This is a genomic window from Metabacillus sp. SLBN-84 (genome assembly GCF_053629595.1).
Map to the genome: position 1 here is coordinate 3790451 of NZ_JBRJIP010000001.1, position 57671 is coordinate 3848121.

The following is a 57671-nucleotide window of genomic DNA, read 5'->3' on the forward strand; positions in this document are numbered from 1 at the left end:
CGGGCAAAATCGTAACTTTAATCGAAAGAGATGCATATGAGTTCTTCTCCAAAACTCTACCCAAGCGGGCTCCCCATCACCGGACGCCTCATGCACTCATCCGTCTCAAACCCGCACTGTCTGTAAAGCCCGTGTGCATCCTTTGTGGCCAGCCCGAACTTTGTGTTGATTGTATCCGGATGATCCAGAACACATTGTACGAGCCATTTTCCGAGCCCTTCTCCTCTTGCACTGTCATCAATGACTACATCCATCAGCCAGGAGAAGACGGCGCGGTCTGTTATGACTCTTGCAAACCCAAGCTGGGTGCCGCTGCTGTCATAGAGTCCGAAACTGAGTGAATTCCGCACGCTTTCTTCGATTACGTGAACGGGCCTGTCTTTTGCCCAGTACTGGTTGCCGATCCATCCGGCAATCTTGTCTAGTTGCAGCAGATTCTGTTCGTCTGATACGAAAAACCCTTCTTTTTTCCAGATCATCCTTACCATCTCCTTAAACGATCATCTGACTAGATTATAACGGATGTCTCAAGGGTATTGTGATTGTAATGGAGGTGATTTTTGATATGAAAACCATTCATCTAATTGTTCACGGCCACGTCCAGGGTGTCGGATTCCGTTATTTCGCTCAGTCCGCTGCCCAATCCGAAAAAGTAACCGGCTGGGTGAAAAATAAAGAAGACGGTACAGTCGAAGCTGTAGCGCAGGGTACGGAAAACCAGCTGGATTCCTTCGTCCATACCCTGCGTTCTGGAAACCGCTATGCACAGGTGGAGGAGATTAAAGTCAGCGAGGTAGAACAAGACCAGACACACGCCGGATTCAAAATCATCCGCTAGATGTTTTTTTCAGCTTCGCTTTCTTTATGACGGCTCCTATGACAACCCCTGTCAACAGGAGTCCGCCTCCAATCCAGATGCTGCCAAAGTGCAGAAGGCTTTTTCCGAGTGCTGCTAATCCGCTCATGCCAATTCCTCCTCAAATGACAGGTTTGCAGGCTCATCATGAAGGTGAGAGGCAAATTCGATGTTTGTAGTAGGAACCGTTTCGTCGACTTCTTCAAATTTCAGCTCGTCCACCCACATTCTTCCCGCTCCTGACAGAAGCGCTCCAATAGAAATGACCGCACTTTCTTCCGGTATATCAAGGACGATGGAGCAATAGTGCCATTCAGTATCCTTCGTAATCGGTCTGTCTCCCATATTGTCAAAGCGCAGAACATCCTGAAGGGCATTGTCCACTCTCATCCACATTCCGCAAAAGCCGTCCAGATTTTCAGCACGAATAAACCCAGAGAACTTATAGCGTTTGCCCTTATACTTATCCGCTTTTATTTCCTGCATCATTGTTGCAAATTCACCTGGATGCTGCACGCTTTTGGCAGCTAAATACCCGGAGCTTTTCCCTGAGTGATAGACTTTCCTGTCCAGTCCCATTTCGTAATTGAACGGATGACTGCCGCTTAGGACCCATCCTTTAACACCTTGATTCTCCATTGAAATTTCCTCCTTCTGCATCGTCAGGCTCGCCATTATTTTCCGGTAAGTGCCCGGCGGCAGCCTGTATATTTTTTTAAATGCCCTAGTGAATGATTCCTGGCTTTCAAATTGATAGGAAAGAGCAATATCAAGTATTTTTTCATCAGTATAAAGCAGCATTTTCGCTGCATCCGCTATGCGCCTAATTCTTACATATTCAGAGGGGGTCATTCCAAACTCCCTCTGGAAAAGCCTGTGAAAGTGGAATTTAGAGTATCCGGCCTCACGGGCAATCGTCTCAAGCGGCAGCTCTTCCTGCAGATGATGTTCGATAAACGCAATCGTTTTTTGAAAGGCTGTATCCATTTCCTCACCTCTTACTTGAAAGTTTACCAGGAAAACTTCTCCTTTTTTTGATTTTTCTTGCTAAAAAAGAACCCCTTTTGATAACAGGAGTTCCGCCATGCATCATTCGATTTCAATTTTTCCAACGTATTGCGCCAAACCTCTGTCAGCATCAAGCTCCACTTCAAGGATGTACTCTCCTTTTTCTTCGGGAAAAGTAAAGGAACGCTGTTTATCTAAGGGCAATTCCTGCTCAGTGCCATTTTTCCAGAGCGCAGCTTCAAGATTTTCCACCATGAAATCCTCACTGTCAAACAGCAGATCTATTTTCTGGCCCGGCTGGAAGGCCAGCTTCTTTTGCTCATTCGCATACGACAGAACGTCGTCAATTCTTTTTTCCTCAAGCTTGCTGTTTTCACCCGTCCACTTGATGTTTGCCTCTGTCAGCTTTTCAGACTGGGAACTGTCCGAAGCGGATAAAGTTACGGAAGGCGGGGTGAAATCGTAGTCTTCTGCAATACAGCCTGATAGTAAAACCACTAGAAAAATGCTTGTGATGACTTTCAATCTTATTCTCATAATCTCCCTCTTCATCTTAAGAGTTTTTCAGGAACGCATGCAGCGTCTGAGAATAGAGGTCAGGCTGCTCCCTGTGTACTAGATGTCCTGCAAATGGAATGACAGCGATATTGATCGCTGAGTGCAGCTGTTTATACGCAACAACAGCCTCGACTTCCAGCTCCTGATTTTCACCAACGAGACATAAAACCGGAATCTCTATGCCGGAAACATCGCCTGTCGCGTGAAAAGGATAAAAGTCAGCTTCGTTAAAAGATTTCAGCAGGGATTTCCAGTCATTCTCCCCGTGGATTTCGTTCAAGAATGCAACAGCTTCTTCATTCGCAAACAAGTGCTCATACTGTTCTGCTTCTTCTTTTATCAGTTCAGCCCAGTTATCAGGCTCCTTCGGGAGAACTCCTGAAAAACTCAGCGATTTCACTTTTTCAGGGTATTCTTTTGCAAAAAGTAATGCCGCAATTCCTCCAATGGAAACTCCAGCAATGTGACACCGCTCAATCCCGAGATGGTCAATCGTTTCTTTCAAATCCTGCACGCATTGAACAAAATAGTGATCAATCTTTCCATGCGACTTACCGTGCCCCCGCAAATCAGGTCTGATCACTTTGAAGTTTTCCGCTGAAAAAAACTCGCTCTGCTCATTATATTCCGTATCACCTGTCATTCCGCCAGAATGAATAAGGACGAGCGGTTCTCCCTCTCCCGATACATATGTATGCAAAATCATCCATGCTTCCCCCTGTGCATGACCGTATTTACCGGCCATCATTATATATGTAAAATCATGCTTCCCCAGTACAACAAACTCATTGTGAAAAAAACAAACGTAAATACTTTTGCCTTTTCGGGCAATTTCCCTTTGAAGAAAATAAAGCCAATGCCGGCCAATATGTGAAAGCTGATAAAAAGGAGCAAATTCATTTGGTTCACCTCTTTAAGACTGGAAAGCCTTTGGCACTTGCTTATTACTGAGTACACGATTTATATTACTGCACTTATCCCCCACTCCGGAGTCACTCTAAGTGTTCCTATCCTGCTTTTACAACACTTATCTTCGCTCCGGAGTCACCGTAAATGTTCTTATCCTGTTTTTACAGCACTTATCTTCACTCCGGAGTCACTGTAAGTGTTCCTATCCTGCTTTTACTGCACTTATCTCCGCTCCGGACTCGCTCAAAGTGTTCTTATCCAGCTTTTACTGCACTTATCTCCGCTCCGGACTCGCTCAAAGTGTTCTTATCCTGTTTTTACAACACTTATCTTCACTCCGGACTCACCGTAAATGTTCTTATCCTGCTTTTACAACACTTATCTTCACTCCGGAGTCATCGTAAATGTTCTTATCCTGTTTTTACAGCACTTTCCCCATTCCGGACTCACTCTAAGTGTTCTAATCCTGCTCTTGCAGCACTCCACTCAGCTCCGAAGCCACTCAAAATGTCCTTAACAAACTACCTTCATTTTCCATTTTATCACAATCAAAACATCCTCAATACAAAAAACACCCGCCATTTAAAATGACGGATGCGCTGATCGGTTAATAAGCTTTTTCCTGATAAAAATAATTCGGCTTTACCACTTTGTTCTCGTACTGTTTATGAAAAATGTGGGTTGTGGCGGGCGACATTGGCGGGATGAGCCAGGTCCAGTCGCCTGTTACTTCGCGGCCAGCTGTTGATTCATTCTGTTCGAAGCGTTTAAACTGCTGGGCTGCGGTATGATGGTCCACGATGCTCGCGCCTGCAGCCTTGAAGGAGTGCAGCACGGCTCTGTTCAGTTCCACAAGGGCCCGGTCTTTCCACAGTGTTGATTGTGAGGACGTATCAAGCCCCAGGAGCTCAGCCACTTTCGGCAGCAGGTTGTACCGGTTTTCATCGGCAAGGTTTCTGGCGCCGATCTCCGTTCCCATATACCATCCGTTAAAAGGAGCGGCCGGGAATGTGATGCCTCCGATTTCAAGCTTCATATCGGAAATAATCGGAACGGCGTACCACCTGGCCCCGAGTTCTTCAAGCTCGGGATAGTCAGGATGTGTAATCGGGACCTCCATGACGATTTCATCCGGGATTTCGTACCACACAGGCGCTCCCCCTGCGACTTCTATGACAAGCGGAAGGAGATCATAGGCTGTCCCCTTTCCTTTCCATCCGAGCGCGAGACATTCTTTTGTAAATGCAATTGAACCGGGGTCACCGACAACGCCTGAATCTGTCTCATACCCCGCGTATCTCAGCAGCTGATGATTCCAGATTCTCACAGGTGCCTGTCCATCCTGTTCCGGCTTAAAGATTGTGATTAACGGACGAATTCTTCCTCCGTTTGTTGCAAATTCTATATGTGAGATCAGCGCGTCCCTTATTTCCTCAGGTGTTTCAAGATGCCTTGCATCCGCAACGCGGAGTGTATTCCAGAACAGGCGGCCGATGCATTTGTTGCTGTTCCGCCAGGCCATTTTTGCGCCGTGTTCAAGTTCTTCTGACGTAAGATCAATGGTTCTGTTCCGTTCAAACCGGGATTTAACCTGAAGCAGGCGGGCAGTTGTTTCTTCTTCCGTTTTCTCAAGCTCCCGGTAGCACTCGATAATAAACTGCTCTGCTTCTGACATGATTTCAAGCTTGGTATTCATAAGAGCCTCCTAAATTGCCGGACTTCTATGTAAAGACTTACGTTATTTTTATGACAATAGATCAGTTTTTTCTATATAAAGTATAGCATCTCACTTTGCACACTCTTTTACTACAACCAACACTTTCATGAACTTTTCTATTCGGAAAAAACATTTTGCTGGCATCATCTTTTAAAACTATACATATCAAGGGGTTTGCCTCATTTGGAAAAAGTATTCTATAAAAATATGAAAAAAGTATTATTTTTTTGTTGCAATGTGAAAGCCCTTTAATTAAAATAGGTTTATGCAAGCGATTGCACATTTTGCACTCATAGTTGCACACCACACATTAAAAAATAATGTAAGCGATTTTGCTATTAAATGAATTCGTTTACACCTATTATACTTACAGGAGAAAGAAGGACAAAAAGATGAAGAACTTATTATCATTCGATTTTTGGCAAAAGTTCGGTAAAGCCTTAATGGTCGTAGTAGCCGTAATGCCTGCAGCCGGTATCATGATCTCACTCGGCAAGCTTATTGCAATGACAGGCGGAGACATCACGCTCGTGCAAACGATTGCACGTGTTATGGAGGATATCGGATGGGGAATCATCACGAATCTTCACATTCTGTTCGCTGTAGCCATCGGGGGATCCTGGGCTAAAGAACGTGCAGGCGGAGCATTCGCAGCACTCATCGCATTCGTACTGATTAACCGCATCACAGGTGCTATCTTCGGAGTTAACGCTGCAATGCTTGCAGATCCTGAAGCAACAGTAAACTCTCTTTTCGGACAAGAACTGATTGTTAAAGATTACTTTACTTCTGTACTTGGCGCTCCTGCACTGAACATGGGCGTGTTCGTCGGAATCATCGCAGGTTTCCTTGGTGCAAACCTGTTCAATAAATATTACAACTACAGCAAGCTTCCTGAATCACTTTCATTCTTTAACGGTAAACGCTTTGTGCCTTTCGCAGTTATCGGCGGATCTGTTGTAACCGCTATCGTACTTTCACTAGTATGGCCGTTTATTCAAGGTTTACTTAACGACTTTGGACAATGGATTGCAACATCACGCAACACCGCTCCAGTTGTTGCACCATTTATCTTCGGTGCCCTTGAGCGTCTGCTTCTTCCATTCGGTCTTCACCACATGCTGACTGTACCGATGAACTACACGTCTCTAGGCGGAACGTATCAAATTCTTACTGGCGGAAGCGCCGGTTCAACAGTTGCAGGTCAGGATCCGCTTTGGCTTGCATGGATTGCCGATTTGAACAACTTCCTAGCAGCAGGTGATACTGCAAGCTACAACAAACTGCTTGAAGAAGTAACTCCAGCCCGTTTCAAAGTTGGACAAATGATCCTTTCAACTGCTTCTCTTATCGGTATCGCTTTTGCCATGTACCGCAATGTTGATAAGGAAAAACGCACGAAATACAAATCAATGTTCCTATCTGCAGGTCTTGCAGTTTTCTTGACAGGTGTAACTGAGCCGATCGAATTCATGTTCATGTTCGCTGCACCGCTTCTATATGTTGTATACGCAATCACAACTGGTCTTGCATTCGCAATCGTCGATATTATCGACATCCGCGTTCACTCATTTGGATTTATTGAGCTTCTGACACGTACACCGATGATCATTAAAGCAGGATTATGGCTTGACCTTGTCAACTTCTTCCTTGCATGTGCCGTGTTCTTCGGACTGAACTTTGGAATTGCGAACTTCCTGATCAAACGCTTCAACTTCCCTACTCCGGGACGCAACGGAAACTACATCGATTCTGAAGAGCCTGCTGCAAAAACAGGCGAAGTAAACAAAGACTCTCAGGCTTCTGCGATTATTACTTTGCTTGGCGGTTCTGGTAATATTGAAGATGTAGATGCTTGTATGACACGTCTTCGCGTAACCGTTAAAGACCCTGAAATTGTTGCAAATGAAGCGCAATGGAAAGAAAACGGCGCGCTTGGGTTAATCATTAAAGACAAAGGCGTTCAAGCCATCTACGGACCGAAAGCAGATGTTTTAAAATCTGACATTCAAGATACGTTAGGAGCTTAAACGATGAAATTATTAACGCTTAATTGTCATTCCTGGCAAGAAGAAAATCAGATGGAAAAAATCAGGACGCTCGCGCTTGCCATCAAGGAACAGTCTTATGATGTGATTGCCCTTCAGGAGGTAAGCCAGCGGGTGGAAGAGCCCGTCCTGTATGACGGAGTCAAAAAAAACAATTATGCGTTAGTGCTGCTTGATGAACTGAAAAAACTTGGTGTTGCCGGATATGAGCTGGTATGGGGATTTGCCCATATCGGCTATCCGGGCTTTGAAGAAGGCTTAGCCATTCTGACAAAGCATCCGGTAGTTGACTCAGAAGTGTTCTCCGTCACAAAAGGCAAAAACACTGACTACTGGAAAACCCGTTCCATCGTCCGTGCGGATATTGACTATAACGGACAGGAAATTTCTTTTTACTCCTGTCACCTCGGCTGGTGGCACGATGAAGAGGAACCTTGCAAATACCAGCTCGACTCTCTTCTTCAAAAGGTTGACCTTGATAAGCCTTCCTTTTTAATGGGAGACTTCAACAACAGCGCCGAAGTAAGAGATGAAGGCTATGATTATCTTCTGTCACATGATTTGTATGACACGTACGAGCTTGCAGAAGACAAAGATTCAGGCATCACGGTAAAAGGAAAAATTGCCGGATGGGATGAAAATAAGAAAGATTTGAGAATTGACCTGATTCTTGTGAACAAGGAAGTCAACGTTCTTTCTTCAAAGGTTATTTTCAATGATGACAACAGACCGGTTGTATCTGACCATTACGGGGTTGAAACCGAAATCAGCATGTAATACCAGGGCTGCTTCTTTAAAAGAAGCAGCTTTTTTATGTTGTAGTGATCTTTTTTTCTCCTCTTTGCGTTTATCCTGTCGTTCCCCCGGGAAACTATAAAGGTTATAGGGAGGCGGATGTATGAAAGACTTATTCAGAAGAATTCATCAGCATGAACTAAATGATCTCTCTGCCGTTATTGCATATTATTTACTTTTATCCCTGTTTCCGCTGCTTATTTTCTTAATCGCGCTGTTTCCTTATTTTTCACTTGATGTAACGCCGCTTCTGACATGGATTAATCACTATGTGCCTTCAGAGACAGCTGAGCTTTTAACGGAGCAGATCAGAAGCCTGTTCGGAGAAACCAACAGTTATATCCTTGCATTCGGCTTATTGGCTGCCTTATGGTCTGCAAGCAATGCTACACACATTCTAATCAGAGCGTTCAACCGGGCTCTTGAAATTAAAGAAACGCGTCCCTTTATCAAGGTGCGCATAGATGCCCTGCTGCTTGCCGCAGGGCTGATTATTACGATTACGATTGCATTGCTCCTGCCTGTATTCGGCAAAGTGATCATCAGCACATTAACGCGCTATGCACCGTTTCTTGAAGCCGTTAATCCGCTATTAAATCAGGCCAGATGGGTCATTTCCTTTTTCATGATTAATCTCGTCCTGCTTGCGCTGTATTACTTTGCCCCGAATGAAAAGCTGAAGTTTTTTGATATCTATTTCGGATCGCTGCTGGCAACAGTTCTTTGGACTTTAAGCTCTTACGGGTTTTCTTTCTATGTCGAAAACTTTAAAGCTTTTAACGCAGCATACGGAAGTTTGGGAGGCATTATCATTTTGCTCATCTGGATTTACTTTACCGCCTTTTCCATTCTGCTTGGCGGAGAAGTGAACGCGATGCGCGTCTGCAGGAGAAGGGATAAGTTCTGCCCGGATTGATATTTCCTTAATACACCAGTTTGATAAATTTGGAAGCGGGTATTTCACTTAGAGAAGACGCATGAAGTGAAAGGAGACCGTATGCTTGATTTTGTAATCAATATGCTCAGGGAATTTGGAATATGGGGATTGATGGCGGGACTTGCGATTGAAGCATCTTCTCTTCCATTTCCAGGCTCTCTTATCACCCTTGCCTATGGTTATCTGCTAGAGCTTTCATTTATTGAAATCATTCTGATAGCCCTTTTAGGAAGTGCTGTCTATACGATTTTCAGTTTTATCCCTTATTGGATTGGCTATAAATTAGAGCACAAAATGAAAAAGAAGCTGACGAAAAAGAAGAAAACCTTTGAAAAAACGCAGCGCTGGTTTAAAAAATGCGGACTTTGGAGCATCGCTCTCGCCCGTCCTTTCGGAATTGGGAACTACATTTCCTATGTCTCGGGACTTTCCAAAGTAAAGTGGGTCCCGTTTGCCGCTCTCACCTTTCTTGGAGTATTGCCTTTAAATATAGCGATGCTCTGGCTCGGACAGCTTGGAAGCCTCAAAACGGTGACAGCCTTTATGTCAGAGATGCAGATGTATGTCCTGATAACAGCCGGTGCAGCTATCTTGCTTTTCTTCGTATGGCGTTATGTCAGCAAGAAAAAACAGTGCGCTCCAGCTGCGCAGCAGGAAACAAATTAAACAGAAAAAATCCAGGGGAAATCCCCTGGATTATTTTTTTGCCCCGCCCGCATACAGGATAACCAGCAGCACGGCAACGCCAATTGCAATGATGGTTCCTGCGGGAGGAGAAGTAATTAGAATACCTGCCAGGATTGCAAGCAGGGCCACTAGCGAGAACCAGGAGGAGTACGGATAGCTTTTCACATAAAAGCCACGAAGCTCTTCCCCCTTTTTCCTGCTTTTCAAGTGGGCGACTGTCAGCAGAATCCAAATGGACAGAATCGCATAGCCCGGTACAACCATCAAGTAACCGAATGTCTTTTCCTCTGCAAAAACGGCAATGATCACACCGATGTATAGAAAGGATGTGCTCGCAAGCAGAGCTCTGACAGGGACCTTTTTAGCAGACAGCTTTGAGAAATAGGACGGTGCATTTCCGCTCAGCGCCTGCGTGTAAAGCAGTCTTGATGCTGCATACATGCCTGTATTCGCAGCAGATATGACGGCCGTCAAGAGGACAAAATTCATAAAGCCGCCTACATAAGGAATGCCGATTCGGTCAAAAACTGAGACAAACGGGCTTTCCGTTCCTACCATATTCCACGGCATGAGGCTTACAATAATTAAGATTGGAAGAACATAAAAAACGAGAATCCTTACGATGACACTCCGTGCGGCTCTCGGTATCACTTTTTCAGGATTTTCCGTTTCACCGAGCGTCATGCCAATCATTTCTGTTCCGCCAAAAGAAAACATGACAACAAGCATGGAGGCTGCAATGCCTGAAATGCCAAACGGCAAGAAGCCGCCGTGCTCTGTCAGATTTGAAAATCCGGCTGCACTTCCCCCGCCGATCCCGGTAAAGATCAGGACACCACCGAGAATGATGAAAAGTGTAAGAACCGTAATTTTAAGCGCTGCAAGCCAGTATTCCGTTTCACCGAAAATACCTACTGCAAACAAATTGATGACCGTAATCAGGATGGAAACACCAAGTGACAGCAGCCACATCGGCACATCCGGAAACCAGTATTTCAGGAAACCGGCCGCAGCAGCCATTTCCGCTGCCATAACCAGCATCCAGCTGATAAAATAAATCCATCCGGCAAAGAAGCCGGCAAACGGTCCGAGAATGGTCTCAATTAAATCTCTGAGCGTTTTTGCTTTCGGCTGCTGAACAGCCATTTCCGCCATTGCCTGCATCACAAAATAAAGAATAATGCCTGCCAACAAGTACGAAATAATAACACCTGGGCCTGCAAGCTCAATCGATGAACTGCTTCCCTGAAAAATGCCTGCTCCAATGGCGCCGCCAAGTGCAATCATGGTGACGTGCCTTGATTTAAGCCCTCTGGCTAACTCGTCTTTTTGATCAGACGAATGGTCATGTTTATTGCTCATGCTCGTCTCTCCTCATATATGGTCTATGCTCTTTTGTCTTGCACGTGTTATCTTAACAAAAAAGCAGATACATGAAAACAGTGTACGTCTCAGTCCTTGTGCGTAAGGTTCCACACTTCCATTAAAACCGGCATCTCTTTCTTTTCATCCTCCGTTACAAGGTCCCATTGAATGCCGTCAGGCTTTTGATAGGGAGTATCTGTTTCAATGATTCCCTGTTCGGTTACGATATAGTCCACCGGCAAGTCATATGTATCAACCTTAAAGTCTTCGTCCGTTACCTGAATGCTGTGAATGGTCGAGATAACAGGAATGTCAGGGTTGCCAAGCTCTCTCATAATGGCATACTCGCGGTCTGAGTATCCCTCTCCTTTTCCAATTCTTCTCCCGTCCTTATGGACAGCAACAGAACCTGCGACAAACAGGTCAACCTTCGGCAGCTCTGACAGAGAGATTTCCTTTCCATACTGCCTGATATTTTTTAAGCTTACAGCCTTCCTCTCTTCACCGGACGGGACCCATTCTCTTTTCAGCATAATAAATCCTGCTTTGAGCCTCGGTGTCGGAACGAGAAGGGTTTTTCCGTCCTTTATCACACGGGCTCTGAGAGGAAGCTGCGGGGCGTCGGGATTGATTTTGACAACCTCAGCCTGTTTGTAAATGTCCATCTGTGAAACAAGTTCAGCTGCTGCAGCCGCACCCTTAAAGTTCGGAATTCGGTTCTTCAGCGGAAACGGAAATCCTCCTAATTTTTCATCTTCGAGCCTTTGCCACTTATTCTGTCTGATTTCATCTTTTGTGATCATGAAGCTCTTCTCCTCCTAATGTAAGCCGGTGTGTTGCATGGTCTGACTGAATTTTCCTGAATCCTGCACGCTCATAAAAACCGGCTGCTTCTTTTGTATCTGTTCGTAAAACAGCCTCTGAAAAGGTCGGAACCGCCTCACGTAATAGCGTTTGTAAGAGCAGGCTTCCCGCTCCTCTTCTCCTGTACTCTTTTCCTACATAAAATCTTCTGATTCTGCACATTCGTTCATCCTGATCGTACGGGTCACGGTTCAGTCCCCCGACAGCAATTAATTTATCATGATGAAACACGCCAAACAGCGCTTCACCCGGAAGACTGAACTTGTTTTTTCCGGTTTGGAAATCATGAACAAGCCTTTCCACAAAACGGAATCCCTCGCTTTTACTTTCCTCTAAAAGCGGTGTTATCTGTTCTTTTTGGAGTCTATTCATTCGTCTGACGATCATAGTGTTCCCTCCTTCATTAATTTTTTCCGCCCTGAAGGCTATTCTTTGCCTTGTAGCGGACAAGGTGATACGGTAGTAACAAATGTTCCAGTGCATAAAGACACCGGAGCAAACTTACAGAACCCAAGGAGGAATTTGAAGATGAGCCAAAAACAGATACTGCTTGCAGAACGCCCGTCGGGAAAGCCGACTGCTGAAACCTTCCGCTACACGGAAGTTCCTGTTCCATCACCCGAATCAGGACAAGTACTGATCCGCACTCTCTATCTGTCAGTCGATCCTTATATGCGCGGCCGGATGAATGAAGGGAAATCCTACGTTGCTCCTTTCGAGCTTAACCAGCCTATCTCAGGCGGGGTAGTCGGAGAAATTGTTGAAGCAAACGGCAGCAAGCTGAAAAAGGGAGACTTTGTCATCGGAAACCTCCCGTGGCAGGAATACTCTGTCGCAGGCGAAAATGAAGTTCGTCAGATTGATCCTTCTCTCGCGCCAATTCAGGCTTACCTCGGCATTCTTGGCATGCCCGGTTTGACCGCTTATTTTGGACTGCTCGACATCGGCAAGCCGAAAGAAGGCGAAACCGTGGTCGTATCAGGTGCTGCAGGAGCGGTTGGTTCAATTGTCGGACAGCTTGCTAAAATTAAAGGCGCCCGTGTTGTAGGAATTGCCGGATCAGATGAAAAGATTTCTTATTTGATTGATGAACTTGGATTTGACGCTGCCATCAACTATAAAACACAGAACGTCGGCAAAGCGCTTGAAGAGGCATGCCCGAACGGAGTAGATGTCTACTATGATAATGTAGGCGGAGAAATTTCGGAAGCCGTTCATAAACTTCTGAACAAATTTGCCCGTATTCCTGTTTGCGGAGCAATCTCCACTTATAATTCAGACGGCAAAGACGTCGGTCCCCGCATCGAATCAACGCTGATTAAATCAAGCGTCCTGATGCAGGGCTTTGTTGTAGGCGACTTTTCCTCCCGCTTCGGCGAAGGCGCAAGAGAGCTTGGCGGCTGGCTGAAAGAAGGAAGACTGAAATATGAAGAGACGATTGTAGAAGGCTTTGAAAACATTCCCCAGGCATTCCTTGGCTTGTTCGAGGGCACGAACCTCGGCAAGCAGCTTGTGAAGGTTGCAGATCCTTCTGCTTGATTCCTGTTACTTTATAGAGAAAATCCCCTTGTTAGCCGATTTTTGGCTGATGGGGGATTTTTTTCTGGGTACAGTCCGGCGATTGGCTGCCAACTATTGCCCTTTTACTACCGGCTATCGTTTTTACTACCAACAATCATCTATTTACTGCCAACTATCGCAGATTTACTACCAACTACGAATGATTTACATCCAACTATTGCTCATTTACTATCGACTGTCTGCTTACTACCAACAATCATCTATTTACTACCAACTATCGCAGATTTACTACCAACTACGAATGATTTACATCCAACTATTGCTCATTTACTACCAGCTATTATCCCACCACTACCTATCGCTTCCCGCTGCCCAATAACCCGCTATATTCCCAGTCACATAAAAAAAGAGAGCTATTAAGCTCCCTTTGAAGTGATTTACATTTTGCTTTCAGCTTTATCCAGAAGGACTTTCGCCAAATCTGAAAGACTCTCAGTCGTTTTATTGATTTCCTGAATGGAATCCACGATTGCATCAAGATCTGTTTTGTTTCGTTCAAACATTTCCATGTAGTTTTCCATTTCTGTTTTCACGGTAACAAGTCCGCTGCGCACCTGCTGAATTTGTGACTGTGAGGTTTGAGTGGACTCGTTCATGGAACTCATAATGGTGACGATTGTATCCATGTGTTTATTGCTGTTTGAAGTGAGGGCATTGATTTCATTACTGGTCCGCTTTGAATCCTCGGCAAGCTTTCTGACCTCGCTTGCAACAACGGCAAAGCCTTTGCCGTGATCGCCTGCTCTTGCTGCCTCAATGGATGCATTCAGAGCAAGAAGGTTCGTCTGATCTGCAATTCCTTCAATTTCCTTTGTCATTCTCGTAATCTGATCGGAAATCTTTTTCAGATCGCCTATTCCCTCAAGGGAGTTTTCCACTTTCGAAAATACTTCTCCAAAGACGGAGACCATCTCGTCCATCTGCTTTTCATTTTCGTTCGTCAGCTTCAGCAGGTGTTCGCTTGTTTTCTTCGTAGACTGGATTTCCTCGCGAATTTGTTCTGCTTTTGCGCTAGTATCATCCATTGTGGAATCTGTCAGCTGGACGGAAGCCGCCATTTCCTGGCTGATTGAAGACAGTTCTTTTTGAAGACTGATATTTTCTTCGTTCAATTCTTTCAGTTCGTTCATTCGTTTTTGCATATATTGATCAACAACAAGCTGGGAGTCTAAATTAATTGCATGTGTAATCGCAAGCAGTGCTGTTGAAAGCTTTTGAGGTTCCTGATGCAGCAGCTCCACAACTTTTGGAAGAAGGAGTGTGCTGATGGCTGAATACGTTGACAGAAACCATGTTACAGGCAGATGCGTCTGGCTGTGTGTGCCGCCGATCCGTTTTCTCATTTGGAAAAATCGTTCGTCCATTTCTCCGCTTAATAGGCTTTGAAAATAGTCGACAAATACAGCCTTTAAACGCTCTCTGCTTGAATGATCTGAAGCAATTCTGCTGAGAAGCGGCTGTTTATAGAGATGTGTGAGGACCTTTTCAAGAAGTTCATCCAGAAGAGGAAGTACGACAGGCTTTAGCTCTTTTAAAACAGCCAGCTGTTCTTTCGTAAACCCCATATAAATCAGTCTCGCATTTATTTCAAGCTCTGAAGTGGCAATGACTGCGCTGTCTTCAGGAAATTCCATAACAGGTTGAAACGTATTCGTTGTCTGTTTCTTTGAAAAAAGTGTCAGCATGTTCGTTCTCCTTACCTTCTACCTTGAGATTCCCTTCTTGGAAAAGAAAGTTCATGTCTTATATCGGCAGAAAACGTGAAACGATTAGAGGTATCAATAGATATAATGTGCTGGGTGAAAATTGGATTTAAATAAACAAAAAACACAAACCCCGAGTCTGTGTTTTAGTTGACCAGCGAATGCTTGAACGCATAGATAACAGCCTGTGTTCTGTCCTGCACATCCAGCTTGCTGAGAATATTACTTACGTGTGTTTTGACTGTTTTCAGCGCGATGAACAGTTCATCCGCTATTTCCTGATTTGTTTTCCCTTCAGCAACGAGCAGAAGAATCTCCATCTCGCGGGCAGTGAGTTCATCGTGCGGATGATGGACGGGCTTCTGCCTCATTTTCATCATCATTTTCCCTGTCACTTCAGGTTCAAGAACAGAGTGTCCGTGGAATGTCTTTCTTACAGCCTCTGCAATTTCACTTGCCTTGGATGTTTTGAGCATATAGCTTGTCGCACCTGCTTCAAGCGCCGGGTAAACTTTTTCATCGTCAAGAAAGCTTGTGACGATGATGATTTTCGCTTCCGGCCACTTTTCAATAATCTGCCGGGTAGCTTCAATCCCGTCCATACCGTCCATGACAAGGTCCATTAAAATGATATCTGGCCGCAGTTCGAGGGCCAGTTCAATTGCTGTAAAGCCATTGTCCGCCTCACCGACAACCTCAATGTCGCTTTGGGCTGCAAGATAAGAAGATACACCGATCCTTACCATTTCATGATCATCTACAAATAATACCTTAATCATCCTTTTCTCCCCTTACAAGCGGAATTTTGACTTCAAGCTTTGTGCCTTTTCCGGGAAAACTCACAATCTTTAGTGTTCCGCCAAGCTGCGCGGCCCGTTCGTGCATGTTCTGCAGACCGTAGCTTCCTGTTTTGGCTGCATCTACTTTAAATCCGATTCCGTCATCAATCACTCTGAGGAGCACCAGATCATCCCGTTCAATAAACAGCACTTCAAGCGTTTCAGCTTTTGAATGCCTGAGCGTATTTGAAACGGATTCCTGCAGGATTCTGAATAAATGATCCTCTATCCCTTTATCAAGCTGCACATCTTCCATTTTCCAGCTGACTTCCATTGGCACCTTTTGTGAAAGTTCCTGAAGCAGATCTTTCATGCCTTCCTGAAGAGTTTTTCCTTTCAGAGCGGCAGGACGCAAATGCAGCAGAAGCGCCCTCATTTCAAGCTGTGACTGATGAATCATCTGCTCAACCATCTGCAGCTGCCTGTTTTCTGCTTCCGCCCTGCTGCCGCTTGATTCGTTGATAGCTGACATCATCATTGATGCTGCGAACAGCTGCTGGCTGACAGAGTCGTGAAGCTCTCGTGCAAGTCTGTTGCGTTCTTCGGAGACGATTTTCTGAATGCGTTTTTCCTGTTCTTCAGCTTTTTCATTTGCGAGTTTTTGCGACAGCTTTGTCTGCTCCGTCAAATGCTTCTGCAGCTGGCGCAAAGAATGCCACATCTTCTCAAAGTCACCTGATTTTTTAGGGAAATCACCATCAGCATACTTTCCCCGGGCAAGCTGGGAAATCTCCTCTGAAAGCTGTCCAATATCACTGCGCAGAAAAATGCCTGAAAAAAGCCCCAGCACAAGCCCAATAGCCACACTGACGGCAGGCACAAAATAGATAAACGGAAGATCTAGCATCTCTTTCTCCCAAAGAATGCTCCAGTCATCCAAAGGAAACATGACAAAATAACTTGCCGAAAGAAAAACAAGGACAGAAACCGAAATCGCAGCACCAAGAGCCATTTGTCTTAGAATGCTGGTCATATCCGCTTCACCTCTAAATCTCCGACAATAGATGAAGTAATCATTTTCACCTTCTGAACCGAAGCATCATACCCCTCTGTCTGATAGGAAATGCTCTGATTAAACAATTTAGGCTCATGATGGCCAAAAACGCGGACAGCTCCGGCAAATGAGGAATGCTGAACAGACACATCCACTTCATAAGGAACGAGGATCTTTACATTCCCTATAAAATTGCGGATGACAATCATATTTTCTTCTTTCGGCAGTACCGTATTGCTCAAATCAACGATCGTATCGCCGATGCCATTCTGTATATTAATATCATTCCACTCATAAATATCTTCAGGCGTTGACTGCTGCCCGAATACATTGTTTCCAAGGATTTGTTTCTTATAGATCACATCTTCTTTTTTCAATGACAGAGATTCTTTTACTTGCGGTTCAACAACGGCAGGTGCCTTTTTCGACTGCCTGTATTGAACAAGCAGATAAATCGCCAGGGCACAAATCAGAAACTTCACAGCCCACAAATTCATGACGGTGATAATCAAACTGATCAACCCGAACCAAAACAGCAGCTTCCCCGTCTTTTTGCTGAGCCGCTTCTTTCCAAAATAAACACAGACAGACGACAGAAGCAGGAAAAAGATAAGTCCACCGTGATCAAAAAAGACTTCAAGCATTAAAAGAACGACCCCAATTAAAAGAATATACGTAATCACATCGGCGTTGGCTTTTTTGAGCATGTGGGCTTACCCTCCTTATTAGAAAAGCGGAAGCGGCCGTTTAGCTCCGGGAGTCAGATAAGAACTGAACCGAAAAGTCCGCTTTTGACTTTTTGGGGCAGTTTGTTCTGACAGAGGAGTTGGCCGCTGAAGCTAGACAGTGTGCAAAACTCTATACTCTTTTGCTTAGCAGCTGAAAAATGTACAAAACACCTTCCAAAAAAGGCGCAGAAACCCGCGCCTTCTATAGGATACCATGTTTTCAGACTGCAGAATCCTCTTTTTTCAGTTCTTTTTCGAGCTGGGCGATTCTTCCGTCAATTGTGCTGCGGTAGTAGCCCGTATTCACTTCGTTTTCAAGTCGGTCAATATAGCTTTCCAATTCATCAAAACGTGTATGTGCTCCATGTGAATAGCTGCTGCTGTCAAGGACCTTATTCATGCGGTGAGATGCGCGGGCTGTATTTTCCCGGCCCATCAATTCCATACGTTTAATGTACATGTCCTTTAGTTTATGTTTCATTTCTTCATACTTGCGCTCAAGTTCCGCAAGCTGGCCTGACACTTCTTTAAGAGATTCAGTGATTCGCACTGATCGTTCCTGATACTGCTCATGCTCTCTCACTGCAAACTCATGAAGCTCGCTTTCTCCTGCCTGTGCGGCAATATCAGCCTGGCGTTTGCGTTTCCCGGCAAGTTCCTCTGCCTGTTTTAATTCGCGGGTAAACTCTTCTTTCAGCAAATATTGTCTCTCCACAAGTTTGCGGACTTTATCAGTTTCCTGTTCGCATTCTCTTAAATACTGATTCAATAAGGCGATTGGGTTTTTCTTTTCCTTATGGTCAAGAATTTCATGAAAATCGGCTGCAAGTGTTTCTTTGATTCGTGTGAATAAATTGCTCATCATGTATCTCTCCTCATTCTATTAATTGTTTTTTTTCATTTCCGCCCACTGGCGTTCGAAGTTTGTAAATGGATCAGATGATTCTTTTTCTGAGATCACTTCTTTGTTGTTCCATTTTTTGTAGACTACATAAAGGATGTATGCTGCCGCTGCGCCGATCACTGCCGGCAGATTTGAAGCTGATGCACAGAGTGCGATGATTCCGGCGATTACCCAGAAGATTTTCATTCCGGTTGAATCGGTTTTGATGAATCCTTTATATGAGTAATAAAGGATGACCAGGCTGATAGCCAGTGCAAGCATTGGTGCAAGGTTTGCCAGCAGCACGATCGCTGCAATCCCTCCAATGATCAGTAACCCGAATTTTTTCATGTTCTGTTCCTCCTTTCTATAGTTCTATCCTACCTTCCATGCGGTTTTCCCATAACGAGCCTGAGCTTTAATTTGAACTAAGACCTGAGGCTTAGCTCCTTACAGACCTTAACGAATTCTGAATAATAAAAGCTGTTTACACAGGGATCGGCTGCACTGAAGGGGCACTTTACAGCCAACTTGTTCGCGTAACTACCAGCTTCCCCTGATTTACAGCCAACTCCCTATTCGAAAGCCGATTACCTCTTTTTCTAGCAAGATTTTAACTATTTAGCAGTTGAACTTAGGCGCTGAACATTGTCAGGCAGCTAAATCATGCAACTGCGCTATCCAGATTAAAAGAGATCAGTGCGTTACATCCAACTATGAATGCAGCACAACCAACTTCAGGCATTTTACAACCAACTTTGTTCGCGTATCTACCAACTTTCCCCGATTTACAGCCAACTCCTTATATATAAGCCAATTACCTCTTCTTCCAGCAACGATCTTGAGCAATTGGCAGGTGATTTGCTGTACTGGACTTGTTCAGCAACAATATCATGCACCTGTGAGGTCCCATTTAACAGAGCAGTGCGTTACTCCCTTATGACCCTTCGCTTTACTCCGGCCGGGCCGAATGATATCTTCCTTATAACCACTCACTACACCCCAACTGCGCTCAAAGGGTCCGTTCTCACTGCTGCCCAAACCGCCTCCAAAACCCTTAAAAAAACTCTAAAATAATAAATTTTTAAATAATTTTAAAAATTCCCTCTTGTCCAATACTTTTTTCCTTGTTATTATAGTGAACATTCAACAAGGACGAGACAGGAGGCATTTTAGTGAAAAAGAAATATTTAATAGGCATTCTCATTTTTATCCCATTTTTGCAGATTCTTTTGCTTCCTTTTGCCAATAAAATTGAACCGGTCATCTTCGGGCTGCCGTTTCTCCAATTTTGGCTCTTTTTGTGGATTGCGGTTACGCCGCTTTGCACGTGGGCAATTTTCAGAATCCAGAAAAAACAGGGAGGTCTTGAATAATGCAGCAGGGAAATACAACAGCACTGGGCATCACCATCTGTATCATCTTAACCGTTGTCTTGATCGGCTTTCTTGCTGGCCGTGACAAGTCTTCGAGAAGTTCTGTGGAAGAATGGTCAGTGGGAGGCAGAAAATTCGGCGGGCTTCTTGTATGGTTTCTTGTCGGGGCTGACCTGTATACGGCCTATACATTTCTTGGGCTGACGAGTACAGCTTTTCAAGCCGGAAGCGTAGCTTTTTTCGCTATTCCTTATTCCGTATTAGCTTATTTTATCGCCTATTTTTTCCTTCCGAAGCTGTGGAGGACTGCAAAGGAATTTCAGTTCACGACGCTTGCAGACTATGCCCGTGATCGTTTTGACAGCAAGCTTCTTTCTTCGCTGATTGCGATTGTCGGCGTATTGATGCTGATTCCATATATCGACCTGCAGCTGAGCGGCATCATGGATACCCTGCGTGTGGCAGGTACAGGCTACATCAATGTTACGGTTGTCGTGATTACATCCTTTTTCCTTGTTGCCCTCTACACGTTTTTCAGCGGAATTAAAGGACCTACTTATACGGCAATCATTAAAGATGTTCTTGTATGGGCCATCATGCTGTTTATGGTCGCCTCCCTGCCGATTATCCATTTCGGCGGATGGACTCCGATGATTGATAAGGTCATCACGGATGCACCGCAGCTGCTAACGATTCCGCAGTCAGGTCCTAAAGGGTTGATGTGGTTTACTACTGCAGCCATCGTATCGTCACTGGCCCTTTTCATGTGGGCGCATGCAGCTACCGGCGTTTTTACAGCAAAAAGCGAAGATGCCATCAGAAAAAATTCTATGTTCCTGCCCCTATATAACGTTGTTCTAATTCTCGTAATTTTCCTTGGCTTTATCGCATATTTAGTGCTGCCTGGCGAAACAGATCCGCGGTTTGCTCTTTTGACTCTGATTCAGACATCATACGGCGGTGTTGCTCAGGGACTTGCTTATTCAACAATAGCCCTTGCATCCTTGATTCCATGTTCGATTATGGCCATTGGTGCATCGAACCTATTTGCAAACAATATTTACAGAGATTTGATTAACCCCGGTGTAAAGCCTGCAAAGCTGACAATGATTACGCGCAGCATGGTTTTTTTGGTTATCGGCCTGGCCCTCGTGTTCGGACTTTTGTTCCCGACAGCGCTCGTTTCGCTTCAGCTGCTTGGAGTATCCGGAATGGTGCAGATCTTCCCTGCTGTCGTTCTAAGCCTCTTCTGGCAAAAACAGACACGGGAAGCAACGATTATCGGGTTGCTTGTCGGACTTGGCGTGACATTCACCGTCTATGGTACGGGTCTTTCATTTGGCATTTATGAAGGATTCTGGGGGCTTTCTGCCAACTTCCTGACGGTGTTTATCTTAAATCCGTTATTCAAAGCCAAATCAACAAACGTTTCTGCCTTTCTTTTCCGAAAAAAAGACGGGGATTCAGCTCTCAGAAAGGGCGCTTAAACAGCAGGCACAACTTGTGCCTGTTTTTTTCTGGTTTCCTTCTTTTTAAAAAAGGGGATAATATCTCCATTACATATAACAAAGGGAGGCAAAACCATTGAATCTTTCAGGAAAAGTTGCCATTGTGACCGGAGCAAGCTCAGGAATCGGAGAAGCGGCGGCCATCAAGCTTGCCGAACAGGGTGCAAAAGTTGCGCTGCTTGATATAAAAGAAGAAAATGCGGAAAGCGTAAAAAAGAAAATTGAAGAAATGAACGGCGAGGCCATCATTGTCGAATGCGACGTATCTGATGCCGAAAGGATGGAAACCAGCTATAAAAAGGTCATTGATGCTTGGGGCAGGCTCGATATTGTTTTTGCAAACGCAGGAATCAACGGAAGGTGGACTCCTATCGAAGATCTATCTCCTGAGGACTGGGACCAGACGATCAATACGAATTTGCGAAGCACCTTTTTAAGCGTAAAATATGCCATTCCCTATATGAAGAAAAACGGCGGCAGCATCATTATCACAAGCTCAATTAACGGCACCCGCATGTTCAGAGGGTTTGGACGCTCCGCCTACAGTACGTCTAAAGTCGGACAGGTCGGTTTTGGTAAAATGGCGGCCCTCGAGCTTGCAGGCTATAAAATCAGGGTCAACATGATCTGTCCGGGAGCAATCGAAACAAACATCGACAGCAACACCTTTGCCGAAGAAGAAAACATTGAAAAAGTAGAAGTTCCGGTTGAATTTCCTGAAGGAGAACAGCCGCTTGAACAAAAAGCTGGCTCGCCTGAACAGGTCGCAGATCTCGTGTACTTCCTTGCATCTGACCTTTCAAGCCATATTACAGGTACAGAAGTGTATATAGACGGCGCCGAGTCCCTTCTCTAATGGCGAATGAAAGCCTCCCTTCGGATGCAAAATAAGAACCAGCTGACCATAAGGAGGAACTTTCATGACAAACAAAAATGATAACCGCGAATCGAAAAACAAATACCCAAACAATAAAAAGCAGGATGCTGAGTTCTCAAAAGAAATCAATATCCTAAGTGAACAGACGAAAAAGGACTTGGGGAAATAAATTGTAAAGGCAGTCAGGTGAAATCCTGACTGCCTTTTTTATATGTGCAGTTTTATTAAGGGGTTGGCGTTATTTACTAATTGATCAGTGCCATCAAGCCCAGGATTTCATGAGTTGAGGGTTCTTATCCGTTCGATAAGTGCCATCAAGCTTTGAATTTTTTGAATTGATGGTTCTTATCCTCTCGATAAGTACCATCAAGACCTGAGTTTCTTGAATTGATGGTTCTTATCCCCTCGATAAGTACCATCAAGCTTTGAGTTTCTTGAATTGATGGTTCTTATCCTCTCGATAAGTACCATCAAGACCTGAGTTTCTTGAATTGATGGTTCTTATCCCCTCAATAAGTACCATCAAGCTTTGAGTTTTTTAAATTGATGGTTCTTTTCTGACCGATAAGTACCATCAAGACCTGAGTTTCTTGAATTGATGGTTCTTATCCCCTCAATAAGTACCATCAAGCTTTGAGTTTTTTAAATTGATGGTTCTTTTCTGACCGATAAGTGCCATCAACCTTTGAGTTTCATGAATTGAGGGTTCTCTTCTAAAAAATATGTGCCATCAACCTCAGGAATTCATGTGTTGAGGGGTTTTATTCAGATTGAGCCTCCAGGCAATAACTCCACCTATCAAACCAAACCAGAAAAAAATGCCCCGGACATTTCACCCGGGGCACCTTCATTTTTTACTGCTTCGCTTTTTCGATTTCTTCTACCATAAGAGAGAGCTCTTCCCAGCGTTCCATTGTGGCTTCGAGCTCAGCTTCGACGGCCTGCTGCTGTTCCATCAGCTGCTGGATCTTGCCGTAGTCGCTGCCGCTGGATGCAATCTGGGCTTCAAGTGCTTCATTCTTTTCCTCAAGCTCTGCAATTTTGTCCTCAATGACATCCCACTCCTGCTGTTCTTTGTAGGAGAGTTTTTTGCGCTGCTTCGGGGCCTGAGGGGTTTCCTGAGGTTTGGAAGCTTCTTTCTTTTCAGGTTCTTTTACCTGTTTCCGGGAATCCATGAAATCTGTATAGCTTCCCTGGAATCTGCTGACCGTTCCGTTCCCTTCAAATACAAGAAGACGGTCTACCACGCGGTCGAGGAAGTAGCGGTCATGGGATACGGTAACGACAACACCGGGGAACTGGTCGAGATAGTCTTCCAGGACGCTCAGGGTTTGGGTGTCCAGGTCATTTGTCGGCTCATCCAGAAACAGCACGTTCGGCTCCTGCATAAGAACTTTCAGCAAGTAGAGTCTGCGGCGCTCTCCGCCTGAGAGCTTACGGATGTATGTCCATTGCATGGAGCGCGGGAACATAAACCGCTCAAGCATTTGCTCGGCTGTGATTGTCTGGTGATCCACCGTCTGAACAACTTCTGCGACTTCCTTAATATATTCGACTACCCGCAAATCCTCATCCATAGCTTCGTGATCCTGGGTATAGTAGCCGATTTTCACCGTTTCACCAATTTCAACTGTTCCGCTGTCAGGCTGAATGCGTCCCGCAATGATGTTCAGCAGTGTTGATTTTCCGCTTCCATTTGGCCCGATAATGCCAAGCCTTTCTCCGGGAACAACAAGGTAGCTGACATCCTTCATAAGAGTCCTGTCCTGGAATGATTTAGACACACCTTCAAGCTCGATGACTTTTTTGCCAAGACGAGTTGAACCGATGGCAAAATCAACACTTTGCTTAGCGGCAGGCCCTTCCTGGTTTTGAAGTTCCTCTGCACGACCGATGCGGGCTTTTTGCTTTGTTGTTCTGGCTTTAGCTCCTCTTCTCAGCCAGGCGAGCTCCCTGCGAAGCAAGTTCTGGCGCTTGGATTCAGACTGTTCGGCGTTAAACTCCCGCTCTGCCTTTTTCTCAAGAAACACCTCGTAATTTCCTTCATATACATAAAGCTTTCCATACTCCAGTTCAAAAATCTGGTTCGTCACGCGATTTAAAAAATATCGGTCATGCGTAACAAGCAAAATCGATCCTTTATACTGGGCCAAAAAAGCTTCCAGCCATTCAATCGTCTCGTTGTCCAAATGGTTGGTAGGCTCATCAAGAATGAGCAGGTCTGCTGGCTGGATGAGAGCCTTTGCAATCGCCACACGCTTCTTCTGACCTCCTGACAGCTGACGCACCGGCTTTGCGAAATCAGAAATGCCAAGCCGCGTAAGAACTGTTTTGGCAACTGTATTTGCTTCCCACGCATCATGTTCATCCATTTTTTGCTGAAGGGCAAGCAGCCTGGACTGCTTTTTCTCATCCTCAGGGTTTTGTTCAAGCTCTGACAGGGCAAGCTCATATTCGCGCATCACTCTCATGATTTGAGAGTCGCCGTAATAGATTTGCTCCAGGACAGACAGTTCTTCCTCAAGTTCAGGCTGCTGCGGAAGATACTCAATATGAAACGAGTTGGAGTGAATCAGTTTCCCTTCCTCGGCCGTCTCAGCGCCAGCAAGAAATTTCAGCAGTGTCGATTTCCCCGTACCATTCGTTCCGATCAGGCCAATCCGCTGTTTTTCAGCAATTGAAAAAGAAATGTGATCAAACAATGTTTTTTCACCGTATGTTTTATATAAATTCTCTACAGAAAGAATGCTCATGCCAAACTCCGCCCTTATTCAAGATTTCATTCCTTTCATTGTACAGCAGGCCGGGGGAGAAAAAAAGCAGATTTGCTTCACGCAAAAAGAAGAGCGCCCGCGGCACCCTCCTTTCCTTCACTTAATAACAACCGGCAGCCAAAAATAGACGCCTAAAACAATGATGACAATACATACAATATTCATCCAGAAGCCTGCCCGGACCATATCCGATATCTTCAGCACATCAGCACCGAACACGGCGGCATTCGGAGGAGTAGAGATCGGGAGCATGAACGCACAGGATGAAGCAAGCGCGGCAACAGCCATCAGACCGTATGGCTCAACCCCGATCGCAAGTCCAAGTCCTACAGTGATTGGAATAATCATATTGGACACAGCCGTATTGGACATGATTTCCGTCATGAACAAAATGGCGGCTGTCAAAATAATAATGATCAGCAAATAAGGAAACGCTTCCAAAAGATTCAGCTTGCTGCCGATCCATTCTGTCAGTTTCGATGCAGAAAATCCTTCTGCAAGGGAAAGCCCTCCGCCAAAAAGCAGCAGGAGTCCCCACGGCAGCTGCTTCATATCATTCCATTCAAGCAGTCTTTCGCCTTTTTTGCTTGGAATCAAGAAAAGCAAAAGCGCGCCGAATATCGCTATAGCGGTATCCGATACAGTAAACGGCAGAATGAATTTAAACATCCAAAGAAAAGCCGTTGCTAAAAAGATCACTCCAACCCATCTTTCTTCTGTACTCATTGAGCCCAGTGCTTTTAAATCTTTTTTAATAAAATCCGTTTCCTTGCCGGTTTCAAAATCCACTTTGAATTGAAGCTTTGTCAAATAGAAATAAAGGATGACCAGCAGGATTACTGTAATCGGAAACCCGAATAAGAACCATTCAAAAAACATAATTTCACGATCGAGCATTTCGCGCGACATCGCTGCGAATACTGCATTGGGTACCGAACCTACAAGGGTTGCCAGGCCTCCTATCGACGCAGCGTACGCTACTGAAAGGAGTATCGATTTACTGAATTTGTGAAGGGACTCTCCTTTTAAAATTTCCTTCGCCTTCACTTCTTTAATAAGAGCAAGAGCAACAGGAAGCATCATCAGGGCTGTCGCTGCATTTGAAATCCACATGGATAGAAACGCTGTAGCGAGGATCATTCCAAGAACAATCCGGTGGCTTTGAGTACCAATGAGCTTTAGGATATACAGGGCAATTCTCTTGTGAAGATTCCATTTTTCAATGGCAATGGCAATGATAAATCCGCCCATGTACATAAATACAGTTGGATTCCCATATGCCTTTGCGGCGGAATCAATATCAAGGCCCCCTGTAATAGGCAGCAGAATGAGCGGCATTAGGGAAGCTGCCGGTATCGGAATCGCCTCTGTAATCCACCAGATTGCAATCCATGAAGTGACTGCGAGCACTGCACGCGGAGCATCTGAAAGCTCTGTGTCGGGTATTAGGAAAAACAAGAGTAAAAAACTGGCCGGCCCAAGAAATAATCCTGTCAGTTTGGGCGCTGTATAAACTTTCATCTTCTCCACCTCCATTTTCAGGATTTCTACAGGAATCAGCAAAACCCTTTAATTATTTCCACGGAAATGTCGAACTCCAGTGTTTTTTGCCATAAAAAAAGAAGGCTGCTTCAGCCCTCTTTCTGCTTGTTTTGCTCTACATTCAGTTCAATCAGATTGCCGTCCGGGTCATTCAGGAAAATCTGGTCAAAGCCGCTGACGCCATTGACATCTTCACGGAGCTCGATATGATGCTTGGCCAGCCACTCAACAGCAGCCTGGTAATCTGCAATTCTAAGAGCCAGGTGACCTTCTGTCGAGACAAGGTTATGCTGTTTCCGAAGTGTCTGAGAGTTTTCATCCACCAGCAAGTGAAGCTGCTGATTTCCGATTTTATACCAGACTCCCTCTGAATCAAACGGAGGCCTGTCGATTTCCGTCAGACAAAGGACGTTCTCATAAAAATGCTTCGCTGCCTGAAGATTTGTTACAGACAGGCTCACATGCTGTATCGCCTCATTCCAAATCATTTTCCACACTCCGTTAAAGGGTATTTCCCGCCGCAGGAATCGGATGCTCATTCAGGAGCCTTGCAAGATGCACAAGATTCATGCTCATCGTTCTCGTGTTTTTGATTGTAAAGGCATTTTCCTTTCCTGCTTCCATATAGGAAGGTCCCGGTCCTGCCTCGCCGACCCAGTATACATCTGCATTCGGCGGGATCAAAAAGCCGATGTGCTGCAGTCCGTAGAGAATGGAGCGCGAGGCTTCCTTTGCGCCGTCCTCATTTCCTGTAACAGCCACACCGCCCACTTTATTATAATAAATAGACTGGCCTTTTTCATTCATTTCACTGCTTGATGCATAAAGCCGTTCCATGACTAGTGCGGCTATACTGCTTTTTTCGCCAAGCCAGAGAGGCGTCCCTATGACAACAATATCCGCCTCTGCGATTTTCTTAAGAATCAGCGGCCATTCATCTCCCCGGCCCAGATCCTCCGCCATTCCAAAAGCAAGATTGTAATCGGAAATCCTCAGTTCTTCTGTTCGCACCCCTTCGTTTTCCAGATGCTTTTGAGACTGTCTCATGAGCGATTCAGTGTTTGAAGGCTCGTTGCCTTTCTTTAAGGAACAATTCAAATAAAGAGCTTTAAGCATATCTCCGTCTCCTTTATTCGTGGTTATAGGTGTTTATTTCCTTTTTTTCAAGGGGGTCAAACATATCCGCTCTGCTATGGGGACTTATTAAACAAAAAAACCTTCCCGTAAACCGGGAAGGTTTTCATCATTAATTCCAAATAGCGTCCACCCATTCCGGATGATCAATAAATGGATTGCGGTTATATTGATAGTCTTTATAGATGATGTCGTTTCGTCTCATTTCACGGGCATCAACCGGATCCTGCTTGTGCCATTGAATCAGGACAGACATTTTCCCGTGGTACGGCGCTGTACCGTTGTTCACGCTGTTGTTCAGCTCAAGGTCCACTTCGCCGCTGTCTCCCTCGTAGCGGACGGCCATGTAAAACAGCATCCTTGCCACATCGCCTTTAACAGCATCTCTCGGCTCCCATGAATCAGAATCCGTATAGTTGCCAATTGCTTCTGAATGCTGTGTGCCGCCCATATCAAAGTCTTTGTTTCCTCTTGAGCTGTTGACACTTACATCAGTAGGCCGCAGATGATGAATATCTGTTCCTGGACCCATAGCCGTTCCGAAATCGCCATGTGATTTCGCCCAGACATGCTCTCTGTTCCAATCGTTTACATTGCCGCCGTTTGTGAATTCACCTTGTGAGCGGCCTGTATACAGAAGAATGACATTGTTCGGGTTATTCGGGTCTTCATCTGTATTTCTCAAGGCATCCCAAACGTTGTCATAAGAGAGTTCTCTATGATCATCGATAATATTATGAAGCGCTGATTTTAAAGAAGAGCCCGTTTTGCCGATTGCTGTTTGATAGTACGTATCATCATAAGGGGAAGGCTCCGTTCCCGGATCTGGATCTGGATCTGGATCTGGGTCAGGCTGTGTGCCGCCTCCTGAGATTTTCTCCATCGCAGTCGTGCTGGTTACACCGCTGTGCGAAAAATAAGCAGCCAGTTTGCCTGTAACTTTAATTTGAGTTCCTTTTAAAGAAGAATTCGTCATCAAACCAAATTGTGAGCGGAACGAGGACGGAATTTGTACATAAATCATTTTGGATGTGCTTGTTTCAGTTGGAGAATCAGCAAGTGCAAGTGCATAATTGTTCGGATAATTGCTTGTAATGACGGTATTTGTCCCGGTCGGCTGTCCGACAACATAACCTTTGACCGATTTGACCGTGCCGTTTTGATTGGCATTTGCTTCTGCTACCGAGTAGGGATTTGTCAGCGAACCGTCTGCAGCATGAACTTGTGTTGGAGTCGTCTGCAGAACAGGGATAAACAGGACTAGAAGCATGACTAGCTTCATTAGTAAAATGGCAGGCTTATTTTTAAGCAACGTTTTTTCCTCCTTAATAATTGATTACTAAATGAGAATACTATGAATTTATTAACTATTTATGATGATTTTGTAAATTTACGTCAGATTCCTGCCGTTTTTGGAAAGATGAGAGAATGAGACTATGAGAGCCTGAATCTTTCAGCACAGAAAAAAGATGCACCCGGCTGCATGTGCATCTTTCTTTCCTATATAAATGGCTTGTTCAAAAGATAAAAGCTGCTCCATTCATTCGGGAGAAGAGCCTGATATTTCTCAGTCAGAAACCTGTCATCGACAAGCACAATGGTGCCGGTATCATCCTCAGACCTGATCAGCCTTCCTCCTGCCTGAAGAACCTTGTTCATCCCCGGATAAACGTAGGCATAATCAAATCCATTTCTGCCTGACTGCTGAAAATACTCCTTCATGACATTCCGCTCAAACCCGATCTGCGGGAGCCCGACACCCACCACAATCACTCCGTTCAGCCTGTTGCCGATTAAATCCACTCCCTCTGAAAAGACGCCGCCCATAACGGCGAACCCAATCAGGGTTTCGCTGCTTTCTTCCTGAAAAGCGTACAAAAACGCCTCCCTTTCAGCTTCTGTCATGTGCGCGTGCTGCAGCATCGTTTTAATAGGTAGGTCCAGTTCCTCAAACGTCTCGTAAACTTCTTTCATGTAGGCATAGGAAGGGAAAAAAACCAGATAGTTTCCGCTCCTCTCCTCAAGCAACTGCTTCATCATGAAGGCAATCGGCATGCGGCTTCTTTCCCTGTCGTGGTACCTTGTAGAGATCGGCATGATATAGACTTCCAGGTTTTCCTTTGCAAACGGAGACGGAATCTTAACCTGATAATCTTCCGATGTGCCTCCCAGCATATCCATATAAAAAGAAAGCGGAGAGAGCGTCGCAGAGAAATGGATGCTTGAACGGTACGGTTTTTTCACCTGCTGCAGGAGAAACGACGGATCAAGGCAAACTAGCTTAATGACTGCATCTTTTTTGTCTGCTTCTGCAATCGTGACGAAGCGTTCATCATACAGGTTTGAGATCTTAAGAAAGGCCTGCACTTGAAAATAAACATCAAGCAGAAGTTCTGAGGCATTCCCTGACAATAGCTCTCTTTCCGCCTCTTCCGAAAAGGGCTGAAGCATTTCAATCAGCTCTTCAGGTCTATCCTTCATCAGCTGTTCAGGCTGCTTCTTTTGGGCGATAAAGTAATCATTTATTTTTTTTGTGTTTTCAAAGACACCTTGGTTTTTCGTTTTAAATTCCCGTTTCAGCTGCAGAAAATCAGATTTTTTAAGCGCCGCAGAAAACATCGCTCTTCCTCTGTCAACGAGATTGTGGGCCTCGTCAATTAGAAGCGCTGTCCCTTTCTTTTGCTCATCAAAAAACCTTTTAAGAGAAACGCGCGGATCAAACACATAATTATAGTCACATATGATGGCATCTGCCGTATTGGAGAGATCCAGTGAGAATTCAAATGGGCACACTGTATGCTTTTGTGCGTAGTGATGGATGACATCGGCAGTCATCCTTGTTTCATTTTTAAGAATATCGAGAACAGCCCCGTTAATTCTGTCATAGTAGCCATTTGCATACTCGCAGTACTCTTTTTGGCACCGTGTTTCTTCTTTTAAACAGACCTTGTCTTTAGCTGTTATCGTTACGCTGTTCACGTGAAGGCCATTGCTCTCCATAAAAGCCAGAGTGTCTTCTGCTGCCTTTCGGGTAATCGTTTTGGCGGTTAAATAATAAAACGTATCGAGCTTGCCTTCACCTATCGCTTTGACAGCAGGAAAGATGGTGGAGATGGTTTTTCCGATTCCGGTTGAAGCCTGTGCAAACAGATCTGTTTTATCATCGATGGCTTTATACACCGTTCCGGCAAGCTTCCTTTGACCTTCTCTGTATGTTTGAAACGGGAATTCAGACGCTTTGACGGAAGTATTTCTTTTTTCAAGATGCTCCGCTCTTGCCTCGGCGTACGGATAATAGGCGCTGATTAAACCTTCCATAAACGAGCTCAATTCTTCTGCAGAAAATGGTTTTCTGAAGCGAACCTGTTCACCTGACTTCACACTGACATATGTCAGCTGAACGCATACAGCTTCAAGTCCGCGGTCTTCGGCAAGCATGTATGCATAGCATTTAGCCTGTGCCCAGTGGACGGGATACGCGTCTTCTTCTATGTCTGAAAGATCCCGTGAGGTTGATTTAATTTCATCAATGACGGGAATTTCCTCTGACAAAAGCAGACCGTCGCATCTTCCTTCTAGCAGAAACGCAATTTCTTTATGGGTTACACTCGTTTTCAGCATGACTTCGCTCTGGTCGAGCTCTCCATATGTTTTCTGAATGGCCTGGTGGGCTTTTGTCCCTTCTGTCATCGTCGCTGATGTCCGGAACCGTGCATCAATGCTTCCGGCCCGGAAAACATACTCAGCAAGGGAGCGGACTGAAATTCGAATTTCTCTCATTTTTATCACCTGACTTTATTTTAGCACCCTAAAAGCGGAAGCGCCCGTTTAGCAAAGGATGAATGAAAAAACCGCCCATCAAGAAGATGAACGGTTTTTATCAATCAGCAGCAGCGCGACACTTTTCCTCCCTTTGCATTATAGCGGGCATCCTGGGCTTCGCAGAAAAACTCTTTTCTCGATTGAACCGGCTGATCCGGATGATGCTTTGTCATGTGCTCAACATATTTTTCATAGCTTGGAACCCCTGCGATTAAACTGATAAACTGTTTTCGCAGTGCCAGCATTTCCGTCAGTTTTTTAAACATGGGTGCTCACTCCTCCATCAGACCTTGTAATATACGGAGCCTCATGGAGGGTCGTTTTTTTATTGGTCAACACCTGTATCCAGATGCGGACAGCAGCTATGAGGACGGCAATGACGACAATCATGAAAATGGCACATAGTGCTGCATCGACATAATCGTTAATCAGCACCTGTTTCATCTGACTTGCATTTGCAGCAGGTGCCAGCACCTCGCCTTTATCCAGAGCACCTTTGAACAGTTCGGCATGTGAAAGGAATCCAATCTTGGGATTTTCATGAAAAAGCTTTTGCCAGCCCGCTGTCATTGTGACGATCAGAATCCATGTAGTCGGTATGAGCGTCACCCAGACATATGCTTTCTTGCCCATTTTGAACAGGATGGTTGTTCCAAGAAGCAGCGCAATTCCCGCAAGCATCTGGTTTGCAATTCCAAACAGCGGCCACAGTGTATTGATTCCCCCAAGCGGGTCTATGACTCCTTGATAAAGGAAGTATCCCCACCCAAGCACACAGAGGGCTGTAGCTAAAATGTTGGCAGGCAGGAAATCAGTTCTTGCAAGCGGCTTATACACGTGTCCAAGGAGATCCTGAATCATAAATCTGCCGACACGCGTGCCTGCGTCAATGGTTGTAAGGATGAACAATGCTTCAAACAGAATGGCAAAATGATACCAGAAGGCCATGAGTGCCTTTCCGCCGATGACTTCTGAAAAAATATAGGCCATGCCAATAGCAAGAGTCGGCGCACCGCCTGTTCTTGAGAGAACGGTCTCTTCTCCCACATCATCAGCTAGTCCCGTTAAATCATCAGGTGTGATTGTGAATCCCCAGCTTGAAACGACGGACGCAGCCTGAACGGCGTCTGTTCCAATTAAAGCAGGGGGACTGTTGATGGCAAAATATATACCCGGCGTCAGCACACATGCAGCAATCATGGCCATAACGGCTACAAATGACTCAGTCAGCATGGCACCGTATCCGATTGGACGGGCGTGTGACTCTCTTTCTATCATTTTCGGAGTCGTTCCTGAAGAAACAAGTGCGTGGAAACCGGACACAGCTCCGCATGCGATGGTAATAAACAGGAAGGGAAACAGATTCCCGGCAAATACAGGCCCTGTGCCATCTATGAAAGGAGTCACGGACGGCATCTGCAGATCAGGTGCCACCACAATAATTCCTACAGCAAGGCCCAGGATGGTGCCAATCTTTAAAAACGTGCTGAGGTAGTCCCTCGGTGCAAGCAGGAGCCAAACAGGCAGAACAGAGGCAATGAACCCGTATCCGATCATAAGAATGGCAATTGTTTCGCCGCTGAATGTAAACATCTTGGCAAGCTCCGGTGTTTCTGCCACATGCTGTCCGTAATAGATTGACAAAAGCAGCAGGATCACTCCGATAATAGACCCTTCCCCTACTCTTCCCGGACGGATATATCTCATATAAATCCCCATGAAAATGGCGATCGGAATGGTTGCGGCAATTGTAAACATGCCCCACGGACTTCCAACGAGCGCTTTTACAACAACGAGAGCAAGAACAGCTAAAAGAATAATCATAATGCCAAGAATTCCAATCATCGCAATGATTCCCGTTATTGGACCAATTTCTTCTTTAATCATTTCCCCTAATGATTTTCCTTTGCGGCGCATGGATCCGAACAGGATGATAAAGTCCTGGACAGCTCCTGCAAGAATAACCCCGACGATGATCCAGATTGTTCCCGGTAAATACCCCATTTGCGCGGCAAGAATCGGCCCTACAAGCGGCCCTGCTCCGGCAATCGCCGCAAAATGGTGGCCAAACAGCACCCATTTGTTTGTCGGCACATAATCTTTTCCGTCATTATGCGTTTCTGCAGGTGTTTCGCGCTTATCATCAAGCTCAAACACTTTTTTTGCGATAAATCTGCTGTAAAACCGGTAGGCGACAGCGTATGAACAAACGGCTGCCACGAGCAGCCAAATGGCATTGATGCTTTCTCCCTGATTGAGAGCAATTACCCCGAATCCTGCAGCCCCCAAAGCAGAAACAATTCCCCAAATCACGATTGACTTAAGCGCTTTCATTTTTATTCACCCTTTCATTTATGTACAAGCTCTATTATACAGATTCTTTTCAGAATTTTTAAATATCTTTTTGCCTGTTTTTACCCCGCATGCCAGCATACGGGGCTTTATTTGTTTTTCAACTTTTTCAGCGGCAGAATCATTGTTACCTCAGTGCCCAGTCCGACCTCACTCTTATAAGCCACTCTGCCTTTCATCGTTTCAATGATCCGGATTGACACCGTGGTGCCAAGTCCGGTGCCTTCATCTTTTGTGGAATAAAAAACGGTCCCGATTTTAGAAAGCTGCTCGGCGTTCATTCCTTTCCCTGTATCCGTTATAACTGTAATGGCGTTCATCTTTTTTGAATACAGCTGAGCCCTGACGCTTCCGCCTGCCGGTGTGGCTTCAATTGCATTTTTGAGCAGATTAACAAACGCCTGCTTCAGCTGGCTTCGGTCTGTTTCAATATAAAGCCCCGGGTTCAGCTGATAAGAAAGCCGGACACCGTGCTTCACTGCCAGGGGGTGCAGCAGCTGAATAACTTCCATGATCAGATCTGAAAGCTGAAATTCCTCGATCTGCTTAAGCTTAGGTTTAGCGAAATTCAGGTAGTCAGTAAGAATACTTTCTGCCCTTCCAAGTTCACTCATGATCAGGGACATGTACTGTTCATCGTTTTTATGATTTTTACCCATCAGCTGCAGGAATCCTTTAACAACTGTCAGCGGGTTTCTGACTTCATGTGCGATTGATGCAGCGAGTTCGCCTATCGTCGTTAATTTTTCCGTACGGATGATTTCATGCTTCATCATCTTGCGTTCAATCCCTGCTTCAAGCACCTTAGAGGATACACCGATCGCCATCACCTGGAGGATGCTGAAGATAAAAACGTAGAAGAAAAGCTTATTTCCGGCTGCCATGCCGCTTGCGACCAAGTATGCAAGCAGAATGGAAAGCTGGATCATGGTTGGCCAGAAACTAATAATGATGGACAATTGCACCCGCTTCTTAGGCTTATATTTTCTGAAGCGCTTTGAAAACAGGAAGGGGATGATTAAAGCCAGACATGCGCTCAAATAACCATACAAAAGAGCATCTCCCCCAAGGTATGTTCTTGCAGCAAGAATAAAGCCGAACACGATCAGGCCTGCAGCAGGTCCTCCGTACAGCAGGGCAAGCACCATGGGAACATAGCGCAAATCCCAATAAAGGCCATATTCATAGTAAGCAAAAATCATGCACAAAAAAGACGCTGCCCCGTATAGAATTCCTGAAAAATAAGGAGAATTGACCATACGCCTGTTTTCAAAAAAGACAGAATAAATAAGGACAGGAACCAGCACAATCAAAATGTGGAGCGTAAGTTTCTCTGCAAGCATCGTAATTTCCCCAATTATTTTTATGTAGTATTGTGTTATTCGACAAAAACCGCAAAACTCCTTTCCTTTTTCACAGGCGCATTTCTTTTTTTATTTTGGGCTGTACTTCTTGAATTTGCTGGATAAAACGGTTAAACAAACGTTTAATTAAGGTTTCAATCCCCTCTGTAACAGGTATTTTTAGGACATGGAGGTGATGATCTTGACTGAACGCAAAGAAAAGCTGAAACAGGACAACCCCGAACAAATTCCCGGACGGGACGGAAAGACCATTCTTGAGCAGAAAAATGATTTGAACACAGATCCCGTCCCGCTTGAGGAACTGAAACTCAATGCAGAAGATGAGAAGAATAAGCATAAAACGAAAAATCGATCTTCAAGTGAAGAGTGACTCAGGCGGAGAGCCGCTTCATTGGAATCTCACTTGTTACAAATGTGAACACAAAAAAAATTCCGGAACCATCTTGCGGAAAGAAAGATGATCCGGAATTTTTCCTGTCTATTTTCTTTTCAGGTCTGCTTCTCCGATTTCCCCGACAATCAGTTTAAGCTTGCCTGACTGGTTAAAAGAAGTAATGGGATAGTTTGCAGAGATAACGGTTTTGTTGTTTTGCCTGTTCATGCTGAAGCCGTCCGCCATGTATTCATTTCCTTCTTCATCGATCAATTTCGTGCGGTGCGCAAACAGGTTTTCATCCTCATGTTCCCCTTCTAGTGAAAAGATCAGATTTAATGAAGTTGGGTTCGCCTCGGCTTTAGACACATGAATCGCAGATGACTTGCCCTCCACTTCATATTGAACCACTGAATCAGCACTCATCTTATTGCTGTCCGCCGCAGAAAGTTCCCACTTGCCGTCAATTTTCTTCATTTCATCTGTTCCGTAGAAGACATTGACGCTTTCTATTTCTACATAAGCCCCTTTTAAGGCTGGCATCTGCCCTTTATGGGATTCAAGGATGACATCGTACTGAATATGCCCCGTTTCTTTATTCATCAGGGAATTTTGTGAATCAGAAAGGGATAGATGACTGCCGGTTCCTTTCAAAACCTTTGTATCCGGAATAAATTCTGCGATATATTCGCCATCTCCGTTTTTCACCCGGTAATCCATCGTTACTTCTTGTGCACGATCCAGAATCGAAGGATCTTCAAAAGTCAGCTGAAAGCTCATTCCTGCTTTATTTTTGTCCGAGAATTGTCCGGCAAGAACGATCGTTATGTTCTGATCGGCTGCTGCACTCGTATTTTCCTGTACAAAACCTTTATTGACAGCTTGCTCGATCCCTTTGTCCGAAAAGGCAAAGAACTCGTTCACACCAGCCATTACATGTTCATTGGAAAGCACAGCACCTGTAATAAGTAGAGCGCATGCTGCTGCAGCAGCCTGTTTCCAAATATAGCGGGCTTTTTTCTTCTTTGATTTGACCCGGATTAAATCGTAGGACTGCTCTAAAGATTGCCTCACTTTAACAGGTATCTCTTTTTCTTTATTCATCACCCGGTTCATTTCATTCTCGAAATGATCATTCATACCCAATCACTCCTTCGGTTTTATAATAAGTCGTTCTCAAGATTGATTTCGCTCTGGACAGTCTTGATTTAATCGTCCCTTCCGGCTCTTTTAAAAATTCACTGATTTCTTTCACATTCAATCCGACAATGTAATATAAAATAAGTGCCATCCTGTAGACTTCGTTTAAACTGTTCAGTGCATCTTCTAATTCCAGCTTTACGTAGCCGTTATTTTTTTCTGCGGGAAGCAGATGATCATGAAGAACCGGAACGGCTTTATTCTTTTTCAGCTGGCTGTTGCACGTATTGATCAGGATTTTGCAGATCCAGGTATTGAAGTATTCATCGTTTTTTAACGTATGTAGTTTTTCATATGCCGATAGAATCGCATCCTGCATAGCATCCGCCGCATCTTCATCGTTGGTTAATAATCTTCTGGCTGTTCTGTACAAGACATCTTCGTATTGCCTGACAAGCAGAACAAAGGCTTCGCCGTCTCCCTTTTTCGCCTTTTTTACTAAAGCTTTCAGTGACCCCATTCAGCCACCCCCCTGACGGTTATTTTGTTTTTCAATAGATTAGATAGGAAAGCACCTCAAATGGTTGCATAAAATGAATGGACCGGTTAAATATAGATACTCTTGCCTTCACAATATTACAGATCCATGAAACAGCTCTATGATAGAATACCAAAAAAAGGCGGCAGCCCCTCCATAATTGAAGGGCTGCCGCCTTTTCATTGTTCTGTATTATTTCATTCCCGTATTCGCTTTTACAAGAATTTCATCAAATTTCTTTGCATCTTCTTTTTTGCTCGACACAATGGTTCCAATGTATGCTCCTAAAAATCCAAGCGGTATGGACACAATGCCAGGGTTTGAGAGGCTGAACAGCGGCTCTCCCGTTAAGATCGCAGCTCCTTCAGGCGACCATACGTTGGGACTGATGGCAACAAGAAACAAAGAGCTTAAAAGGCCTGTCAGCATTCCTGTTACTGCACCTGCTGTGTTAAACTTCCTCCAGAAAATAGTCAGCACTAAAATTGGAAGGTTCGCACTTGCAGCAACCGCAAAGGCAAGCGCAACGAGGAAAGCGACATTCATGTTTTGAGCAAAGAGAGCCAGAAGAATGGACAGTACAGCTACACCGATGGAAGCCCATCTTGCTGCCACGACCTGCTCTTTCTCTGCTGCCTCTCCGCGGCGGAGAATATGACTGTAAAAATCATGGGCAAAAGCGGAAGCAGCTGAGAGCACAAGCCCCGCCACTACTGCAAGGATTGTCGCAAAGGCAACAGCTGATACGAATGCAAACAGGAAGTCTCCGCCGATCGCTTCAGCGAGAAGCGGTGCCGCCATGTTACCTGCCGCATTTGCAGCGACAATATTGTCATAGCCGACAAACGCCGCAGCGCCAAAACCAAGAAAGACCGTCATCACATAAAAAGCGCCGATAATCCATGTCGCATACACAACTGATTTCCTGGCCGTAATCGCATCCTTTACCGTAAAAAAGCGAATCAGAATATGCGGAAGGCCAGCAGTACCCAGGACAAGCGCCAGATTCAGGGAAATCGTATCAAGAGGATTTGTAAATTTGTTCCCCGGATTCAGGAAGCTCTCTCCAAGCGGAGTAGCTGTCTGCATCTCAGAAAACATTTTCGCAATGCTGAAATCAAATTTTGCAAATACTATAACTGAAATAATAAACGTCCCAATCATCAGCAGAACGGCTTTAACAATCTGAACCCAGCTCGTTGCTGTCATCCCGCCGAATACTACGTAAATCGTCATCAGCGTTCCTACAATCAGTACAGAGTACACATAATCGATGCCAAGCAGGAGATGAATGAGGCCGCCTGCACCTACCAGCTGCGCAATCATATAAAAAATTGATATGGAAATGGTGTTAAGGGCTGCAACACCGCGGACCTTGCTGTTGTTAAACCTTGCTGCGATCATATCCGCCATCGTATACTTGCCCAAATTGCGGAGCGGCTCAGCAATTATGTACAACACGACAAGATATGCCACAAGAAAACCAATACTGTAAAAGAAGCCGTCAAAACCAGAAAGCGCTATCATTCCTGCGATTCCTAAAAAAGACGCTGCAGACATGTAGTCTCCTGCTATAGCAAGTCCATTCTGAAAACCGGTGAGACTGCTGTCTGCTGTATAAAAATCACTGGTTGTCTTCGTGCGTTTTGAGGCAAAATAAGTAATGAATAAGGTCATAATGACGATCCCTAAAAAGAGGGAGAATGCCAGCATATTCATGGTTCAGTTTCCTCCTTACCTAGTTGACTCTGATTTGATTGTTTCTACGATCTCGTCAAATTTTCTAGCTTTGCGGGAGTACATCATACAAAGAGCCCACGTCATGATAAACTGTGCAAATGCGAATACCCATGCCCAGCTGACGGGTCCTGCTGCCGGCTGATTTAAAACATCGGAATACGCAGTAAGGACCGGCAGTGTAAAATAAAACGCCAAAAAGAATAAGGTCATCGGCAGAATAAAACTCCGTTTGGCTTGAAGCAGCTTCTGAAAAGATTCGGACTGAACAATTTTTGTGTAATCGACTGCAGACGGGGCCGCTTTAACTTGTTTTTTTCCATCGTTCACGCTACATTCCTCCTCAGGTTACAATCTGACCATTAACCTTCCTTTCTTTCCATAATTTCACACTCTCATTATATAGTTACCTGAAAAGTATGTAAATTCTGAAATCTAAACTTTTAAAATTAGCATCTTTCGAATCATACAAAGATAGATAATCTCGGCCAGGTAGACTAAAATAAAAAGGATTACTGAATTACGTTTTTTTACAGGAGGATATTATGGAGAAGAACCAATCCCTTCCGACCAAGAAATTGCTCGGCATCGCCGGACTCGGGTGGCTGTTTGATGCAATGGATGTCGGCATGCTGTCGTTTATTATTGCGGCTCTTCAGTCTGACTGGGGACTCAGTGTAAAGGAAATGGCCTGGATCGGGAGCATGAATTCGATCGGAATGGCCGCAGGTGCCCTCGTTTTCGGATTGCTTTCAGATAAAATCGGGCGGAAACAGGTTTTTATTATTACTTTGCTTCTTTTCTCAATCGGCAGCGGTTTGTCTGCCTTCACAACGACTCTTACTGCCTTTTTGATCCTGCGGTTTTTTGTCGGCATGGGGCTTGGCGGAGAACTTCCTGTGGCATCTACGCTTGTGTCGGAAAGTGTTGCACCTGAAAAAAGAGGAAGAATTGTCGTCCTGCTTGAAAGCTTCTGGGCTGCAGGCTGGCTGATTGCTGCCCTTATTTCTTACTTTGTTATACCATCGTACGGCTGGCAAACGGCGCTTCTGTTAAGTGCACTGCCTGCGTTTTACGCGCTTTACCTGCGGCTGAAGCTTCCTGATTCTCCGCAATTCCTTGCCATAAAGAAAGAACAGCGGCCTTCTGTGCTTGAAAATATGAAAACGGTCTGGTCAAAACAATATGTCCGTCAGACGACCATGCTTTGGATCTTATGGTTCTGTGTCGTCTTCTCTTATTACGGCATGTTCCTTTGGCTTCCAAGCGTCATGGTGCTGAAGGGATTCAGCCTGATCAAGAGCTTTCAGTATGTGCTGATTATGACCCTTGCACAGCTTCCGGGCTATTTTACGGCTGCCTGGTTTATTGAAAAATTCGGACGTAAATTTGTGCTGACCACGTATCTTACGGGAACGGCCATAAGCGCGTATTTCTTTGGAACAGCTGAATCACTTGCGCTCCTGCTTACGTCGGGAATTTTTCTATCATTCTTCAACCTGGGAGCATGGGGTGCCCTATATGCCTACACTCCAGAGCAGTATCCGACTGCTGTAAGAGGAACCGGTGCAGGAATGGCGGCATCGTTTGGAAGGATCGGCGGCATACTCGGACCGCTTCTTGTCGGCTACTTAGTAGCTGCCGAAGCATCTATTACGTCCATCTTCACTATTTTCTGCGCCTCCATTATGATTGGCGTCCTTGCTGTTTTGGTGCTTGGAAAAGAAACGAAAGCAAAAATACTTACTTAAAAAACCTCTGTATGCCCGCAGACAGTCTTGAATGAATCAGACTCCTGCGCGGCATGCAGAGGTTTTTTTATAATTAATGGCCTCCCAGGTAAGCAAGCTTCAGCTGTTCACTTGACTGCAATTCATCGGCTGTTCCCGACAGGACCACTTTGCCTGTTTCTATAACATACACGCGGTGAGCTATGGATAATGCCATATTGGCGTTCTGCTCCACCAATAAAATTGTGGTGCCTGTTTTATTTATTTCTTCAATGATTCTGAATATGGTCTTGACCAGTAATGGAGCAAGTCCCATTGACGGCTCATCAAGCAGAAGAAGCTTTGGGCGGGCCATCAGCGCCCTCCCCATTGCAAGCATTTGCTGTTCCCCCCCTGAAAGAGTGCCTGCCTGCTGCTTTTTCCTTTCAAGAAGTCTTGGAAAAAGTTCATATACCTTTTCAAAATCCTTTTTGATTTCCTCTTTATCTTTTCTAAGATATGCCCCAAGCTCCAGGTTTTCCTCTACCGTCATATTGGAGAAAACGCGGCGTCCCTCAGGAACATGAGAAAGACCTTCCTTGACAATCAGCTGAGCAGCCTTCCCCCCAATTGATTTTCCCTGAAAAATGACCTCTCCCTGCTTTGGCTTCAGAAGGCCGGATATGGTTTTTAAAAGAGTGCTTTTTCCAGCCCCGTTAGCACCAATGAGAGTGACAATCTCCCCCTCTTTAATCTCAATCGATACACCCTTAATCGCCTGAATGTTTCCGTAAAAAACATTGATATCATTCAGTTTAAGCATCAGGAAACCTCCTCTCCAAGATACGCCTCGATGACTTTTGGATTGTTTCTTATCTCCTCAGGTTTTCCCTGTGCAATCAGCTGGCCATGGTCAAGAACATAGATCTGTTCACAAACCCCCATTACCAGCGGCATATCGTGTTCAATCAACAATACCGTTAAATCAAATTTCTCTCTTATAAAGGCAATCAAATTCATTAATTCTTCTGTTTCCTGCGGATTCATGCCTGCGGCAGGTTCATCCAGAAGGAGGAGCTTTGGACTTGCTGCAAGCGCCCGTGCAATTTCAAGCCTGCGCTGCTGCCCGTATGGAAGGTTTTTGGCTTTTTCATGCATGAACTTCTCAAGCCTGAATATCTTCAAGAATTCGACGGCTTTATCCTCCATTTCCCGTTCACCTTTAAAATGGGACGGCAACCTGAGAATGGAGCTTGCGATTGAATGCCGGGCATGGGAATGATAGGCTACCTTGACATTGTCCAAAACCGATAAATCATTGAACAGGCGGATATTCTGAAAGGTCCTGCTGATCCCTTTCTTTGTAATTTTATAGGGCACTAGACCATTGAGTTTCTGACCTTCAAGCATGAGGGTTCCTTCTGTAGGGACATAAACACCGGTCAGAAGATTAAAGAAAGTAGTTTTTCCGGCCCCGTTCGGACCGATTAACCCGGCAAGCTCTCCTTTTTTCAGTTCAATGTCCACCCCTGACAGAGCTTTAAGCCCTCCGAATTTCATGCCCAAGTTCTTCACATTAAGCAACGGTGTTTTTACTGTCATGTCCTGTACCTCCCTTGATGCCGTTGCGGTTTTTAAAGAAAGATGTTAATTCCTTTGTTCCCATCAGGCCCTGCGGACGATAAATCATCATTACAATAAGGACAAGGCTGTAGATGATCATCCTGGTCTCAGGGTATTCCTGAAGGAAAGTAGAAACGATTGTAAGCAGAATGGCAGCAAGCACAGCTCCGGACAAACTGCCCAATCCTCCAAGAACAACGAAAATCAGAATATCAAACGACTTTAAAAAGCCGAAGTTTGTAGGCTGAATGATATAAAAATTATGCGCATACAGTCCGCCGGCAATTCCGGCAAAAAATGATCCGATGACAAATGCCGCTACTTTATAGTAGGTTGTATTAATGCCCATAGCATCCGCTGCTATCTCGTTTTCACGAATGGAAATACAAGCTCTGCCGTGTGTAGAATTTGTAAAATTCACAATTGAGAGTATTGTAATAACCAAGCACCCGAATACCCATGGCCAGGTGGTCAGGTTTGTAACCTGCATACCGCTTGCTCCTCCGACATAATCAATGTTCAAGAAGGTAATCCGGACAATTTCTCCAAAACCAAGTGTAGCAATAGCCAGGTAGTCTCCCTTTAGACGCAGGCTCGGAATACCAATTAGTAATCCGGCAGCTGCTGCAGCGAGTCCGCCAGCAATCAGCGCTGCTGAAAAAGGAAGTTCAAACTTCATTGTCATAATCGCTGACGCGTATGCTCCTACGGCTAAGAAACCTGCATGTCCAATTGAAAATTGACCTGTTATGCCAATAATTAAGTGCAGACTCGCTGCCAAAATAATGTTAATCGCTATGAAGTACAAGGCGTTTGCAAGATAGATATCCAAAAATCCTCCGGAAATTAAAACCTGTCCAACTACATATATGGCAAGTGCAGCTCCCATTGCTGACCAGAAACCTTTTGATTGTTTTAATACACCCATCCTCACACCTTCTCCCTTACATTTTTGCCGAACAGCCCTGATGGACGGAAGATGAGTATAAGAATGAGAACAATAAAGGCCACGCCGTCGCGCCATAATGAATAACCCATAGCACTGACAAGTGATTCAATGACACCAAGCAGCAGTCCGCCGATCATCGCACCCGGAATGATGCCGATGCCTCCCAAAACGGCCGCAACAAAGGCCTTTAATCCAGGAATAATTCCCATAAGCGGTTCAATTTTTATATAGTAGGTTCCAAATATGACTCCGGCGGCTCCGGCTAAAGCCGAACCGATTGCAAAAGTAGCAGAAATCGTATTGTCTACGTTGATTCCCATGAGCCGTGCGGCATCTGCATCATGTGAAACAGCACGCATTGCTTTGCCGATCTTTGTTTTATGAACAATGAATTGAAGCAGGATCATAAGCCCTACAGAGATGCCCAGAATGAATAATGACTGACTGCTGATCGTCGCCCCAAAAATAGAAATGCTTTCAGCAGGAAGAACAGTTCCCGGATACGCTTCCGGCTGTGCACCTCTCACATAGATAACCCCGTACTCAATGAGGAGGGAAACTCCGATGGCCGTGATAAGCGCCGCAATTCTGGTCGCATTTCTCAAAGGTTTATAAGCAATTCTCTCAATTAACACCCCAATTAATGCACATACGGCCATAGATATAATTAACGCAGGAAAAAAACCAAGTTCCAATATAGTAATGGAATAAAACCCTACAAAGGCTCCTATCATAAAGACATCCCCATGGGCAAAATTGATCAGTTTCACAATTCCGTACACCATCGTGTAGCCAAGTGCTATTAAAGCATATATACTGCCCAGAGATATTCCATTGACTATCTGCTGAAAAATTTCCATCGTTTCTTTCTCCTCTGAAAGTCTATTATTTTGTATGGCAGTCTATTAGAAGCATAAACCAGTCAGTCATGCCTCCTTCAATAGGATAACAAATGCAGAACAGGGGGGATTGCCCCTGTTCCTTTTGAAATCACTCTGGATCTACGTTCGTTTTAAACGTCTGCTCTCCGCCTTTATATTCAAGAATAGCAGCGGATTTAACCGGATCATGCAGCTTATCGAGTGTCAGATTCCCGGACACCAAAGCTAGATCCTTCGTTTCTTCAAGTGCTTTTTGAAGCTTCTCAGGGTCAGCTCCTCCTGCACGTTTAATGGCATCAGCCAGGAAATAACCCGTGTCATAGCCAAGTGCATTAAAGGCATCAGGTGATTTATCTTTGTATTTCGCTTTGAAAGCTTTTACAAAATCCTGAATCTTCTTATCAGGATCGCCTGAAGAGTAGTGATTTGTAATAAACGTATTTTCTAAAGCATCTCCACCGGCAATTTCAATAAGTTTAGGAGAGTCCCATCCGTCTCCTCCCATGAAAGGAACATCCAGTCCAATCTCGCGTGCCTGTTTCACTATGAGTCCTACTTCTTCGTAATAACCCGGCAGGAAAATAAATTCAGGATTTGCTGATTTAATTCTTGTCAGAGTTGCGCGGAAATCAGTATCTTTCGCTACATACGCTTCCTCAGAGACAATTTCTCCTCCATTTTTCTCAAAGGATTCTTTGAAAGAATTGGCAAGTCCCTTCGCATAGTCACTTGAACTGTCTATAAGGACAGCCGCATTTTTAACTGACAGATCTCCCGTTGCAAAGTTTGCTGCTACTGTTCCCTGAAATGGATCGATGAAACAAGTACGGAATACAAAATCATTTACTTTGCCGTCTGTATTCGTTATCGTTGGATTCGTTCCAGTCGGTGTAATTAAAGGCACTTTGTTTTTTTCGGCAATTTGCACTTGGGCAAGTGTATTTGTGCTTGTTGCAGCACCAATAATTGCCGCTACTTTATCTTTGCTTACGAGTTTAATAGCCCCGCTTGTTGCTTCTGCTGCGTCTGATTTGTTATCAAATTCGATAAGCTCAATCTTCTTTCCGTCAATGCCTTCTTTGTTTATTTCTTCCAGCGCAAGTTCGAGACCTTCAGAAATTGATTGTCCGTAGGACGCTACTCCCCCTGACAATTCGAGGTTTGCGCCAATTTTAATTGTATCCCCGCCCGTTGAACCGGTACTCTTGGCCCCGCATCCTGCCAGCACTCCAGCAGAAAGCATAAGTGACATAAACACTGCAGCAAGTCGTCTTTTCTTCATTTGTATCCCCCATTTTCCGATTCTGTTTTCCATCCACTTCAGAACACCCTTCGCTCCCCAAGTCTCTAGTCAAATCACCCCCTGACAGAGTTGACATTTTATTATTCTAATAATAATTAATATTCTGAAAATATAGTATCCTATTCTTTTCCTTTCGTCTATAGTATCCTATTCTTTTTAATTATTGACATTCCAACAATATGCTGATCCTTTTCTTCCAATAACATGATAATAAGCTGCAGTAAAAAAGAACCTATTGCAAAAAAGAGAAAAAAAAGATAGGAAGCAATTTGCCTCCTATCCTTCTTATTTTTCAGCTAATACATCAGCAAAAGCTTTTACGTATGGCGGAAGATCCGGCGGTCTTCTGCTTGAAACAATGTGGCCGTCCACAATAACCGCCACGTCATGCCAGATGGCTCCAGCGTTCTCCATATCATCTTTGATTCCAGGCGTACTTGTGACATTTCTGCCCTCCAGGATTTTCGCTGAAATCAGCACCCATCCCGCGTGGCAGATCTGGCCGATCGGCTTTTCTTTTTCGTGCATGTCCTTCACCATCTGAAGCACTTCGGGATACCTTCTAAGTTTATCAGGAGACCAGCCTCCCGGAACTAAGATGGCATCATACTCATCAGACCTGATGTCTCCAAAAGCAAAGTCCGATGTGGCAGGAACTCCATATTTTCCAATGTACGTCTCGTTTGCTTTTTCACCGACAAGATGGACCTCTGCCCCTTCTTCCTGAAGGCGAAGAACAGGGTACCACAGTTCAAGATCCTCAAACTCGGCACTGACAAGAGCAATGACTTTTTTATTTGCTAAACGCATCAAACCACCTCCACCATCAGTATAGCATGTCCTTTTGCTGAAAGAAAAAACAGGCTATGCTAAGCTCAGCCTGTTTCCTCTTTCAGCTGGCTGTGGTACAGCCCGTAATAAAATCCTTTTTGCTTTAACAAAGATTCATGGCTGCCGCTTTCAATCAGCGCTCCGTTTTCGAGCACTAAAATCTGATCAGCCTTCTGAATCGTATTCAGCCTGTGGGCAATGACGAAGCTCGTTCTCCCCTTCATCAGGCGCTGCAGCGCTTCCTGGATTTTCAGTTCAGTGATGGTATCAATGCTGCTTGTCGCTTCATCCAATACCAGCATTACCGGGCTTGAAAGAATCGCCCTTGCAATAGAAAGCAGCTGTTTTTGCCCCTGGCTGATGCCGCTTCCTTCCTGAGTGAGAACAGTCTGATAGCCGTCTTTCATTTTCATGATGAATGAATGGGCATTTGCTTCTTTTGCAGCGTTCATAACTTCTTCATCCGACGCATCAAGGCGTCCGTAGCGGATGTTTTCCATAATGGTGCCTTTGAAAAGAAACGGATCCTGAAGAACAAAGGCCATATGCTCTCTAAGGCTGCTCCGCCTGATTTTAATGCTCGGTGTGCCATCAATCAGAATAACGCCTGAATCTGGATCATAAAACCTGGACAGAAGATTGATCATCGTGGTTTTCCCTGCTCCGGTCGGCCCGACAATCGCCGTCGTCTCCCCGGGAGAAGCACGGAAGCTCACATGTTCAATTGTCTGCTGGTCATCTTCATAAGCAAAGGAAACATCCGAAAAAACGACCTCGCCTTTTACATCCTGAAGTTCGACCGCCTCTTTTTCATCGAGGACTTCTTCCTCTTCATCCAAAATCTCAAATACACGTTCCGCTCCGGCAACGGCCGACAGTATGGTGTTGAACTGATTGGCAAGCTCGTTCAGCGGACGGGTGAACTGTCTGGAGTATTCGGTAAAAATAACAATAACACCAATGGTCACTGCACCGTTTAAAGCAAGAATGCCGCCAACTAAAGCAACGGCAGCGAAGCTTAGGTTATTCAGCATATTCATCAGCTTCGGAATGAATCCCGAAATCGTCTGAGCCCAAAATCCGGCTCCTTTCAGACGTTTCCCCTTTTCAAGAAATTCAGCAATCACCCGCTCCTCTTGAGAAAAGGTCTTCACAATCCGCTGTCCTGAGATGGTTTCCTCAATAAACCCGTTCAGGTCACCGAGATTGCGCTGCTGCTCTTTAAACAGCTTTCCGGTTCGATTTGTGATCCACCTCATTCCAAAGAACATAATCGGGATGATCGCAAACGTAATCAGGGTCAGGAGCGGACTCAGCCAAAGCATGACGCCTATCGTTCCAGCAAGCGTCAGGATGCTTGAGAAAATCTGAATGACTGAGCTGTTTAAAGTAGAACTCACATTTTCAATATCATTTGTCACCCGGCTCATCAGCTCCCCGTGCTGCCGTTTGTCAAAATATGAAATCGGCAGGCTGTGGAAATGCCTGAAAAGCTGGGTTCTCATCGTAAAGACCGTATGCTGAGCAATTCCGATCATCCATACGTTCTGCAAAAGCAGCGCTGCGGATTGAATGAGATAGATGAACGCGAGGGCAATCAGGAGCTGAACGAACCCGCCGCTTTCCTTCGTGACAATGTAATCATCGATAACCGTTCCAATCAGATATGGACCCAGAAGGCCAAGAAAAGAACTCAAAACAACCATGAGCAGAACCAGTATGAGGAGCCCTTTTTTCAAAGACAGATAGGACCATACCCGCGTGATCGTTCCAAACCAGTTTTTCGGTTTTTCCTGCTTCTTTTTCGGCGGTGCGTTCTCCGGCTTTATCTTCGGGTATGAAAATGGCTTACTTAGCTCTTTGAACATGCTGCACGGCCTCCTCTCCAAACTGCGAAGCAAAGATTTTTCTGTAAAGGGATGATGTCTCCATCAGATCATCATGCGAACCCTGTGCAAGAATTTCCCCTTCATCAAGCAGAAGAATCTTTTCTGCTTCCATGGCGGTGCTGATTTTCTGGGTGATCAGGAAGGTTGTGCATTCATAGGTTTTCAAAGCCTTCAAAAGCTTTGCTTCTGTCTTCAGGTCAAGCGCACTAGTACTGTCATCAAGCAGAAGAATTTTCGGTTTCCGGACGAGGGCCCTTGCAATGGACAGCCTTTGTTTCTGTCCGCCTGAAAGATTTACTCCCTTTTGGCCGACACGTGTGTCATATCCATTCGGCAGCTTTTCAACCGTTTCATGAATTTGAGCATGCATCGCCGCTTCCTTTATTTCATGGAGTGACGCATGTTCCCTCCCCCAGGCAATATTTTCTCTGATCGAGCCTGTAAACAGCAGCGACTCCTGGGGAACAAAGCCTATTTTGCCTCTCAAGCTTTTCAGCTTCATATCCTGAAGATTTACTCCGTCAATCGTGATTGACCCGGACGATACGTCATAAAGTCTTGGAATTAGTGTGAAGATGGACGATTTTCCGGAACCGGTCGCTCCCATAAGCGCGACTGTTTGCCCCGGGGAAACGTGAAAAGATAAATTTCTAAGTACATTCGCATCCGATCCGGGATATGAAAAAGAGACATTCTGAAACTCAATCTCCCCTTTTTTAATCACGTGTTTCTCTGAGGAACCGGCCGTATCCGTTAAATCGGCTTCCGTCTCAAGCACTTCGCCTATCCGCCCTGCAGATGCTTTCGCACGCGAAAACGCCATAATAATAAAGGAGAAAATGGAAAGAACAGATGAAATCCGCAGAGCATAATTGACGATGGCGACTACTTCTCCTACTTTTGCATCCCCCGCCCCGACCCGGACGCTGCCGAACCAGAGAATAGAAAGAATACTGATATTCATGACGAAAAGAAGAATCGGCATCACAATTTCCATCAGTCTGAGAGCTGAAACCGTGTCTTCCCTTAACTCCTGATTTGATTTTGAGAAACGGGTCATTTCATGATTCCGTCTCAGGAACGCCTTAATGATTCTCATGCCTGTCAGATTTTCCTGCATGACACCATTAACTGAGTCTAGGCGCTCCTGCACCGCTTTAAAAAGCCCGCCGCCCTTTTTCATCATCCAAAACAAAAAGATAACAAGCAGCGGTATAGAGATAAGAAGAATGAGAGCAAGCCTGAAATTAACAATCAGAGCCATAATGGTGCCGCCGACGATCAGCAGAGGCGCCCTGAGCATGATTCTCAGACTCATGAAAATGGTATTCTGCAGCTGTGTTACATCATTTGTCATCCTGGTAATGAGAGAAGATGCCGGAAACAGGCTGAAATTTGCGAATGAAAAGGACTGCACCTTCTCAAAAAGCTGTTTCCTGATATCAAATCCAAAGCTTTGACTGACATGGGCTGCATAAAAGGAATTGGTTACACCTGCCGCAAATGCTGCAAGTGAAATGCCCGCCATAATGCTCCCCCAATAAATCACAACAGATAGATCATTTTTCAGAATGCCTTCATCAATGATTTTCGCCATCAGAAAAGGGTGCAGCAGCTCCACCCCAAGCTCAATCAGCATAAGGGTTAAGGCCACACCAACAGCTATGCGGTATGGCTTAAGTAAAGAAAAGACGTTTGACATACAGTTGCCTCCCTGCGGTGCAAATCATTTAGCTTATCTAATATCTCGAATTCTATTCATTTAATCATACTCCTAAATCCTAACATTTTGAATATTTAGGCGATAGAAAGATAGTATTTATTTTAAACCTGCCCTATAAGTTTGTAAATTATTGTAACACCTAAGGATAAATGGCATAGAAAAGGACCTCCCGCGTTTACGGGAAGTCCCACTCATTAAGAATTCAGGGTTTGATCTTTTTTACCTAAAACAGAAGGATTCGGAGAGTCCTCGTGCTTATATTCATGCTCCCAGAAATCCGCATTTTTTATTCCGAGCTTAACCGGGTCAAAAACAGGATCGAGACCCTGCTTCTTCTGCTCTTCGTAATCTTTTAGAGCAAGAAGGGCTGGCTTTGCCAGAATGAGAATGGCGATCAGGTTCAGCCAGACCATTATTCCAAGCCCAACGTCACCGAGTCCCCATGCAAGGGTTGCCGTTTTAACAGATCCATAGAACGTTGCTCCAAGAAGAACGACTTTTACAAGGAACATCGGAATCTTGTTGCTCTTCCCTCTTGTTAAATACGCAATGTTGGTCTCAGCGATGTAGTAGTATGCCATAATCGTTGTGAAAGCAAAGAATAGAAGGGAAATGGCCACAAATCCCGATCCAAAACCAGGAATCGGAATAACCGACTCAACTGCAGCCTGTGTAAACACCGGGCCAGGCTCGACATCTGCACCAAGCTGATTGACGATAAACGTTTCATCCGGTGCCTGCGTATTGTACATGCCCGTGAAAAGGATCATGAATGCAGTTGCAGAACACACAAACAGTGTGTCAATGTAAACGGAAAAAGCCTGAACAAGACCTTGTTTTGCAGGGTGGGACACCTCTGCAGCCGCTGCAGGGTGGGCACCTGTTCCCTGACCAGCCTCATTGGAGTAAATTCCGCGTTTTACTCCCCATGCAATCGCCATACCGACGATTCCGCCAAAAGCAGAATCAAGTGCAAATGCACTTTTAAAAATAAGGGCAATAACAGCCGGCAGTTCAGTAATATTAAAAGCAATGATAACGAGTGAAACAAGAATATAGCCAATCGCCATGAACGGAACAACAACCTGTGCAACAGTAGCGATCCGCTTAACACCGCCGAAAATAATAAGGCCTAAAAGTACAATAAGTCCTATTCCTGTAATAACAGGGTTAATTCCAAATGCATTGTCAAGACCAAGAGCGATGGAGTTGGCCTGTACACCAGGCATGAGCAAGCTCATTGCAAGGAGCGCGGCAAATGCAAAAATAATGCCGTACCATTTCATTCCTGTCCCTTTTTCAATATAGTAAGCCGGACCGCCTCGATACTGCCCGTCCTGTTTGACTTTATAAATTTGAGCCAGTGTTGACTCGATAAAAGCGCTTGAAGCTCCGATGAAGGCAATCGCCCACATCCAGAAAACAGCACCCGGTCCGCCGAAACCGATAGCCGTAGCAACACCGGCAATGTTCCCTGTACCTACGCGGCCGGACAATGCAATCGATAATGCCTGAAAAGAAGAAACTCCCGCTTCAGAGCTTTTGCCCTGAAACATAAGAAGCACCATATCCTTGATATGCCGCACCTGCAAAAATCGGGTCAAGATGGAGAAAAGCAATCCTACAGCCAAACAAATGTAAATCACGGGTGTGCTCCACAGAACACTGTTTAAGCTATCAACAAACGCCTGCAATCAAAATCCCCCTCTTTAAAACAGAATTTTCTTTCTTTTTAGATTATAAGGGATAAACCAGGACTGTACAATCACTATTTTGATAGAATATGTGCCATGAGTGGCGCGTGAATACTATGTAAACGGCAACAAAGCTGCTGCACCAGCCTCTTTTTCCTTACACACAATGTAAAAAAACCTAACATAAATATCGAAACAAAAGTGCGCCTATAAAGGCACACTTTTGTTTCCGAGAAAAAGATCGGGATAATCCGTTATAATGGCTGAAACACCGGCTTTTTTAAATATCTCCAGTTGATCTGTCTGATTAACCGTATAGACCCTCAGTAAGTAGCCTGCTTCTGCTGCACGCTTGCCTGCAGGCGACGCTGCATACGCGCTTTCACAATGGAGGGCGCTGGCTCTCACTTTTTTTGCTTCCTCCATCATGTTGGACGGAATCCCCTGAAAAAGGAGTGCCGTTTCTGCGCTCGTGGTCAGATCACGGACTTTCCCCATGCTGCTGAATTGAAAAGAAGAAAGGATCACCGATTTCTCCATGCCCGATCTTTCTATGCATTCCAATACGTTCTCCTCAAGCCCTTCATACGGAAACACATCGTTTTTCAGCTCAATGTTTACTTTCATATCCGGCCTCACGGATTTAATATAGTCGAGAACATCCCGAAGGGCAGGGATCGTCTCTCTGGAGTAGCGCCTGTTAAACCAGCTCCCGGCATCAAACAGCTTCAGCTGTTTATACCTGAAGTCTCTCACAAATCCGATGCCATTTGTCGTTCTGTCAATTCTTTCATCATGAATCACAACCGCTTCTCCGTCTTTGGTGAGCTGAACATCCAGCTCTATACCGTCTGCTCCTGCTTCACAGGCAGCCCGAAATGCCGCCATCGTGTTTTCAGGATGTTCTCCGCTGCAGCCTCTGTGTGCAAAAATCTCCATGTGCCTTTCTGCTCCCTTCTGCGGTCTCTATAATAAAACGGAAAAGAAGAACTGATGATTCTGGACGCAATCATCAGTTCCCTCCCTTATTTCCCTTGCTTTTTCCCTGCCGTTTCAAGTGCACGGTCGGTTTCAGCCGCCGCCTGGTCCAGCGCCTTTTGAGGATCCATGCCCTGATACAGGCTTTCCATTCCGGAAACGATTTTTTGTCTTGATTCAGGGAAAACAGAAATCAGCGCTCCCTGTGTTGCTGTATTCGCTTTTGTGTCATGAAGCTGGTCAACGGTTACTTTCAGCTGCGGGTATTTTCCCCACTGCTCTTTTACAATTTCTTCTTCATAGGCTGCAGGGTTAATAGCAAAGTACCCTGTTTCCACGTGCCATTTCGCCTGCACTTCAGGTGTTGAAAGATACTTCATAAACTCCCAAGCGCCCTTTTGCTTTTCTTCGCTTATGTCTTTAGACATCCAAAGTGAAGCACCACCGATGACAACGCCCTGGCGTTCTGCTTCATCAGGAACAGGCAGATAAGAAACTCCTACTTCAAACGGTGCATTATCAACAAGTGCTTTAACGCCTGCTGAAGAATCCAGGAACATCGCCATCTTCCCTGACTGGAATGCCGCTCTCATATCATCCCAGTTTTGTCCGGCATTATAGAACGTTCCGTCTTTGTACATGTCATTGATCAAATTAAAGACGTTTAGGCCTTTTTCGCCATTAAACGCTGCTTTCGCAGCATCTCCGCCTCTGCCATTCTCATTGTCTACGTATTCGCCGCCCTGTACAGCAAGCAATTCTTCAAAGAACCATCCGTAATTCAAAATCGAGAATCCGTATTGAGACGTATTTGAACCTTCTTTAACCGTCAGTTTTTCAGCAGCAGCTTTCAGCTCATCATACGTCATCGGAGCTTTTTCAGGATCAAGGCCCGCTTTTTTAAAGGCATCTTTGTTGTAAACAAGAACAGGTGTTGAGGAGTTAAACGGCATTGAATACTGCGTGCCGTCAACCGTGTAATAGTTCGAGATATTTTTTTCCCATTGAGATGTATCAAAGTTCTCTTCATCAATAAACTTTTGGACAGGCTGGATTTTTCCGCTGTCGATCATATATTTTGTTCCAACTTCAAATGTCTGCATGATGGAAGGCGCCTCTTCTGTGCCCGCAACCGTGTTGAATTTTGTCAGTGCTTCTTCATATGTTCCCTGAAACACAGGTTTCACTTCTACTTCATCCTGTGATTCGTTAAAATCTGCCGCAAGATCATTCAGTACGGTTTCAAGCTCTCCGCTCATAGCATGCCAGAAAATAACTTCTGTTTTGCCGCCTGCATTTTCAGCTGATGCTTTGTCTTCACCATTGGTTCCTGCTGAGTTTGAACATGCACCAAGGATGATTAATAGAATAGAGGATAAAATAACTGCCAGTTTCTTCAATTTACTCGCTCCTTTTATTTGATTGCACCTTGAGTTAAGCCTTTCTGGAAATGCTTTTGCCCGACAAATAACAGTAATAACGTCGGCAGAATCACGACTACGGCTGCTGCCATCACCACCCCCCATTGAGACGAGATCTCCTGCGACTGCATCTGCTTCAGCCCGATTTGGACGGTTCTGACTTTTTCATTGTTTGTCACAAGCAGCGGCCACAGATACATGTTCCACGTTGTTAAAAAACTGTAGATCCCAAGCGTGATCAAGCTTGTTTTTGAAACAGGCAGAACGACCCTCCAGAAAAAAAGGAACCGGCTGATGCCTGCAACCTGGGATGCTTCATAGAGTTCAAGAGGAATGGTTTTAAACTGCTGCCGAAGGAGAAATGTACCGAAAGCCAGCGCAAAAAACGGAATCGTCAGACTCGAGTACTCATTGATCCATCCAAGCTTCTGAACGGTCAAGAAGTTCGGGACCATTGTAGCCTCCCACGGAATCATCATTGTTGAGATGAAGACCATAAACAGCAGATTTCTCCCTTTAAAGGGAATAAACACAAAGGCAAAGGCGGCAAGGCTCGAAACAGCAAGCTGGCCAATCATCACAATGACCGAAACAAAAAAGCTGTTCCAAAGGAATTGAAGAAGCGGTACCTTTTCAAAAGCTGCCGTATAATTATCAAGCGTCACTTTCTCCGGCAGCAGCTTGCCCTGGAGCACTTCCCCGCCCTGCATGAAACTGATTAAAAAGGCATAAATGATCGGAAACATCATCAGAAGGGCTGCCAGAATCAGCAGAACATACATGAGGAATTTCTTAGCTGCACTCATCTGTAATGCACCTTCCTTTCACCGATCTTAAACTGAAGAATGGTCATAACAAGTATGCCGAGGAAGAGAATAACCGCTTGGGCACTTGCTGATCCGATGTTGTAATTAATAAAGGCATCCTTGTAGATGGAATACACAATCACGTTTGTTGATTCCATCGGTCCGCCCTTCGTCAAAATATCGATTTGTCCAAACGTCTGGAAAGCATTAATGAACGAAACCGTAATGACGAAAAAGAGTGTAGGAGACAGCATTGGTATCGTGATTTTTCTGAGCTGATAGAAATAGCCCGCTCCTGATATTCTCGCACTCTCGTAAAGCTGCTCATCGATATTCTGAAGGCCTCCCAAAAGAATGAGAAAAGAGAAACCCGCATTCATCCAGATGGTAGATACCGAGACGGCAAGCAGGGCGTATTTAGGATCAAGCAGCCACTGAACCTCTGTAAAACCAAGAGTTCCGACAACTTTGTTGATCACACCAATCGCCGGATTGTACATAAACATCCAAATGACAGACGACGCGGCCACACTCATTCCCATTGTCGAAGAGAAAAGCGTTCTGAAAAAGCCGATTCCCCTGAGCTTTTCATTGGCAATCAGCGCCAGAAAAAGGGAAAGGCCAACCCCTGCAGGCACGGTATACACCACAAACAGAAGCGTTGCTTTCATGCTGTTCTGAAAAGCGGGAGACTGCAGGAGATACGTATAATTCTCAAGTCCGGTAAAGCTTATCGGCACTCCTTGTCCGTCTGTCAAAAAGAAACTTAAGTAAATCGTTCGGAACATGGGATAAAACAAGAACACCGAAAACAGCACAATGGAAGGAAGCAGATAAAGCATGCCCTCTCCAAATGAACGCAGCTGAATTCTTTTTTCCTGCCGGATTTCCCCGCGTGCTAAAGCAGCAGGAGCTTCATTCACGTTCATATAAAGGCCTCCTGTCCAAGCAAGCGGCCAGACTCCCTCGGATGTGAAAGGAGGCATTCACCGGATTGTCTGTCAAAAAGAAACACATCCTCCTCAGCCACATAAAACGGAAGCTTATCCCCGACTTTCACGTCCCACTGGCCATTCCATTTCGCCAGCCACTGTTTGTTTCCGCCAATAAAAAAAGAAATAAGAGTTTCCGTGCCGAGAATTTCAACATTTGCCACCTCGGCAGAAAAGGTCGCCTTGCCTGAAGTCGGCTGAATATGCTCCGGCCTGATTCCGGCAGTCAATTTCCGTTCGAAAGCAGGAAGACTGCCTGAAACCGGAATGGTATGCTGATTTTCAATCATGATCGCATTGCCCGTAATATCTGCCGGCGCGAGATTCATAGGCGGCGCACCGATAAACGATGCCACGAATTCATTTGCAGGATTGTTGTAGATCTCAAGCGGTCTGCCGATCTGCTGAATTTCTCCGTTGTTTAAGATCATCATCGTATCTGCCATCGTCATCGCTTCTGTCTGGTCATGCGTGACATAAATCATCGTAATACCGAGTTTGCGCTGAATCTGGCGGATCTCTGACCGCATTTTCGCTCTCAGCTTGGCATCCAGATTTGAAAGAGGCTCATCCATCAAACAAATAGGCGCATGCGTGACAATCGCTCTTGCAAGAGCAACACGCTGTCTCTGACCGCCCGACAGCTGTCTTGGCTTGCGCTTAAGCAGGTCAGATAACCCGAGCATCTCGGCAGCCTCATGACAGCGCTGCTTTTGCTCTGCCTTCTTTATTTTTTTCGTATGTAATCCGAAAGTGATGTTCTCTTCAACCGACAGATGTGGATACAACGCATAATTCTGGAAAACCATCGAAAGGTCCCGCTTGCTCGGCGGAAGAGCGTTCGCCGTTTTCCCGCCGATGACAAGCTCTCCGCCTGTCACCTCTTCAAGCCCTGCAATCATTCTGAGCATCGTGCTTTTCCCGCAGCCCGAAGGACCGACCAGGACAAAGAATTCACCCGGTTCAATCACTGCGCTGATTTCTTTTATGACATCCGTTTTAGAATCATAAGATTTCGAAACGTTTTTCAGTTCAACTTTTTTCATCTGCCGTCATGCTCCTTTCCTTCTGCGCATATTTCTTCCAAAGCCATGCTCTGCCTGTTGAGGCCGCAAGAGCTCCGCTTTCAAGCGCCTCTTCAATATGCCCCGCATTCTGGATCAGGCCGCCCGTAATGATGGGGACATCTGTTTCATGCTTTACTTTTCTAATCATTTCAGGAATCAGTCCAGGCATAATCTCAAGTGCATGCGGCTCAATTTCATTCACTGCTTTCAGTCCGTTTGCCAGTGCGTCTGAATCAATCAGGAAGAGCCTCTGAATGGTCAGCAGTCCCTCGTTCTTAGCCAGCTGAATCAGAGAACTTTTCGTCGTCACAATCCCTGTCGGCCTGACAAACTTAGCAATGAACCTCAGCCCTTCCCGGTCATAGCTGATCCCGGGAATCTTTTCAAGGTGCAAAAAGACATGACGATCGTTCTTTTTCAGAAGATCCACATACCGCTTAATGACACTGATGTTACCCATCAGCAGAAAAGCAGACTGAATATCCGTCTCAAGGAAGCGGTCAAAGCTTTTGGGATCTTTAATAGCTGCAATCAGCCTGTCTTCATGCAGCCGGCTGATAAATTCCTGATGCGTATCCAATGCTTTTTCAGCTCCCTTTTTATATCTATAGGCAAAACAAAAACCATAAAAAAACGCGGGTTCTCTAAAAACACCTATGTTTTTTTATGGTTTCTCATATTCTCAACCAGAGTTTATTCACTTGTCCTTCACAACTCCAATCTTACCTGCCGAACGTAAAGTGAGTATGAAGGTGATGTGGATTTGTGTGAAGGGATTGTTAGAAAATTGTAAACA

At 45.0% G+C, this 57671-nt stretch carries 55 protein-coding genes; 12 read left to right on the forward strand and 43 right to left on the reverse strand.

What is annotated here, in order from left to right:
- Positions 1-56 precede the first annotated feature (56 nt).
- Positions 57-479, reverse strand: a complete 423-nt coding sequence (locus RKD52_RS19115) for a GNAT family N-acetyltransferase (RefSeq protein WP_454100951.1) — start codon at positions 477-479, stop codon at positions 57-59.
- An 86-nt stretch (positions 480-565) separates the two neighbouring features.
- On the opposite strand from RKD52_RS19115, the gene RKD52_RS19120 reads away from it, so the two are divergent.
- A complete protein-coding gene (locus tag RKD52_RS19120) occupies positions 566-838 on the forward strand; it encodes an acylphosphatase (protein ID WP_454100952.1) in 273 nt (90 codons plus the stop codon).
- Here RKD52_RS19120 and RKD52_RS19125 read toward each other — a convergent pair.
- From RKD52_RS19125 to RKD52_RS19145, 5 genes are all read right to left on the reverse strand, one after another.
- A complete protein-coding gene (locus tag RKD52_RS19125) occupies positions 828-965 on the reverse strand; it encodes a hypothetical protein (protein WP_454100953.1) in 138 nt (45 codons plus the stop codon). The two genes, RKD52_RS19120 and RKD52_RS19125, sit on opposite strands and share 11 nt — an antisense overlap.
- Positions 962-1843 (reverse strand): helix-turn-helix transcriptional regulator, encoded by an 882-nt coding sequence (locus tag RKD52_RS19130; protein WP_454100954.1) that lies wholly within the window; start codon positions 1841-1843, stop codon positions 962-964. The genes RKD52_RS19125 and RKD52_RS19130 overlap by 4 nt, the downstream gene beginning before the upstream one ends.
- Positions 1844-1945: 102 nt before the next feature.
- Positions 1946-2401, reverse strand: coding sequence for a hypothetical protein (locus RKD52_RS19135; RefSeq protein WP_454100955.1), 456 nt, complete (start codon positions 2399-2401; stop codon positions 1946-1948).
- Positions 2402-2417: 16 nt separating this feature from the next.
- Complete coding sequence (locus RKD52_RS19140; protein WP_454100956.1) at positions 2418-3128, reverse strand: alpha/beta fold hydrolase; 711 nt, start codon at positions 3126-3128, stop codon at positions 2418-2420.
- Positions 3129-3938: 810 nt separating this feature from the next.
- Positions 3939-5027, reverse strand: a complete 1089-nt coding sequence (locus RKD52_RS19145) for a nitric oxide synthase oxygenase (RefSeq protein ID WP_454100957.1) — start codon at positions 5025-5027, stop codon at positions 3939-3941.
- Between the two features lie 413 nt (positions 5028-5440).
- On the opposite strand from RKD52_RS19145, the gene RKD52_RS19150 reads away from it, so the two are divergent.
- The 4 genes from RKD52_RS19150 to RKD52_RS19165 all read left to right on the forward strand — a co-directional run bounded on the left by RKD52_RS19150 (position 5441) and on the right by RKD52_RS19165 (position 9494).
- Positions 5441-7078 carry a PTS transporter subunit IIBC gene (locus RKD52_RS19150; RefSeq protein ID WP_454100958.1) on the forward strand — a complete coding sequence of 546 codons (1638 nt, stop codon included), beginning with the start codon at positions 5441-5443 and terminating at the stop codon, positions 7076-7078.
- Positions 7079-7081: 3 nt separating this feature from the next.
- A complete protein-coding gene (locus RKD52_RS19155; protein WP_454100959.1) occupies positions 7082-7873 on the forward strand; it encodes an endonuclease/exonuclease/phosphatase family protein in 792 nt (263 codons plus the stop codon).
- A 121-nt stretch (positions 7874-7994) separates the two neighbouring features.
- Positions 7995-8807 (forward strand): YihY/virulence factor BrkB family protein, encoded by an 813-nt coding sequence (locus tag RKD52_RS19160; protein WP_029285812.1) that lies wholly within the window; start codon positions 7995-7997, stop codon positions 8805-8807.
- A gap of 81 nt (positions 8808-8888) precedes the next feature.
- Positions 8889-9494 (forward strand): DedA family protein, encoded by a 606-nt coding sequence (locus RKD52_RS19165; protein WP_454100960.1) that lies wholly within the window; start codon positions 8889-8891, stop codon positions 9492-9494.
- Between the two features lie 30 nt (positions 9495-9524).
- Here the strand turns inward: RKD52_RS19165 and RKD52_RS19170 are convergent, their stop codons facing one another.
- From RKD52_RS19170 to RKD52_RS19180, 3 genes are all read right to left on the reverse strand, one after another.
- Entirely contained in the window at positions 9525-10877 is a 1353-nt protein-coding gene (locus RKD52_RS19170; RefSeq protein WP_454100961.1) for an amino acid permease, read from the reverse strand.
- Between the two features lie 89 nt (positions 10878-10966).
- Positions 10967-11683, reverse strand: a complete 717-nt coding sequence (locus RKD52_RS19175) for a 5-formyltetrahydrofolate cyclo-ligase (protein WP_454100962.1) — start codon at positions 11681-11683, stop codon at positions 10967-10969.
- Positions 11667-12131, reverse strand: a complete 465-nt coding sequence (locus RKD52_RS19180) for a GNAT family N-acetyltransferase (protein WP_454100963.1) — start codon at positions 12129-12131, stop codon at positions 11667-11669. Before RKD52_RS19180 ends, RKD52_RS19175 begins: the two co-directional genes overlap by 17 nt.
- A 135-nt stretch (positions 12132-12266) precedes the next feature.
- Here RKD52_RS19180 and RKD52_RS19185 point away from each other — a divergent pair, with 135 nt between their 5' ends.
- A complete protein-coding gene (locus RKD52_RS19185; RefSeq protein WP_454100964.1) occupies positions 12267-13283 on the forward strand; it encodes an NADP-dependent oxidoreductase in 1017 nt (338 codons plus the stop codon).
- 419 nt (positions 13284-13702) lie between these two features.
- On the opposite strand, the gene RKD52_RS19190 is transcribed toward RKD52_RS19185, so the two are convergent.
- The 6 genes from RKD52_RS19190 to RKD52_RS19215 all read right to left on the reverse strand — a co-directional run bounded on the left by RKD52_RS19190 (position 13703) and on the right by RKD52_RS19215 (position 18823).
- On the reverse strand, positions 13703-15010 hold the full coding sequence (locus RKD52_RS19190; RefSeq protein ID WP_454100965.1) for a protoglobin domain-containing protein: 1308 nt from the start codon (positions 15008-15010) through the stop codon (positions 13703-13705).
- A 164-nt stretch (positions 15011-15174) separates the two neighbouring features.
- Positions 15175-15807 carry a response regulator transcription factor gene (locus tag RKD52_RS19195; RefSeq protein WP_029285799.1) on the reverse strand — a complete coding sequence of 211 codons (633 nt, stop codon included), beginning with the start codon at positions 15805-15807 and terminating at the stop codon, positions 15175-15177.
- On the reverse strand, positions 15800-16840 hold the full coding sequence (locus tag RKD52_RS19200; RefSeq protein ID WP_454100966.1) for a sensor histidine kinase: 1041 nt from the start codon (positions 16838-16840) through the stop codon (positions 15800-15802). Before RKD52_RS19200 ends, RKD52_RS19195 begins: the two co-directional genes overlap by 8 nt.
- Positions 16837-17568 carry a cell wall-active antibiotics response protein LiaF gene (gene liaF / locus RKD52_RS19205; protein ID WP_454100967.1) on the reverse strand — a complete coding sequence of 244 codons (732 nt, stop codon included), beginning with the start codon at positions 17566-17568 and terminating at the stop codon, positions 16837-16839. The genes RKD52_RS19200 and liaF overlap by 4 nt, the downstream gene beginning before the upstream one ends.
- 241 nt (positions 17569-17809) lie before the next feature.
- Complete coding sequence (locus RKD52_RS19210; RefSeq protein WP_454101270.1) at positions 17810-18451, reverse strand: PspA/IM30 family protein; 642 nt, start codon at positions 18449-18451, stop codon at positions 17810-17812.
- Between the two features lie 21 nt (positions 18452-18472).
- The gene (locus RKD52_RS19215) at positions 18473-18823 is read right to left on the reverse strand and encodes a lmo0954 family membrane protein (protein WP_454100968.1); all 351 of its coding nucleotides are present in this window, start codon (positions 18821-18823) and stop codon (positions 18473-18475) included.
- 824 nt (positions 18824-19647) lie between these two features.
- Here RKD52_RS19215 and RKD52_RS19220 point away from each other — a divergent pair.
- The 4 genes from RKD52_RS19220 to RKD52_RS19235 all read left to right on the forward strand — a co-directional run bounded on the left by RKD52_RS19220 (position 19648) and on the right by RKD52_RS19235 (position 22402).
- Positions 19648-19848, forward strand: coding sequence for a DUF3311 domain-containing protein (locus RKD52_RS19220; RefSeq protein WP_203289497.1), 201 nt, complete (start codon positions 19648-19650; stop codon positions 19846-19848).
- Positions 19848-21335: a sodium:solute symporter family protein gene (locus RKD52_RS19225; RefSeq protein ID WP_454100969.1), complete on the forward strand. Its 1488-nt coding sequence runs from the start codon at positions 19848-19850 to the stop codon at positions 21333-21335. Before RKD52_RS19220 ends, RKD52_RS19225 begins: the two co-directional genes overlap by 1 nt.
- A gap of 97 nt (positions 21336-21432) precedes the next feature.
- Complete coding sequence (locus RKD52_RS19230; RefSeq protein ID WP_369735179.1) at positions 21433-22212, forward strand: SDR family oxidoreductase; 780 nt, start codon at positions 21433-21435, stop codon at positions 22210-22212.
- Between the two features lie 64 nt (positions 22213-22276).
- Positions 22277-22402, forward strand: a complete 126-nt coding sequence (locus RKD52_RS19235; RefSeq protein WP_454100970.1) for a hypothetical protein — start codon at positions 22277-22279, stop codon at positions 22400-22402.
- Between the two features lie 685 nt (positions 22403-23087).
- On the opposite strand, the gene RKD52_RS19240 is transcribed toward RKD52_RS19235, so the two are convergent.
- The 9 genes from RKD52_RS19240 to RKD52_RS19280 all read right to left on the reverse strand — a co-directional run bounded on the left by RKD52_RS19240 (position 23088) and on the right by RKD52_RS19280 (position 35200).
- On the reverse strand, positions 23088-24986 hold the full coding sequence (locus RKD52_RS19240) for an ABC-F family ATP-binding cassette domain-containing protein (protein ID WP_454100971.1): 1899 nt from the start codon (positions 24984-24986) through the stop codon (positions 23088-23090).
- Between the two features lie 117 nt (positions 24987-25103).
- Complete coding sequence (locus tag RKD52_RS19245) at positions 25104-26528, reverse strand: SLC13 family permease (RefSeq protein ID WP_282034352.1); 1425 nt, start codon at positions 26526-26528, stop codon at positions 25104-25106.
- A gap of 110 nt (positions 26529-26638) precedes the next feature.
- A complete protein-coding gene (locus RKD52_RS19250) occupies positions 26639-27037 on the reverse strand; it encodes a VOC family protein (protein ID WP_454100972.1) in 399 nt (132 codons plus the stop codon).
- Positions 27038-27050: 13 nt separating this feature from the next.
- Positions 27051-27665, reverse strand: coding sequence for a flavodoxin family protein (locus RKD52_RS19255; protein ID WP_454100973.1), 615 nt, complete (start codon positions 27663-27665; stop codon positions 27051-27053).
- 130 nt (positions 27666-27795) lie between these two features.
- Complete coding sequence (locus RKD52_RS19260; protein WP_454101271.1) at positions 27796-28965, reverse strand: endonuclease; 1170 nt, start codon at positions 28963-28965, stop codon at positions 27796-27798.
- A 218-nt stretch (positions 28966-29183) separates the two neighbouring features.
- Positions 29184-31463 carry a helicase C-terminal domain-containing protein gene (locus RKD52_RS19265; RefSeq protein ID WP_454100974.1) on the reverse strand — a complete coding sequence of 760 codons (2280 nt, stop codon included), beginning with the start codon at positions 31461-31463 and terminating at the stop codon, positions 29184-29186.
- Positions 31464-31567: 104 nt separating this feature from the next.
- Positions 31568-31771 (reverse strand): YbdD/YjiX family protein, encoded by a 204-nt coding sequence (locus RKD52_RS19270; RefSeq protein ID WP_369735186.1) that lies wholly within the window; start codon positions 31769-31771, stop codon positions 31568-31570.
- Positions 31764-33839, reverse strand: coding sequence for a carbon starvation CstA family protein (locus RKD52_RS19275; protein ID WP_454100975.1), 2076 nt, complete (start codon positions 33837-33839; stop codon positions 31764-31766). Before RKD52_RS19275 ends, RKD52_RS19270 begins: the two co-directional genes overlap by 8 nt.
- Positions 33840-33946: 107 nt before the next feature.
- Entirely contained in the window at positions 33947-35200 is a 1254-nt protein-coding gene (locus RKD52_RS19280) for an ATP-binding protein (RefSeq protein ID WP_454100976.1), read from the reverse strand.
- A 202-nt stretch (positions 35201-35402) separates the two neighbouring features.
- On the opposite strand from RKD52_RS19280, the gene RKD52_RS19285 reads away from it, so the two are divergent.
- Positions 35403-35591 (forward strand): hypothetical protein, encoded by a 189-nt coding sequence (locus tag RKD52_RS19285; RefSeq protein ID WP_369735190.1) that lies wholly within the window; start codon positions 35403-35405, stop codon positions 35589-35591.
- 108 nt (positions 35592-35699) lie between these two features.
- Here the strand turns inward: RKD52_RS19285 and RKD52_RS19290 are convergent, their stop codons facing one another.
- The 4 genes from RKD52_RS19290 to RKD52_RS19305 form a co-directional block, all read right to left on the reverse strand.
- Positions 35700-36734 (reverse strand): DUF4179 domain-containing protein, encoded by a 1035-nt coding sequence (locus tag RKD52_RS19290; protein ID WP_454100977.1) that lies wholly within the window; start codon positions 36732-36734, stop codon positions 35700-35702.
- Positions 36727-37254, reverse strand: coding sequence for an RNA polymerase sigma factor (locus RKD52_RS19295; RefSeq protein ID WP_454100978.1), 528 nt, complete (start codon positions 37252-37254; stop codon positions 36727-36729). Before RKD52_RS19295 ends, RKD52_RS19290 begins: the two co-directional genes overlap by 8 nt.
- A gap of 210 nt (positions 37255-37464) precedes the next feature.
- Positions 37465-38991, reverse strand: coding sequence for a solute symporter family protein (locus RKD52_RS19300; protein WP_454100979.1), 1527 nt, complete (start codon positions 38989-38991; stop codon positions 37465-37467).
- Positions 38992-39006: 15 nt separating this feature from the next.
- Positions 39007-39339, reverse strand: coding sequence for a DUF485 domain-containing protein (locus RKD52_RS19305; protein WP_029567156.1), 333 nt, complete (start codon positions 39337-39339; stop codon positions 39007-39009).
- Between the two features lie 215 nt (positions 39340-39554).
- Here RKD52_RS19305 and RKD52_RS19310 point away from each other — a divergent pair, with 215 nt between their 5' ends.
- Positions 39555-40760, forward strand: coding sequence for an MFS transporter (locus tag RKD52_RS19310; protein WP_454100980.1), 1206 nt, complete (start codon positions 39555-39557; stop codon positions 40758-40760).
- Between the two features lie 73 nt (positions 40761-40833).
- On the opposite strand, the gene RKD52_RS19315 is transcribed toward RKD52_RS19310, so the two are convergent.
- From RKD52_RS19315 to RKD52_RS19385, 15 genes are all read right to left on the reverse strand, one after another.
- Positions 40834-41541, reverse strand: coding sequence for an ABC transporter ATP-binding protein (locus tag RKD52_RS19315; RefSeq protein WP_369735199.1), 708 nt, complete (start codon positions 41539-41541; stop codon positions 40834-40836).
- The gene (locus RKD52_RS19320) at positions 41541-42320 is read right to left on the reverse strand and encodes an ABC transporter ATP-binding protein (protein ID WP_454100981.1); all 780 of its coding nucleotides are present in this window, start codon (positions 42318-42320) and stop codon (positions 41541-41543) included. Before RKD52_RS19320 ends, RKD52_RS19315 begins: the two co-directional genes overlap by 1 nt.
- Complete coding sequence (locus tag RKD52_RS19325; protein WP_454100982.1) at positions 42295-43269, reverse strand: branched-chain amino acid ABC transporter permease; 975 nt, start codon at positions 43267-43269, stop codon at positions 42295-42297. The genes RKD52_RS19320 and RKD52_RS19325 overlap by 26 nt, the downstream gene beginning before the upstream one ends.
- A 2-nt stretch (positions 43270-43271) precedes the next feature.
- Entirely contained in the window at positions 43272-44150 is an 879-nt protein-coding gene (locus RKD52_RS19330; RefSeq protein WP_369735203.1) for a branched-chain amino acid ABC transporter permease, read from the reverse strand.
- A gap of 130 nt (positions 44151-44280) precedes the next feature.
- A complete protein-coding gene (locus RKD52_RS19335; RefSeq protein WP_454100983.1) occupies positions 44281-45453 on the reverse strand; it encodes an ABC transporter substrate-binding protein in 1173 nt (390 codons plus the stop codon).
- Positions 45454-45759: 306 nt separating this feature from the next.
- Complete coding sequence (locus tag RKD52_RS19340) at positions 45760-46284, reverse strand: type 1 glutamine amidotransferase domain-containing protein (protein ID WP_454100984.1); 525 nt, start codon at positions 46282-46284, stop codon at positions 45760-45762.
- Positions 46285-46349: 65 nt separating this feature from the next.
- Positions 46350-48173 (reverse strand): ABC transporter ATP-binding protein, encoded by a 1824-nt coding sequence (locus tag RKD52_RS19345; RefSeq protein ID WP_454100985.1) that lies wholly within the window; start codon positions 48171-48173, stop codon positions 46350-46352.
- Positions 48154-49896, reverse strand: coding sequence for an ABC transporter ATP-binding protein (locus RKD52_RS19350; protein ID WP_454100986.1), 1743 nt, complete (start codon positions 49894-49896; stop codon positions 48154-48156). Before RKD52_RS19350 ends, RKD52_RS19345 begins: the two co-directional genes overlap by 20 nt.
- Positions 49897-50111: 215 nt before the next feature.
- Positions 50112-51611 carry an alanine/glycine:cation symporter family protein gene (locus tag RKD52_RS19355; RefSeq protein ID WP_454100987.1) on the reverse strand — a complete coding sequence of 500 codons (1500 nt, stop codon included), beginning with the start codon at positions 51609-51611 and terminating at the stop codon, positions 50112-50114.
- Positions 51612-51818: 207 nt separating this feature from the next.
- Positions 51819-52550, reverse strand: a complete 732-nt coding sequence (locus RKD52_RS19360; protein ID WP_454100988.1) for a glycerophosphodiester phosphodiesterase — start codon at positions 52548-52550, stop codon at positions 51819-51821.
- Between the two features lie 86 nt (positions 52551-52636).
- The gene (locus RKD52_RS19365) at positions 52637-53989 is read right to left on the reverse strand and encodes an ABC transporter substrate-binding protein (RefSeq protein WP_454100989.1); all 1353 of its coding nucleotides are present in this window, start codon (positions 53987-53989) and stop codon (positions 52637-52639) included.
- A 14-nt stretch (positions 53990-54003) separates the two neighbouring features.
- The gene (locus RKD52_RS19370) at positions 54004-54816 is read right to left on the reverse strand and encodes a carbohydrate ABC transporter permease (RefSeq protein ID WP_369735210.1); all 813 of its coding nucleotides are present in this window, start codon (positions 54814-54816) and stop codon (positions 54004-54006) included.
- Positions 54813-55745, reverse strand: coding sequence for a carbohydrate ABC transporter permease (locus RKD52_RS19375; RefSeq protein ID WP_454100990.1), 933 nt, complete (start codon positions 55743-55745; stop codon positions 54813-54815). Before RKD52_RS19375 ends, RKD52_RS19370 begins: the two co-directional genes overlap by 4 nt.
- Positions 55742-56854, reverse strand: coding sequence for an ABC transporter ATP-binding protein (locus tag RKD52_RS19380; protein WP_454100991.1), 1113 nt, complete (start codon positions 56852-56854; stop codon positions 55742-55744). Before RKD52_RS19380 ends, RKD52_RS19375 begins: the two co-directional genes overlap by 4 nt.
- Positions 56841-57455, reverse strand: coding sequence for a glycerol-3-phosphate responsive antiterminator (locus tag RKD52_RS19385; RefSeq protein WP_369735214.1), 615 nt, complete (start codon positions 57453-57455; stop codon positions 56841-56843). Before RKD52_RS19385 ends, RKD52_RS19380 begins: the two co-directional genes overlap by 14 nt.
- Positions 57456-57671: the final 216 nt, after the last annotated feature.

Bases quoted from the DNA above. Each gene is read 5' to 3' on its own strand.
- RKD52_RS19315 (WP_369735199.1), bottom strand. From the start codon at position 41,541: ATGCTTAAACTGAATGATATCAATGTTTTTTACGGAAACATTCAGGCG.
- RKD52_RS19160 (WP_029285812.1), top strand. From the start codon at position 7,995: ATGAAAGACTTATTCAGAAGAATTCATCAGCATGAACTAAATGATCTC.
- RKD52_RS19210 (WP_454101270.1), bottom strand. From the start codon at position 18,451: ATGAGCAATTTATTCACACGAATCAAAGAAACACTTGCAGCCGATTTT.
- RKD52_RS19280 (WP_454100976.1), bottom strand. From the start codon at position 35,200: ATGCTTGCAGAGAAACTTACGCTCCACATTTTGATTGTGCTGGTTCCT.
- RKD52_RS19125 (WP_454100953.1), bottom strand. From the start codon at position 965: ATGAGCGGATTAGCAGCACTCGGAAAAAGCCTTCTGCACTTTGGCAGC.
- RKD52_RS19320 (WP_454100981.1), bottom strand. From the start codon at position 42,320: ATGACAGTAAAAACACCGTTGCTTAATGTGAAGAACTTGGGCATGAAA.
- RKD52_RS19250 (WP_454100972.1), bottom strand. From the start codon at position 27,037: ATGATTTGGAATGAGGCGATACAGCATGTGAGCCTGTCTGTAACAAAT.
- RKD52_RS19340 (WP_454100984.1), bottom strand. From the start codon at position 46,284: ATGCGTTTAGCAAATAAAAAAGTCATTGCTCTTGTCAGTGCCGAGTTT.
- RKD52_RS19200 (WP_454100966.1), bottom strand. From the start codon at position 16,840: ATGACCAGCATTCTAAGACAAATGGCTCTTGGTGCTGCGATTTCGGTT.
- RKD52_RS19335 (WP_454100983.1), bottom strand. From the start codon at position 45,453: ATGAAGAAAAGACGACTTGCTGCAGTGTTTATGTCACTTATGCTTTCT.
- RKD52_RS19360 (WP_454100988.1), bottom strand. From the start codon at position 52,550: ATGGAGATTTTTGCACACAGAGGCTGCAGCGGAGAACATCCTGAAAAC.
- RKD52_RS19225 (WP_454100969.1), top strand. From the start codon at position 19,848: ATGCAGCAGGGAAATACAACAGCACTGGGCATCACCATCTGTATCATC.
- RKD52_RS19310 (WP_454100980.1), top strand. From the start codon at position 39,555: ATGGAGAAGAACCAATCCCTTCCGACCAAGAAATTGCTCGGCATCGCC.
- RKD52_RS19260 (WP_454101271.1), bottom strand. From the start codon at position 28,965: ATGAAGCTAGTCATGCTTCTAGTCCTGTTTATCCCTGTTCTGCAGACG.
- RKD52_RS19270 (WP_369735186.1), bottom strand. From the start codon at position 31,771: ATGTTTAAAAAACTGACGGAAATGCTGGCACTGCGAAAACAGTTTATC.
- RKD52_RS19290 (WP_454100977.1), bottom strand. From the start codon at position 36,734: ATGAATGATCATTTCGAGAATGAAATGAACCGGGTGATGAATAAAGAA.
- RKD52_RS19140 (WP_454100956.1), bottom strand. From the start codon at position 3,128: ATGATTTTGCATACATATGTATCGGGAGAGGGAGAACCGCTCGTCCTT.
- liaF (WP_454100967.1), bottom strand. From the start codon at position 17,568: ATGCTCAAAAAAGCCAACGCCGATGTGATTACGTATATTCTTTTAATT.
- RKD52_RS19195 (WP_029285799.1), bottom strand. From the start codon at position 15,807: ATGATTAAGGTATTATTTGTAGATGATCATGAAATGGTAAGGATCGGT.
- RKD52_RS19135 (WP_454100955.1), bottom strand. From the start codon at position 2,401: ATGAGAATAAGATTGAAAGTCATCACAAGCATTTTTCTAGTGGTTTTA.
- RKD52_RS19150 (WP_454100958.1), top strand. From the start codon at position 5,441: ATGAAGAACTTATTATCATTCGATTTTTGGCAAAAGTTCGGTAAAGCC.
- RKD52_RS19170 (WP_454100961.1), bottom strand. From the start codon at position 10,877: ATGAGCAATAAACATGACCATTCGTCTGATCAAAAAGACGAGTTAGCC.
- RKD52_RS19370 (WP_369735210.1), bottom strand. From the start codon at position 54,816: ATGAGTGCAGCTAAGAAATTCCTCATGTATGTTCTGCTGATTCTGGCA.
- RKD52_RS19255 (WP_454100973.1), bottom strand. From the start codon at position 27,665: ATGCTTAAAGCTCTTTATTTGAATTGTTCCTTAAAGAAAGGCAACGAG.
- RKD52_RS19120 (WP_454100952.1), top strand. From the start codon at position 566: ATGAAAACCATTCATCTAATTGTTCACGGCCACGTCCAGGGTGTCGGA.
- RKD52_RS19175 (WP_454100962.1), bottom strand. From the start codon at position 11,683: ATGATCACAAAAGATGAAATCAGACAGAATAAGTGGCAAAGGCTCGAA.
- RKD52_RS19240 (WP_454100971.1), bottom strand. From the start codon at position 24,986: ATGAGCATTCTTTCTGTAGAGAATTTATATAAAACATACGGTGAAAAA.
- RKD52_RS19275 (WP_454100975.1), bottom strand. From the start codon at position 33,839: ATGAAAGCGCTTAAGTCAATCGTGATTTGGGGAATTGTTTCTGCTTTG.
- RKD52_RS19380 (WP_454100991.1), bottom strand. From the start codon at position 56,854: ATGAAAAAAGTTGAACTGAAAAACGTTTCGAAATCTTATGATTCTAAA.
- RKD52_RS19155 (WP_454100959.1), top strand. From the start codon at position 7,082: ATGAAATTATTAACGCTTAATTGTCATTCCTGGCAAGAAGAAAATCAG.
- RKD52_RS19295 (WP_454100978.1), bottom strand. From the start codon at position 37,254: ATGGGGTCACTGAAAGCTTTAGTAAAAAAGGCGAAAAAGGGAGACGGC.
- RKD52_RS19350 (WP_454100986.1), bottom strand. From the start codon at position 49,896: ATGTCAAACGTCTTTTCTTTACTTAAGCCATACCGCATAGCTGTTGGT.
- RKD52_RS19330 (WP_369735203.1), bottom strand. From the start codon at position 44,150: ATGGAAATTTTTCAGCAGATAGTCAATGGAATATCTCTGGGCAGTATA.
- RKD52_RS19115 (WP_454100951.1), bottom strand. From the start codon at position 479: ATGATCTGGAAAAAAGAAGGGTTTTTCGTATCAGACGAACAGAATCTG.
- RKD52_RS19130 (WP_454100954.1), bottom strand. From the start codon at position 1,843: ATGGATACAGCCTTTCAAAAAACGATTGCGTTTATCGAACATCATCTG.
- RKD52_RS19235 (WP_454100970.1), top strand. From the start codon at position 22,277: ATGACAAACAAAAATGATAACCGCGAATCGAAAAACAAATACCCAAAC.
- RKD52_RS19145 (WP_454100957.1), bottom strand. From the start codon at position 5,027: ATGAATACCAAGCTTGAAATCATGTCAGAAGCAGAGCAGTTTATTATC.
- RKD52_RS19245 (WP_282034352.1), bottom strand. From the start codon at position 26,528: ATGAAAGTTTATACAGCGCCCAAACTGACAGGATTATTTCTTGGGCCG.
- RKD52_RS19215 (WP_454100968.1), bottom strand. From the start codon at position 18,823: ATGAAAAAATTCGGGTTACTGATCATTGGAGGGATTGCAGCGATCGTG.
- RKD52_RS19190 (WP_454100965.1), bottom strand. From the start codon at position 15,010: ATGCTGACACTTTTTTCAAAGAAACAGACAACGAATACGTTTCAACCT.
- RKD52_RS19345 (WP_454100985.1), bottom strand. From the start codon at position 48,173: ATGTTCAAAGAGCTAAGTAAGCCATTTTCATACCCGAAGATAAAGCCG.
- RKD52_RS19265 (WP_454100974.1), bottom strand. From the start codon at position 31,463: ATGAGAGAAATTCGAATTTCAGTCCGCTCCCTTGCTGAGTATGTTTTC.
- RKD52_RS19165 (WP_454100960.1), top strand. From the start codon at position 8,889: ATGCTTGATTTTGTAATCAATATGCTCAGGGAATTTGGAATATGGGGA.
- RKD52_RS19375 (WP_454100990.1), bottom strand. From the start codon at position 55,745: ATGAACGTGAATGAAGCTCCTGCTGCTTTAGCACGCGGGGAAATCCGG.
- RKD52_RS19300 (WP_454100979.1), bottom strand. From the start codon at position 38,991: ATGAATATGCTGGCATTCTCCCTCTTTTTAGGGATCGTCATTATGACC.
- RKD52_RS19180 (WP_454100963.1), bottom strand. From the start codon at position 12,131: ATGATCGTCAGACGAATGAATAGACTCCAAAAAGAACAGATAACACCG.
- RKD52_RS19325 (WP_454100982.1), bottom strand. From the start codon at position 43,269: ATGGGTGTATTAAAACAATCAAAAGGTTTCTGGTCAGCAATGGGAGCT.